This is a genomic window from Nonomuraea maritima (genome assembly GCF_900100395.1).
Classification (GTDB): Bacteria; Actinomycetota; Actinomycetes; order Streptosporangiales; family Streptosporangiaceae; genus Nonomuraea; species Nonomuraea maritima.
The window spans coordinates 170,035-222,782 of the sequence record NZ_FNFB01000009.1; the positions used below are offsets into that span (position 1 = coordinate 170,035).

General features: G+C 73.2%; 38 protein-coding genes and 2 pseudogenes (1 of these 40 running past the window's edge). 16 read left to right on the top strand and 24 right to left on the bottom strand.

All coding sequences use genetic code 11. The features are described 5' to 3' along the window. Positions 1-247: the 3' portion of a hypothetical protein gene (locus BLR04_RS17740; RefSeq protein ID WP_143022080.1), read on the top strand. It extends 191 nt beyond the left edge of the window; the window shows 247 of its 438 coding nt (coding positions 192-438); its start codon lies beyond the left edge, outside the window; its stop codon occupies positions 245-247. Here BLR04_RS17740 and BLR04_RS40680 read toward each other — a convergent pair. Continuing rightward, positions 244-387, bottom strand: a complete 144-nt coding sequence (locus tag BLR04_RS40680) for a hypothetical protein (protein ID WP_176903141.1) — start codon at positions 385-387, stop codon at positions 244-246. The genes BLR04_RS17740 and BLR04_RS40680 overlap by 4 nt on opposite strands. A 156-nt stretch (positions 388-543) precedes the next feature. Here BLR04_RS40680 and BLR04_RS17745 point away from each other — a divergent pair, with 156 nt between their 5' ends. Next, entirely contained in the window at positions 544-1,176 is a 633-nt protein-coding gene (locus tag BLR04_RS17745; RefSeq protein WP_090765998.1) for a hypothetical protein, read from the top strand. A gap of 312 nt (positions 1,177-1,488) precedes the next feature. On the opposite strand, the pseudogene BLR04_RS17750 reads toward BLR04_RS17745, so the two are convergent. Continuing rightward, positions 1,489-1,718, bottom strand: a pseudogene (locus tag BLR04_RS17750) (DNA translocase FtsK); the annotation flags it as partial. Between the two features lie 334 nt (positions 1,719-2,052). On the opposite strand from BLR04_RS17750, the gene BLR04_RS17755 reads away from it, so the two are divergent. After that, complete coding sequence (locus BLR04_RS17755; protein ID WP_090766000.1) at positions 2,053-2,574, top strand: DUF302 domain-containing protein; 522 nt, start codon at positions 2,053-2,055, stop codon at positions 2,572-2,574. Here the strand turns inward: BLR04_RS17755 and BLR04_RS17760 are convergent. Both BLR04_RS17760 and BLR04_RS17765 read right to left on the bottom strand, forming a co-directional pair. Continuing rightward, a complete protein-coding gene (locus tag BLR04_RS17760; protein ID WP_090766132.1) occupies positions 2,463-3,380 on the bottom strand; it encodes an NmrA family NAD(P)-binding protein in 918 nt (305 codons plus the stop codon). The two genes, BLR04_RS17755 and BLR04_RS17760, sit on opposite strands and share 112 nt — an antisense overlap. A 60-nt stretch (positions 3,381-3,440) precedes the next feature. Further along, the gene (locus tag BLR04_RS17765; protein WP_143022081.1) at positions 3,441-4,286 is read right to left on the bottom strand and encodes a permease-like cell division protein FtsX; all 846 of its coding nucleotides are present in this window, start codon (positions 4,284-4,286) and stop codon (positions 3,441-3,443) included. A 145-nt stretch (positions 4,287-4,431) separates the two neighbouring features. Here BLR04_RS17765 and BLR04_RS17770 point away from each other — a divergent pair, with 145 nt between their 5' ends. Further along, positions 4,432-4,905 (top strand): GNAT family N-acetyltransferase, encoded by a 474-nt coding sequence (locus BLR04_RS17770; protein ID WP_176903142.1) that lies wholly within the window; start codon positions 4,432-4,434, stop codon positions 4,903-4,905. 35 nt (positions 4,906-4,940) lie between these two features. Next, complete coding sequence (locus BLR04_RS17775) at positions 4,941-5,660, top strand: MgtC/SapB family protein (RefSeq protein WP_090766139.1); 720 nt, start codon at positions 4,941-4,943, stop codon at positions 5,658-5,660. A gap of 32 nt (positions 5,661-5,692) precedes the next feature. On the opposite strand, the gene BLR04_RS17780 is transcribed toward BLR04_RS17775, so the two are convergent. Further along, entirely contained in the window at positions 5,693-6,118 is a 426-nt protein-coding gene (locus tag BLR04_RS17780) for a MarR family winged helix-turn-helix transcriptional regulator (protein ID WP_090766005.1), read from the bottom strand. Positions 6,119-6,225: 107 nt separating this feature from the next. On the opposite strand from BLR04_RS17780, the gene BLR04_RS17785 reads away from it, so the two are divergent. Continuing rightward, positions 6,226-6,720, top strand: coding sequence for a MarR family winged helix-turn-helix transcriptional regulator (locus BLR04_RS17785; protein ID WP_090766008.1), 495 nt, complete (start codon positions 6,226-6,228; stop codon positions 6,718-6,720). A 3-nt stretch (positions 6,721-6,723) separates the two neighbouring features. On the opposite strand, the gene BLR04_RS17790 is transcribed toward BLR04_RS17785, so the two are convergent. Both BLR04_RS17790 and BLR04_RS17795 read right to left on the bottom strand, forming a co-directional pair. After that, a complete protein-coding gene (locus tag BLR04_RS17790; protein ID WP_090766011.1) occupies positions 6,724-7,110 on the bottom strand; it encodes a TraR/DksA family transcriptional regulator in 387 nt (128 codons plus the stop codon). 76 nt (positions 7,111-7,186) lie between these two features. Continuing rightward, positions 7,187-7,660 carry a hemerythrin domain-containing protein gene (locus BLR04_RS17795; RefSeq protein WP_090766014.1) on the bottom strand — a complete coding sequence of 158 codons (474 nt, stop codon included), beginning with the start codon at positions 7,658-7,660 and terminating at the stop codon, positions 7,187-7,189. Positions 7,661-7,806: 146 nt separating this feature from the next. Here BLR04_RS17795 and BLR04_RS17800 point away from each other — a divergent pair, with 146 nt between their 5' ends. Further along, complete coding sequence (locus BLR04_RS17800; RefSeq protein ID WP_090766017.1) at positions 7,807-8,346, top strand: cysteine hydrolase family protein; 540 nt, start codon at positions 7,807-7,809, stop codon at positions 8,344-8,346. A gap of 68 nt (positions 8,347-8,414) precedes the next feature. On the opposite strand, the gene BLR04_RS17805 is transcribed toward BLR04_RS17800, so the two are convergent. From BLR04_RS17805 to BLR04_RS17815, 3 genes are all read right to left on the bottom strand, one after another. Next, positions 8,415-8,687: a hypothetical protein gene (locus BLR04_RS17805; RefSeq protein WP_090766020.1), complete on the bottom strand. Its 273-nt coding sequence runs from the start codon at positions 8,685-8,687 to the stop codon at positions 8,415-8,417. Further along, positions 8,674-9,624, bottom strand: a complete 951-nt coding sequence (locus BLR04_RS40685) for a hypothetical protein (protein WP_176903143.1) — start codon at positions 9,622-9,624, stop codon at positions 8,674-8,676. The genes BLR04_RS17805 and BLR04_RS40685 overlap by 14 nt, the downstream gene beginning before the upstream one ends. Positions 9,625-9,726: 102 nt before the next feature. After that, the gene (locus BLR04_RS17815) at positions 9,727-10,992 is read right to left on the bottom strand and encodes an NAD(P)/FAD-dependent oxidoreductase (RefSeq protein ID WP_090766023.1); all 1,266 of its coding nucleotides are present in this window, start codon (positions 10,990-10,992) and stop codon (positions 9,727-9,729) included. Between the two features lie 117 nt (positions 10,993-11,109). Between BLR04_RS17815 and BLR04_RS17820 the strand changes: the two genes are divergently transcribed. Continuing rightward, positions 11,110-11,292, top strand: coding sequence for a hypothetical protein (locus tag BLR04_RS17820; protein ID WP_090766027.1), 183 nt, complete (start codon positions 11,110-11,112; stop codon positions 11,290-11,292). Positions 11,293-11,298: 6 nt separating this feature from the next. Here the strand turns inward: BLR04_RS17820 and BLR04_RS17825 are convergent, their stop codons facing one another. Both BLR04_RS17825 and BLR04_RS17830 read right to left on the bottom strand, forming a co-directional pair. Next, positions 11,299-12,312, bottom strand: coding sequence for an LLM class flavin-dependent oxidoreductase (locus BLR04_RS17825; RefSeq protein WP_090766029.1), 1,014 nt, complete (start codon positions 12,310-12,312; stop codon positions 11,299-11,301). 185 nt (positions 12,313-12,497) lie between these two features. Continuing rightward, positions 12,498-14,168, bottom strand: a complete 1,671-nt coding sequence (locus BLR04_RS17830) for an ABC transporter family substrate-binding protein (RefSeq protein ID WP_218129026.1) — start codon at positions 14,166-14,168, stop codon at positions 12,498-12,500. Between the two features lie 63 nt (positions 14,169-14,231). On the opposite strand from BLR04_RS17830, the gene BLR04_RS17835 reads away from it, so the two are divergent. The 6 genes and pseudogenes from BLR04_RS17835 (at position 14,232) to BLR04_RS17855 (ending at position 20,274) form a co-directional block, all read left to right on the top strand. Beyond that, positions 14,232-15,224 (top strand): ABC transporter permease, encoded by a 993-nt coding sequence (locus BLR04_RS17835; protein ID WP_245740311.1) that lies wholly within the window; start codon positions 14,232-14,234, stop codon positions 15,222-15,224. Continuing rightward, a pseudogene (locus BLR04_RS41805) lies at positions 15,221-16,024 on the top strand (ABC transporter permease); the annotation flags it as partial. The gene BLR04_RS17835 and the pseudogene BLR04_RS41805, both read left to right, overlap by 4 nt. A 45-nt stretch (positions 16,025-16,069) precedes the next feature. Then, positions 16,070-17,833 carry a dipeptide ABC transporter ATP-binding protein gene (locus BLR04_RS17840; RefSeq protein ID WP_425413441.1) on the top strand — a complete coding sequence of 588 codons (1,764 nt, stop codon included), beginning with the start codon at positions 16,070-16,072 and terminating at the stop codon, positions 17,831-17,833. Between the two features lie 464 nt (positions 17,834-18,297). Further along, positions 18,298-18,840: a flavin reductase family protein gene (locus tag BLR04_RS17845; RefSeq protein ID WP_090766038.1), complete on the top strand. Its 543-nt coding sequence runs from the start codon at positions 18,298-18,300 to the stop codon at positions 18,838-18,840. Positions 18,841-18,913: 73 nt separating this feature from the next. Beyond that, on the top strand, positions 18,914-19,750 hold the full coding sequence (locus BLR04_RS17850) for an LLM class flavin-dependent oxidoreductase (protein WP_090766041.1): 837 nt from the start codon (positions 18,914-18,916) through the stop codon (positions 19,748-19,750). A gap of 98 nt (positions 19,751-19,848) precedes the next feature. Beyond that, positions 19,849-20,274 carry a nucleoside deaminase gene (locus BLR04_RS17855; RefSeq protein ID WP_090766044.1) on the top strand — a complete coding sequence of 142 codons (426 nt, stop codon included), beginning with the start codon at positions 19,849-19,851 and terminating at the stop codon, positions 20,272-20,274. Here BLR04_RS17855 and BLR04_RS17860 read toward each other — a convergent pair. From BLR04_RS17860 to BLR04_RS17870, 3 genes are read right to left on the bottom strand one after another with little or no spacing between them, the layout of a single operon-like run. Further along, complete coding sequence (locus BLR04_RS17860; RefSeq protein ID WP_143022082.1) at positions 20,271-21,050, bottom strand: ABC transporter permease; 780 nt, start codon at positions 21,048-21,050, stop codon at positions 20,271-20,273. The two genes, BLR04_RS17855 and BLR04_RS17860, sit on opposite strands and share 4 nt — an antisense overlap. 58 nt (positions 21,051-21,108) lie before the next feature. Next, complete coding sequence (locus BLR04_RS17865) at positions 21,109-22,038, bottom strand: ABC transporter permease (RefSeq protein WP_090766050.1); 930 nt, start codon at positions 22,036-22,038, stop codon at positions 21,109-21,111. Positions 22,039-22,094: 56 nt separating this feature from the next. After that, positions 22,095-23,639, bottom strand: coding sequence for an ABC transporter substrate-binding protein (locus BLR04_RS17870; protein ID WP_090766053.1), 1,545 nt, complete (start codon positions 23,637-23,639; stop codon positions 22,095-22,097). 74 nt (positions 23,640-23,713) lie between these two features. Between BLR04_RS17870 and BLR04_RS17875 the strand changes: the two genes are divergently transcribed. Continuing rightward, a complete protein-coding gene (locus BLR04_RS17875) occupies positions 23,714-24,751 on the top strand; it encodes an LLM class F420-dependent oxidoreductase (protein ID WP_090766055.1) in 1,038 nt (345 codons plus the stop codon). A 17-nt stretch (positions 24,752-24,768) separates the two neighbouring features. Here BLR04_RS17875 and BLR04_RS17880 read toward each other — a convergent pair whose 3' ends face one another. From BLR04_RS17880 to BLR04_RS17915, 8 genes are read right to left on the bottom strand one after another with little or no spacing between them, the layout of a single operon-like run. Then, a complete protein-coding gene (locus BLR04_RS17880; protein ID WP_090766058.1) occupies positions 24,769-26,037 on the bottom strand; it encodes an MFS transporter in 1,269 nt (422 codons plus the stop codon). Then, entirely contained in the window at positions 26,015-29,890 is a 3,876-nt protein-coding gene (locus tag BLR04_RS17885) for a non-ribosomal peptide synthetase (protein WP_090766064.1), read from the bottom strand. Before BLR04_RS17885 ends, BLR04_RS17880 begins: the two co-directional genes overlap by 23 nt. Continuing rightward, complete coding sequence (locus tag BLR04_RS17890; protein WP_090766067.1) at positions 29,890-36,375, bottom strand: non-ribosomal peptide synthetase; 6,486 nt, start codon at positions 36,373-36,375, stop codon at positions 29,890-29,892. The genes BLR04_RS17885 and BLR04_RS17890 overlap by 1 nt, the downstream gene beginning before the upstream one ends. Next, entirely contained in the window at positions 36,372-39,458 is a 3,087-nt protein-coding gene (locus BLR04_RS17895) for a non-ribosomal peptide synthetase (protein WP_090766070.1), read from the bottom strand. The genes BLR04_RS17890 and BLR04_RS17895 overlap by 4 nt, the downstream gene beginning before the upstream one ends. Positions 39,459-39,471: 13 nt before the next feature. Further along, positions 39,472-39,663 (bottom strand): MbtH family protein, encoded by a 192-nt coding sequence (locus BLR04_RS17900; protein WP_090766073.1) that lies wholly within the window; start codon positions 39,661-39,663, stop codon positions 39,472-39,474. Between the two features lies 1 nt (position 39,664). Next, positions 39,665-45,151, bottom strand: coding sequence for a type I polyketide synthase (locus tag BLR04_RS17905; protein WP_090766076.1), 5,487 nt, complete (start codon positions 45,149-45,151; stop codon positions 39,665-39,667). Continuing rightward, on the bottom strand, positions 45,148-50,076 hold the full coding sequence (locus BLR04_RS17910) for a non-ribosomal peptide synthetase (RefSeq protein ID WP_245740312.1): 4,929 nt from the start codon (positions 50,074-50,076) through the stop codon (positions 45,148-45,150). The genes BLR04_RS17905 and BLR04_RS17910 overlap by 4 nt, the downstream gene beginning before the upstream one ends. Before the next feature lie 13 nt (positions 50,077-50,089). After that, positions 50,090-51,274: a thioesterase domain-containing protein gene (locus tag BLR04_RS17915; protein ID WP_090766079.1), complete on the bottom strand. Its 1,185-nt coding sequence runs from the start codon at positions 51,272-51,274 to the stop codon at positions 50,090-50,092. A 1,002-nt stretch (positions 51,275-52,276) separates the two neighbouring features. On the opposite strand from BLR04_RS17915, the gene BLR04_RS17920 reads away from it, so the two are divergent. Then, positions 52,277-52,471, top strand: a complete 195-nt coding sequence (locus BLR04_RS17920) for a hypothetical protein (protein ID WP_090766083.1) — start codon at positions 52,277-52,279, stop codon at positions 52,469-52,471. A 40-nt stretch (positions 52,472-52,511) separates the two neighbouring features. On the opposite strand, the gene BLR04_RS39745 is transcribed toward BLR04_RS17920, so the two are convergent. Next, on the bottom strand, positions 52,512-52,748 hold a 237-nt coding region (locus tag BLR04_RS39745; RefSeq protein WP_218129027.1), incomplete at its 5' end, for a type II toxin-antitoxin system Phd/YefM family antitoxin.

Sequence of the window (52,748 nt, forward strand, 5' to 3'; positions counted from 1 at the left end):
GGCCAAGTCCACCGAGGGCCGCCTGGTCGACGAGGCGGAAGGGGTGCCGCGCCGCCCGTCTGGGAAGCCGCGCCGCGTCCAGTGGGACGTCGTGGAGGCGGCGGTACGCGGGGGTATGACCGCTGCGGAGGCAGCCACGGTGGGCGGGTGCTCGCCGCGGCAGGTCGCTCGACTGCTGCATCGACTCGGCTGGGCATGGGACGGCCGCCGGTGGCTGCCGCCGGCGGCCGTGAAGGGTGCCCACTAGACCAGCTCGGCGAACAGGTCGTCTTGCTGCGCCTCGATCACGACTTCCACCCGGTGGATCTCCGGGTCCTGCTCGCGGGCCTTCGTCTCCCACCGTTGGGCGTGCTGGCGCGTCTTGACGACGGCCTGGTGCGCGCCCACTACGGGCGTGCGCCGACGCTGCGGCGGGGAAGGCGCAGTCCGCTGTGAGCCTGCGACCGCTTCCTGCGAGTTTCCTGTCAATCGCCATCAGACGTGCACCGAAACGGCCGATGGCGCGTCCTACCCCGTCCGTATCTGAACCCTCAGGAGCCACACATGCGTTTCCCCTTACGCGCCCTCGTCGGCCTCACCGCGCTCGCGCTCGCTGGAACGTTCCTCACCACAGCGCCGGCTACCGCCCAGACCCCGACGGCAGCTGCGGCCGCCACGTACCGGGGTGAAGGCGACGACGTCGTGCGCATCCCCGCCACCACGGCGGCGACCCTCGTAAAGGCGACGCACAGCGGCGAACGGAACTTCGTCGTGTGGGCGCTCGACAGCAACGGCGAGAAAGTAGATTTGGTCGCCAATGTGATCGGCGACTACAAGGGCACGAAGGCGTTCAACACCATCACCCCTCGGAAGGTGCGCACTCTCGAGGTGTCCGCCGACGGCGCATGGACGCTGCAGGTCCTGCCGATGAGCAAGGCCCGCTACTGGGCGATCAACGCCAAGGGCAACGGGTCGGACGTGCTGAAGCTCACCTCGCCGAGCAAGGGCATGCACCGTCTGACTATCCGGCACAGCGGCGAGCGGAACTTCGTCATCTGGGCGCTGGACAACAACGGCCGCGCGAAGCGCCTGCTGGTCAACAAGATCGGCGACTACAAGGGCCGTGTCGTGCTTCCGGCTGGAATCCGTTACGCGACGGTCGAGGCTGATGGGTCTTGGAGTATTACCCGCTCGTAACGTTCGGAGGCGCCCGGTCGCTTGGCGTCATGCTCGGCGTGGCCGGCAACGCTGTATCCAACGGCATCGGCTTGTAACCAGCAGACGCGACGAAAACGGCCCCCGCCCCCTCCGTAGTGGAGGAGACGGGGGTGGTCACCGTTTCCCGAGGATCGCTAGCGGCACCGCTGGGTGCGGCCGCCCGCGCGGTGCACAGCTGTCATCGTGGACAGGTCACGCCACCTGCTGCATGCGGCAGTCGTGGCCGATGTGGATGTGGTAAGACCGCAGGCCCTCGGTCACGCGGAGTCCTTCTTGGGTGTAGTGGGGCACGAGGTCGGCGAGCAGCGTGGGCAGGTCGTCGGCTTGGCCAGTACCTCGCGGGCCTTGGACCCTTCGCTGGGGCCGACGATGTTGTGGGATTCGAGGAGGTCCATCAGCCGTCCTGCCTTGGCGAAGCCGACGCGGAGCTTGCGCTGCAGCATCGACGTGGATCCGAACTGCGTGGTGATGACCAGCTCGGCGGCCTGTGCGAACAGGTCGGCGTCGTCGCCCAGGTCCTCGCCGCCGGTCGTGGTGGTGCGCGGGGCGAGCTCCTCAAGCGGCCGTGTCGTGGTGGTGGCGCTGGTCGGAGCGGGCGACAGTGGTTCGGGCCGGTGCTGGGGTCCTGGCAAGTGGAGGGAACTGGCTAGTCGGGGTGGTTCGTAGTGACATCGGAGCCATGTTGCTCACCGGAGTGAGCAACAGACCCGGCTTCGAGACGGCGCAGCTCGTCAGCGGGTGAGTGGTTCTCCGCCGAGGGCCCCGTCCTCTGGTCGGCCCCGTCGGGCCGGGGGAGTGGGCTGAATCACTCCTTTTTAATCGGTACAAATCAGGCATTTGGGCATATTTCAGGCCATGGAATGCATCACTCGTACCGCGCTCGGTTCCTTCGAGGAGACCGTCGGCCGCCTCAAGGAACTGATCGTCGCGCGGGGGCTGACGCTCTTCGCCGTCATCGAGCACGACGTCGCCGCCGCGACGGCCGGGCTGAAGATGCGCCCGTGCAAGGTCATGGTCTTCGGCAGCCCCGAGGCGGGCGCCCCGGTCATGATCGCCTCTCCGCTGGCCGCTCTGGACCTGCCCCTGAAGCTCCTCGTCTGGCAGGACGCCTCCGGCAAGACCAGGGTGAGCCACCACGTCGTCAGCGAGCTGCAGCACCGCCACGGCCTCATCGGCGAGCAGGCCGCGCCGCTGCACGCGCTGGAGGAGCTGGCCTGCGCGGTGACGGGCACGGGCGGCGGCGCGGCGTTCGAGTGCCGTGACGGTCAGGGGCCCGGCTCGCGGGCGAAGCGGCCAGGATCGGCGGCGACGACGTCGGAGATGGTGGACGGCGGCCTGCCGAGGAGCCGGCGGATGTCGGAGGTGACACGGTCGTAGCGGTTCGCCGCGTGCAGGCGCGCCATCGAGGACAGGTGCCGGCGCACGTGGTCCGGCAGCCCGAGCGGATCGAGTTCGCGCCGCACCCACTCCTCGTACGGCATGTCCACGTACGTGATGGTCCGGCCGAGCGCGGCGCTGAACTCCTCGGCGATCTGGCGCATGTCGCGGGAGGACGCGCCGGTCAGCTGGTATACGGCTCCGGCGTGGGTGTCCGGGTCGGACAGGACGGTGGTCACCACGTCGGCGACGTCGCGGGCCGCGACCGGTGAGGTGCGGCCCGTCCCGAACGGCAGGCGGATCTCGTCGTCCCGCCGGATCGTCCGGGCGGCCACCTCGCGCAGCAGTGGGTTCTCCATGAACATGGTCGGTCTGACGTGGACGACCGGCAGGCCCGACCAGTCGAGCAGCTGCTCGCTCAGCCAGTGCTGACGCTGCTGGACGGATTCGGCGGTGCTGCGCACGTCCATCTGCGAGACGGTCATCTGCGACATGTTCACGAAGAGCCGCAGCTCTCCGTGGGCGCGCGCAGCCGCGGCGGCGGCGGCCGTCGCCTCGACATACCGGGGCGAGACGGTCATCCCGAAGTACAGCCGGTCGCAGCCGTCCAGCGCGCGGGCGACGTCCGCGGCGAGGGTCAGGTCACCGACGACCACCTCGGCCCCGGCCGAGCGGAGGGCGACCGACCGGTCGTCCTCGCGGCGGACCATGGCGCGCACCGGGCGGCCTCGCTCCAGCTGGTCGCCGGCCACCATGCGGCCGATGGCGCCGGCGGCCCCGGTGACCAGGATCGGGAAGTCAGGCACGGTCCCTGACTGACCGCGCTCGCCTGCCGGCAAACCCCGGATCGGGTAGGCATACGCTCATCAGCAGCCGGTCTTCACGAGCCCGTACTCCGTGAACATCCGCGTCTCGCGGACCCAGCACCGCCGGGCGGTCACCGAGCTCACACCCGGTAACCCCGCCAGCCGACGGCGAGGCGACTCCCAGTCGGCCCCTGGCCGCAGCCACAGCAGGTACGACTCCGGCATGTCAGCCACCTTGGTGGCCTTGACCAGCGCTTCGTTCTCCCTGAACGCTTCGGCGAAGCCACGGTACGCCGTCGCCTGGTCCTCGTACCTGTACGTGACGAGCCCGGGGACCCGCTCGACGGCGGCGACGACCGCCCGTTTCTCCGCGGCCGTGACCTTGTTCGCCTTGCGCCGTCCGCGCAGGCAGGAGGACATGGCCGAGTCCTTCGTGCACAGGAACACGGTCAGGTCAGGACCCGTCGCCGGGTCGCCATGGGTCTCCGCCTGGTCGACGACGTACCCCACTGCCGCCGGCCGGTTCGCCAAGGCCGTGATCCGTCCGCGGTCGGCCACTCTCGACACCCGCACGCGGAACGACTCCGGCAGGTCCTCGGCCAGCACCTTCTCGTGGTCGGCGAACTCCCGGCGGAAGTTCGCGTACGCCGCCGCCCGGCTCACGAACCGCACCTCGGTCACCTCGGGCGTCTTCTTCAGGTACGCCTCGACGTCCCGCCGCTGCTTCGCCGTCGCGTACCGCTTGTGGCGCCCGTACGTGGCAGGCGTGCAGAGGAAGACCGCGATCTCGAAGTCGCCGGTCACGCGGACCTCCGGGCGGCTCGGGTCCGCCTCGGCGGACCCGACCGGCACGGTCATTCCCGCAAGCGCCACGACGGCGGTCACCCGCCATAACCCGTTCTTCACCGAACGCATGATCGCAGGCATCCGCCCCGGCGTCTCCGCAATTTCGATCAGGCACGGCCGGTGCCCTGGCTCGCGGGACAGCGATCTTACCGCTGTCCTGCGGCCTGGTCCGAGCAGGGGGTACGCGGGCTCTAAGCTTGCGCGGATGGAGATCCGCCCCCGAACCCCGGCCGACCTGGACGCCTGCGTCGAGGCGCTCGCCGCCGTCCAGGTCGCCGACCGCTACCCCGTCGACTGGCCCGACGACCCGGCCCGCTGGCTCACCCCCGACGGCGTGACCGGCGCCTGGATCGCGGTCGAGGACGCGTCCGTGCTGGGCCACGTCGCGGTCACCCACGACGGGGAGATCACCCGGCTGTACGTCGCCCCGTCCGCGCGCGGGTGTGGCCTCGCCACGCGCCTCCTCGACACGGTCGCCTCCGCCGTCCGCGGCCCGCTCCGGCTGCAGGTCTCATCGGAGGGCACGGCCGCCATCGCGTGCTACGAGCGCGCGGGCTGGCGCCGTACCGGCAGCACCCGCGCCACCTGGCACAACGCCGCGGGCGAACCCGCACTGCTCCACCACTACGTGAGCCCGTCCCCTGTGGTGTCCCGCACACCGCAGGGCAGCGAGTGTTGATGCGGCCAAAGGCGGGCATGTCAGTCTGAATGTGGATGGCGGGCGCAGCCGGTGAGTCGCTGGGCCAGGGATGGTCGCAGATCGGCGACCTCGCCCTGGCGCTGGTGCTGTCGGCCGCGATCGGGCTGGAGCGCGAGATCCGGCAGAAGAGCGCCGGGCTGCGTACGCACACGCTGGTCGGCTTCGCCGCCGCGTTGATCATGCTGGTGTCCAAGTACGGCTTCGCCGACGTGCTGGGTGATCACGTCGTCCTCGACCCTTCGCGGGTCGCGGCGCAGATCGTGTCCGGGATCGGGTTCATCGGCGGTGGCCTGATCTTCGTGCGGCGCGACGCGGTGCGGGGGCTCACCACCGCGGCGGTGGTGTGGCTCGCCTGCGCGGTCGGGATGGCGGCCGGCGCCGGGCTGTGGCTGCTGGCCATCGTCGTCACCGCAGGACACTTCCTGGTCGTGTTCGCGTTCACGCCGCTGGCCGCCCGCCTGCCCCGCTCGAAATACGCCCCCGTACGGCTGCATCTGACCTATCTCGACGGCAAGGGCGTGCTCCGGCAGGTCCTCACCATCTGCACCGAGCGGGGCTTCGCCGTCAACGAGATGTCGGTGGAACGGGTCGACGAGCGCGGGCCCCGGCGTCCCGTCTCGATCTGGCTGCAGCTCCAGGGCTCGGGCGCGGTCGGCGAACTCGCCACGGCGGTGGCGGACGTCGACGGCGTACTGACGATCTTCAGCGACGACGCCGACTCCGCAGCGGGCTGATTTCGTTCTGCGGGTGGCGGGTTCAGAGGGGGTCAGGGGGTGGCCAGCACTGCCTTGGCCCTGTTCAGGACGGTGTTGAGGACGCGGCCTGCGATGGCGAGGTCGTCAGATGACAGGTCGCCCCACAGATGCTGGGTGATCGGGGCGATCCCGGCGCGGATCTGCGTCCAGCGACGGTGGCCTTCGTCGGTGACCTGGACGTGGCCGTCCCCGCTGTCGCGGAGGATCCCGGTGGCGGTCAGTTCGGTGATGCGTTGAGCGACCGACGCCTCACTGATCTGGGTGGCGCGGCTCACTCGGTGGATGAGGTCGGCCCGGTCGATGGTCCCGCCGCCGGTCACGGTCAGCGTGAGGGTGACCCACTGGGGTTCGGTGATGCCGGTGCCGGCGAGTTGCCGTTCCAGGATCGCGTTGAGCGCCTTCTCGGTCTGGCCGATGAGTGCGCTGCCGAAGGTCATGAGAGCTCCTGTCCGTTTCGACGAATAACGTTCGACTGACTAACGTTTATGGCGTGAACGAAGTTACATCGTTCGTGCGACTAACGCAAGCCGGTAGGATCGGCCCCATGACCGAAGTCGCGGACATGCCTCACGACGGCGGGACCAGGACGCCGGACAGGCTGCGCCGATTGGCCAGTCGCCTGCTGTCAGGCGTCACCGCGCAGTCCGACCGGCTGATCACCGAGGGGCTGGCCCAGGTCGACGCCCGCAAGTGGCACTACGCCGTGCTGGCCTCGTTGCAGGAGCACGGACCGGGCAGCCAGGCGACGCTGAGCCGACGCACCGGCATCTACCGCAGCGACATGGTCGGCGTCCTCAACGAACTGGCCGAGCGTGAGCTCGTCGAGCGGGCGCCGGATCCCGACGACCGCCGCCGCAACGTCATCACGATCACCGCCCAGGGCCGCCGGCACCTGCGCCGCCTCGACAAGGTCCTGGACGACCTCCACGACGAACTGCTCGCCCCGCTCACCCCTGCCGAACGCGACCAGTTCGTGCTGCTGCTCACCCGCGTACTGGACCACCACGCCCGGCAGGCGCCGCACCCGCCGACCTCCTGACCCTCATCGGGTGCGCGGCGCGCATGCAACGCAGGTTGTGGCCGCCGGGCGGGCGCGTAGGCGGTCCAGGGGGATGGGGTTGCCGCAGTGGGTGCAGATGCCGTAGACGCCGCTGGTCAGGCGGTCGAGGGCGTGATCCAGGTCGTCCAGACGGGTTCTGGCCTGGTCGAGCAGGGACTGGACGTGGGCGCGTTCGAAGGCGATCGTGGCGCCGTCGGGGTCGTGTTCGTCGTCGGTGGCCACGTCCGCGCTGGAGGCGACGATGTCGTCCCAGGTGCTTGCCAGGGTCGCGATCGTCGCGAGGGTGCTCGCGCGTTCGTCGGTGAGAAGGTCCCGCAGGGCTCCCTGCTCGGAGGCGGAGAGCTCGCGGGACGGGCGGCCGGCCACCATCTCATCAGGCTACGTCCCCCGGCTGGGCGTCGGCCAGGAGAGCGTGGAAGGGCGAAGGCCCGGGGCGCGGCGCCGCTTACGACCGGGCGCTTCTGACCGCGAGGGGGTCGGTGGGGGCGTCGGTCTTGGCCTTGGCCATGCGTTCGCCGAGTTCCTGCAGTTCCTTGCGTCCCATGGCGGCGCGGACCTGGGGGAACCAGTCCTGCTCCTCCTCCTTGACGTGGTGCCGGACGTTCTCCATGAGCACCGTCACCTTCGCGGTGAAGCGCTCGTCGGCGGGGTCGAGGTCCTTGAGCTCCGACAGCATCCACACCACGACGTGGTGCTCCTCCACGCTCTCCAGCACGTGGTCGCCCGTCGCGGGGACCTTCGCGCGCGCCGCCGGGTAGAAGATCTCCTCCTCGATGTACGCGTGCGTGACGAGCTCCTTCGTGATCGTTTCGACGATCTTGCGCTTTTCGACGTGAGCTCGTTCGCCGGCCTGCTCGAAGCGCTTGAACAGGGCCTCGACGGTTTTGTGGTCCTCTTTGAGCAACACGATGGCGTCCATGTCGTCCTTTCTGTGCGTCGGCCGGGAGGCGCCGGATGTCCGGATCCCCTGTGCGGTCGGCGTGATCGTCCCGGTCGGCCGGGGTCACCGGCGCCTGCCCTACCGGGCGCTGATAAAACGGCGCGTGTCCGGACAGCACAGGGGCTATGGCAAGGTCTGCGCTGGTCGTCATCGACATGCTGAATCCGTACGATCACCAGGACGCCGAGCAGCTCGCGGGACGGGTGTCGGAGATCGTCGGCCCCCTGGCCGAGCTGGTCGGGCGGGCGCGCGAGCGTGACGACGTCGAGCTCGTGTACGTCAACGACAACTACGGCGACTTCGCCGCCGACCGGCACGAGATCGAGGCCGCGGCCGTCGAGGGCAGGCGGCCTGACCTGGTGGAACCGATCCTCCCGCCGCCCGGGTGCGCGTTCCTGCCCAAGGTGCGCCACAGCGCGTTCTTCGGCACCTCGCTGGAGTACCTGCTGTCCCACAAGCACGTGGAGACCGTCGTGCTGACCGGGCAGGTCACGGAGCAGTGCGTGCTGTACAGCGCCCTGGACGCGTACGTGCGGCACTACTCCCTGACCGTGCCGCCCGACTGCGTGGCGGCCATCCACGACGACCTCGGCCAGGCGGCGCTGCGCCTGATGGAGCGCAACATGTCCGCCGACCTCACTCCGTCACGCGACTGCTTCGCCTAGCTGAGCAGCCGGACGGCTGCCCCGACCCTCCTGCTGGTTCCGACCGGGGGCGCGCGGCGCGCCCCCGGTCACCGCCGCCCGTGCCTCCCGCTCGGGAGAGCGTCTTCAGGGTGGACGGCTCGGGCTGCCACGCGGAAGTCGATGTGGATGTCCTGGTAGGTGACGTGGGTCGTGACCTCGTCGGGGAGGTTGGTCCTGTTGCTGCCCGACGCCGACTCGCCCGTGGGTCGCGCCGTCCGTTCGACGGTCACGTCCGGGCGCTCTTCGAAGCGGAGTTCCCTCGCGCCGGCGGAGGCGGTGATCTCGATGTCCGGGGACTCGGGGCGGTCAGGTCTCGTCATGGCGCTCACCCTTCGCCGTGCGGGCGTGCGGCGGTGGCGCGTCTCGGCGGGGCTGGTCCTCCCGGGGGCGGGGCTGGCGGCGGGGCCTCGGGGCTTGTCGGGGTACGCGGGGCTGGACCGGTACGTCACCGGCCGCCTCAGGGTCGAGGTCCTCCACCGCATCGCCCGCTTCCTGAACGGCTCTCCCCGCCTGCGGCCCGACTTCCCGGACGGCTTCTCCTGCCTCAGCGCCGACCTCTCCGACGGCTCCTCCGGCTCCGGCGCCGACTTCCCGGACGGTTTCTCCTGCCTCGCGGACGGTTTCTCCCGTCCCGGTGCCGACCTCGCGGACGGCTCCTCCGGCTCCGGTGCCCACCTCGCGGACCGCTTCCCCGGCTCCGGTGCCGACCTCGCGGACCGCGCCTCCCGCGCCCGTTCCCACTTCCCGTACGGCTTCTCCCGCTCCGACGCCCACGTCGCGGACCGCGTCGCCTGCGCCGGCGCCGACGTCGCGGACTGCGCCGCCCGCGCCGGTGCCGACCTCGCGGACGGCGGTGCCGATGTCGCGGGTGAGGTTCTCCAGGATCTGCGGGTTGGCGTCGATGGTGTTCATCACCCGGTCGAGGATCTGCGCGACGTTGTCCAGCCGCACCTGCAGCAGGGCCTGCGCCTCGACGCCCTTGATGGTGAGGTGGACGCGTCCCAGCGACACGTCCGCACCGACGTTGAGCCGCAGCAGGTCGAGTACCTCGGCCTGCAGCGACACCCGCGCCCGCAACTGCTCCACCTCGAGGTCGATCTCCTCGACCGAGACGTTCGGAACGTCGAGGTAGACGTCCGGATCGCCCGCTTTCGCGGGCGCCGGGCGTCCGGAGGGCTGTGGTGAGGGCTGGGCGGGCGGCCGGGCCGGGGCGCGCCGGGGTGGCCGGTCGTCACTGTCGGAAACGGCGTCGGACATGATCGACTCCCTGGGGCTCGTTCAGGCGTCGGTTACCCGCCCCGTACGACCTCAGACCAGACGTAAGCTGATATATCCGGACGTTGACCAACCGCTGACCGGTCACCGTCCGGTGGCGGCCGGGTGCCGGGAAAGGGATCCGAGGTCGGCCCGTACGGCGTCGGCGGCGCGACGGCCCGAGACCAGCGCCCCCTGCTGCGAACCGGTGTCGCGATGGTCGCCGCACACGTACAGCCCCGTCCGCACCCGTACCGGTTCGCGCAGCGGGTGCGGCGGCGGCATCGCCGGCAGCGCCGCCGGGATCGGGTACGTGGCCAGGTGCTCCCAGGCTGAGGTGTCACCGTAGATCTCGGTCAGCCGCTCGCGGACCGGGGGCTCGTCGGTGACCACGCCCAGCACCGACGTCGACACCAGCGCACGCCCGTCGGCGGAGTACTCGGGCGCCGCGTCGGTGAGGACCAGGGTGTCGGCGATGCGCCCGGTCGCGTCGATGACCTGAACCGGTTCGCGCAGCGGCGAGCGCGGAGCCGCGTGGTAGAAGGTGGTCACCGCGCGCATGGGCGGCGCCTCGATCTCAGGCAGCAGGTTCGCGGCCGTCCGCGGGTCGGTGGCCACCACCACGGCCCGCCCGCCCAGCGCGGTGCCGTCCGCGAGCCGGACGCCGTCGGGAGCGACCTCGGTGACGCGGGCGCCGAGCGTGACGGCGCCGGGCGGCAGCCGGTCGGCCAGCTGTCGGGGGATCTCGCCCATGCCGCGCGCGGGCAGGCCGATGGTGCCGCGCGCGAACGACCGCCAGAACAGGTGGAAGACCCGGCTGGACGTGTCCAGCTCGCGTTCCAGCAGCACGCCCGTCAGGAAGGGCCGCATCAGGCAGTCGATCATCCGGTCGGACATGCCCCAGGCGCGCAGCTCGTCCTCGGTGCGGCGCTCGGGCGCGGCGCGCAGCCGGGAACCGGGCGAGGCCACGTCACGCGTGGTGATCGCGGCGAGCGCCACCTTGTCGCGCAGCGTCCCGACCCCGGCCAGCAGCCCGCTCAGCGCGTGGCGCGGATGCCGCCACGGCAGCATCACCCTGGCGCGGGCGCCGGCTCCCTGGACGATCAGCCCGGACGCGAACGGCCGCACGTCGAGCGCGTCGATGTCGAGGACGCGGCGGGCCTCGGGATAGGCGGTGTTGAAGACCTGGAAGCCGCGGTCGAGCCGGAACCCGTCGACGACGTCGGTGCGCACCCGGCCGCCGACCCCGTCGGACGCCTCCAGCACCCGTACCGTGATGCCGGCCTCGTGCAGCCGGACCGCGCAGGCGAGGCCCGCCAGCCCGGCTCCCACGACGACGACGGTTTCGTGCGTCCCCCGATGGTTGCCCATGCCGGGGCACCTACCCGTGGCCGTACCGCTCAGACGTTTTTGTCACGGATTGGCGGTTTCGCAGGCATTTTCGGGGGAATGACTCAATGTCCGCCTCGATCACGCCCAGGAGATGCCATGACCCCTGCCGTTCCGCATGCCGCCGAGAGCTTTTGGGCCGGAGCGGGACGGGCCAGGTCGTACTGCTCCGGCGACCCGGACGATCTGGCCGGCGACGCCCACCTGTGGAGCGAGTTCGGCGAGGACGATCTCGGCATCCTCTACCGGTGCGACTTCTGCGGGGTGACGGACCTGGGCTGATCCGGTTCAGGCGCTCGGCCGCCAGCCGAGCGCCGGCCCCAGCTCGCTCGCCATGTCGGTGAGGATCTGCACGTAGTCGTCGTGCTCGAACGTGAACGGCAGCGCGAACGCCACCTCGTCGACCTCCTGGAAGGCCGCATGCGCGTGCAGACGGTCGGCGATCTCGGCGGAGGTGCCGACGAGGTCGGGGGAGAACAGCATGCGCGCCGGCCCCTGGGGCGCGGCGGTCCTCGGCAGGCGCTTGGCCGCGTACGCCTCGTACCTGGCGCGCTGCTCGGGCGAGGCGCTGTCGGTGGGGATGACCACGAGGCCCTGCGAGACGCGCGCCCGGTCGCCGTCGGGGTGGTGCGCCCGGAACTCCCGGATGTGGGAGAGCTGGATCTCGGCGAAGTCCTCCGCCTCCTCCGCCTTCACCACGCTGCTGGTGAGGAAGTTCATGCCCTGCTCGCCCGCCCACCTGGCCGAGCGCAGGCCGGCGCCGCCGTACCACATGCGGCGGCCGAGGCCGGGGGAGTGGGGCTGGACCCGGTCGGAGAACTCCTCGAAGCCCTCGACCCCGCGGAAGCCGGTGGCGGCCTCGCCGCGGACGAAGCCGAGCAGGCGGCGTACGCGCTCGTAGCTGAAGTCCTCGAGGTCGGCGCTGTCGGGGTAGAGGGCGTCCTTGACCTGGTCGTAGTGGCCGGGCGGCCCGACGCTGACACCCGGGTTGAGCCGGCCGCCGGACAGGACGTCCACGGTCGCGAGGTCCTCGGCGAGCCGCAGCGGGTTCTCCCAGCCGAGCGGGATGACCGCGGTGCCCAGCTCGATGCGGCTGGTGCGCTGGGAGGCGGCCGCGAGCACGGCGATCGGGGAGGAGATGCCGTACTGCAGGTGACGGTGCCGGACCCACGCGCTGTCGAAGCCCAGGCGCTCGCCCAGCTCGATGAGGGCGAGCGTCGACTCGTGGCCCCGGCGTGGGTCGGCCTCGTCGAACAGCCCGATGGTCAAGAAGCCGAGCTTTCGCAGCGGGGACTGCGCCATGTGCGTACCTCCTCGTGCCCAACGACCATAGCTCCCTTGTCCGGACATCCGGGACGAGGGGGGAGGTTCACCGCCGTACGCGAGACCGTGGCGACGGCCGTGCGGCGGGCGGCCTCCGGCGACTGAGACCTGGGAGGGCGGCGGGCGGCCGGAGCCGGCCCGCCGCCGCGGCCCTCAGGTGAGCGTCACTTCATCCAGCCGACCTTGTTCATGTCCTCGGAGGCGAGGCCGCTGGCGCCGAAGTTCGCCAGGTCCTTGCGGACGGCGAGGATCTGCGGGCGCTGGTAGAGCGCGATCGAGTGCCCGAGCGACCAGACGAGCGCGTCGGCCTGGTTGTACAGCTTGATGGCCTCGGCCCTGTCGGTGGTGACCTGGGCCTTCTTCAGCAGGTCGACCAGCTCGGGCGAGCTGACCCGGCCGTAGTTCTGGAAGACGTTGTCGCTGTCGGGCTGCTGGTACTGCGCGTAGGCGTCCGACAGGTAGATCAGGTCGACGTTGCGGAACGAGACCAGGTCGAAGTTGCCGCGGTTGACGTACTTCTCGAAGAAGTCGTTGCCGGGCACCTTGTCGATCGTGAGCTGGATGCCGACCTGGGCGAGCATCTGCTGGATCAGCGTGGCCTGGTCGACCTGCTGCTGGGCGGAGTCGGCCGACAGGACGTACGACAGCGTGAGCGGTTTGCCGTCCTTGGTGCGCGGGCTGCCGTCGGCCCATCCGGCGTCCGCGAGGAGCTTCTTCGCGCCCTCGACGTCGAGCTTGCCCCACTCGCCTGAGGTGTCCTCGTAGCCCTCCTGGTTGGGCATGAAGAAGTGGTTGTTCACCGGCTTGGGGTCGACGGGCAGGCCCTTCAGCGTGACCGCGGCGATGGCCTGCCGGTCGATGGCCTTCTCGACCGCGTTGCGGACCCGCTGGTCGGCCAGCGGGCCGCGGCCGCCGTTCAGCAGGACGATGGTCTCGTCCCAGCGGGCCCCGACGCGGATGTCGGTGGTGGGGTCGTTCTTGACCCGCTCGTACGCCTCGGTGCGCACGGCGCTGGTCTCGTCGATCTCCTTGTTGAGGTACGCGTCCAGCTGGGCCGCCGGGTCGAGGGCGCGGTAGACGACCGAGTCGAGCTTGGGCTTGGCCCCCCACCAGCTGTCGTCACGCACGACGGTGATCGTCTGGCTGGTCTTGTCCAGGGAACCGATCTTCCAGGCGGCGCTGGTGATCGGCACCTTCTCGATCCAGTCCTTGTTGAACTTCTCGGGGGTGTCGTACTCGGCCGCAGGGAAGAGCACCTTGAACAGCGACTGCCAGTCGGCGAACGGCTCGGCGAACGTCACCTTCACCTCGGAGGGGTCGGCCCCCTGCGCCACGTCGCTGACCAGCTCGTAGCCGGACGAGCTGGCGACCAGGTAGCGCTTGTCGCTGCCGTTGAGCGCCTTCCACTGCGCCTTGAAGTCCTTGTACGACAGCGGCTGACCGTCGGACCACTTCGCCTTCGGGTTCAGCTTGTAGGTGACGACCTGCGGCGAGGCGGAGGTGACCTCGGCCGACAGCAGGTAGTCGGTGTTGGGGGAGGCCACCCCCTTGGCGTCGGTGTTGAAGAGTGTAGGCTCCACCAGCGACGTGATGGCCTGGGCGTCACCCTGGGTGCCGTCCACCTGGTTGCTGTTGTACTGCGTGATCCACTGCTGGATCGCCAGGCGCAGCGAGCCGCCGTCCTTCAGCTTGTCCAGGGGCTGCGGGTTGACGCCGGTGGCGTCGGCCGCGAGCGGCGTGGCGGGGGGCGCGGACGTGGCCGGGCTCTGCCCGCCCGAGCAGGCGGAGACCGCGAGGGCCAGAGCGGCGACCGCCACGGGCAGCGTGATTCTCAAGAAATCTCCTATTTCGTGCAAAACCTACATGAACTGTAGGATGTGCCACCTTAGCGCGCCAAATTGGAGGATTCTTTGCTGGGCTACCTCGGCCGACGAGCGGGGTACTACGTCGTGCTGCTGCTCACAGCGGTGTTCATCTCGTACGCCCTGGCGACGGCGAGCATGAACCCCCGCGCCTATTTCGAGGGCAGACGCCCGCAGCCGCCCGCCGCGATGGTCGACGCGCAGCTCACCGAACTCGGCATCAACGACAAGGTCCCCTTCCTCGAACGATTCGGCACCTGGGCAGGTCACGCCGTCACCGGCGACCTCGGCCGGACGATCGACGACACATCGGTCAACGACGAGTTCGGCCGCCGCATCGGGGTGAGCCTGCGGCTGCTGATCCTCGGCACGCTCGTCGGGACCGTGGTCGGCGTGCTGGCGGGCGCGTGGGGGGCGATCAGGCAGTACCGCTTCTCCGACCGGGCCGTCACCGTCGTGTCGTTCGTGCTGCTGTCGACGCCGGTGTTCCTCCTGGCGACGCTGCTGAAGATCGGCACCACCTGGTTGAACGACAACGTGGTCCATCTCATCGACTTCACCGGCGAGACGACGCCGGGCCTGCAGGGCGGGTTCCTCGTCCACCTCGGCGACCGGGCCGCCCACCTGCTGCTGCCGACGCTGTCGATCGCGCTCGGCACCATCGCCGCCTACAGCCGCTACCAGCGCGCCACCATGCTCGACGTGCTGGCCTCCGACTACCTGCGCACCGCCCTGGCCAAGGGCATCCACCCGAGGACGGCCATGCTGAGGCACGGCCTGCGCACCGCGCTCGTGCCGATGACCACGTTCTTCGCCTTCGGCTTCCTCGGCATCTTCACGGGCGCCGCGTTCACCGAACGGATCTTCGGCTGGCACGGCATGGGCGACTGGTTCATGAACGCCGTCAACCGCAACGACGTGAACTCCGTGGTCGCCGTCAACCTCTTCGCCGCCGTCGTCATCCTGCTGTCGGGCTTCGTGGCCGACGTCCTGCTCGCCGTCCTCGACCCCCGGGTGCGCAACGCATGATCACGTTTCGCCGTTTCGTCTCCTCCAAGGGTGTCCTGATCGGCGCCCTGGTCATCGTGCTGCTGTTCCTGCTGGGCTTCCTCGGCCCGGTGATCAGCCCCTGGACGCCCACCCAGGTCGACTACCTGTCCATCAGGTCGGCACCCTCGGCGGCCCACTGGTGGGGGACCAACAGGATCGGCCAGGACGTCTTCGCGCAGACCACGTACGGGCTGCGCAAGTCGCTCATCATCGGCCTGGTCGTCGCGCTGTTCTCCACCGTGCTCGCCTCGCTGGCGGGCGCCGCGGCCGGGTATCTCGGCGGCTGGACCGACCGGGTGCTGCGCTTCTGCATCGACCTGCTGCTGATCTTTCCCGGGTTCCTGGTCATCTCGATGGTCTCCACCCGGCTCAAGGGAGCGGGCTGGCTGGTCTTCGCGCTGCTCCTCGGTGTCCTCGGCTGGATGATCAGCGCCAGGATCGTCAGGTCGATGACGCTGTCGCTGAAGGAGCGCGACTTCGTCCGCGCCGCCGAGCTCATGGGCGTGCGCAGGTCGCGGATCATCGCCCGGCACATCCTGCCCAACGTCGCGTCGTTCCTCATCATCGACACCACCATCGCGGTGGGCGGCGCGGTGATGAGCGAGACCGCGCTCTCCTACTTCGGGTTCGGCGTCCAGCCGCCCGACGTGTCCCTGGGCACGCTCATCGCCGACGGCACCGAGGCCGCGATCGGCTACCCGTGGATGTTCTACTTCGCCGCCGGGCTGCTCATCGTGTTCGTGCTCGCGGTCAGCCTCGTCGGCGACGGCCTGCGCGACGCGCTGGACCCCACCAGCGAGGCCGCCCGCCCCAAGCGGGGCACGGTGACGGCGCTGCCGCGCGCGGAGGCGCCCCCCGCCGACGTGGTGCTCAGCGTCCGCGACCTCTCGGTCCGCTTCGGCGACGCCGTCGCCGTCGACTCGGTGAGCTGGGACCTGCGGCGCGGCGAGGTGCTCGGCGTCGTGGGCGAGTCCGGTTCTGGCAAGTCGGTGACGGCGCTGGCCGCGATGGGCCTGCTGCCCGCCACCGCCACCGTCGAGGGGTCGGTACGGCTCGGCGACACCGAACTGATCGGCGCCGGTGTACGCACCCTCATGGAGGTCCGCGGCGCCAGGGTTGCCATGGTCTTCCAGGACCCGCTGTCGGCGTTCACCCCCGTCTACCGCATCGGCGTCCAGATCGCCGAGGCTCTGCGGGCGCACACCGACCTGAGCCGGGAGGAGGCCCACGCCAGGGCGGTCGAGCTGCTCAGGTCGGTCGGCATCCCCGAGCCCGAGCGGCGGGCCGAGTCGTACCCGCACGAGTTCTCCGGCGGCATGCGCCAGCGCGCGATGATCGCCATGGCCATCGCCAACGACCCCGACGTGATCCTCGCCGACGAGCCCACCACCGCGCTCGACGTCACGGTCCAGGCCCAGGTGCTCGACCTGCTGCGCAAGGCGCAGCGCGAGACGGGCGCGGCCATGGTGCTGGTGAGCCACGACCTCGGCGTGATCGCCGGGATCGCCGACCGGGTGGCGGTCATGAACAAGGGCGTGGTGGTCGAGGAGGGCACGGTCGAGGAGGTGTTCGCCCGGCCGAAGGAGCCGTACACCAAGGATCTGCTGGCGGCGGTGCCGCGGCTGGACGCGGTCGTCGAGCCGCGCGAGCCGGCGCGGGGCGCGCCGCTGGTCGAGGTGACCGGCCTGACCAAGACGTTCCCGCTGACGCGCGGGTCGGCGTTCAAGCGCAGGGTCGGGACGGTCTACGCCGTGAGCGGCGTGGACCTCGCCGTCAGGCCGGGCGAGACGCTCGGACTGGTGGGCGAGTCGGGATCGGGCAAGACCACCACGCTGTTCGAGATCATGCGGATGCCTGGCGTCGCGGAGGACGCGCAGGTCGTCTTCCAGGACCCGATGTCGAGCCTCGACCCCCGGATGACCGTGGGCGAGATCATCGCCGAGCCGCTGCGCGCGAGGGGCCTGCCCGTCGACGGCGTACCTGAACTGTTCGGACAGGTCGGGCTGCAGGCCGAGCACGCGAGCAGGTTCCCGCACCAGTTCTCCGGCGGTCAGCGGCAGCGCATCGGCATCGCCCGCGCGCTGTCGGTGCGGCCCAAGCTGGTCGTGCTCGACGAGCCGGTCTCCGCGCTGGACGTCACCGTGCAGGCGGGCATCCTCGACCTGCTCGTACGGCTCCGCGACGAGCTCGGCCTCGCCTACCTGTTCGTCTCGCACGATCTGGCCGTGGTGCGGCAGATCTCCGACCGGGTGAGCGTGATGTACCTCGGCAGGACCGTGGAGACGGGCGACACCGCGACGGTGCTGGGCGAGCCCCTGCACCCCTACACCCGGGCGCTCATCTCGGCCGTGCCGATCCCCGACCCGGCCGTCGAGCGGACCCGCGAGCACCTGCTGCTGCCGGGCGACCCGCCGAGCCCGTTCGAACGCCACCAGGGTTGCGCGTTCCGTGGCAGGTGCCCGGTGTACGCCGCGCTGGGGGCCGGCGACCGGCAGCGGTGCGAGACCGTGCCGCCCGCGCACGAGGAGCGCCGGCCCGGCCATCTCGTGGCCTGCCATTTCGCCCAGGACGGCGTGTCCACCTCTTGACGGCACCGGATTCCTTGTCTTCTGGTAGGGAAAATCCGAAAACAGGTGGGTGGTCGCATGCCACACGGGAATCCTGGACACGAGGCGGGACGGACAGGTCGGCGACCCAGGCGCGTCCGCCCCTTTTTCCGTAAAACAAGTAGGAAATATTGACTTGTCTGGATTCGCGACCTAGCGTCGTACCCATGAGCCAGGGTTTCCTCTTGACCAAGCGCTCCCACGTGGACTTCTGCCACGTCGCCAGCGCCCAGTGTCGCTGATCACGGACCCGTAGCCGCGGGCCGGCCGGCCCACCACCACTTTCCCGCATCCGGCGTGGCCGAAGCCGCCTGCGCCTTTCGCTCGCATCGCGCCCCTCGGCCCGACGGCCGGGGCGCCGCGGGGCATGCCTTCACTCCGTGAGGAGCTCTCGTGAACGAGCTTTCAGTGACCTCCGGCCGGCCTGGCGGGACGGGGACGCCCGCATGACCGACACCCTCGCCGACCGGACGACCGGCGACCTTCCCGGCACGGCCGTGGCGGCCGACCGGTTCAGGAAGACCCTCGCCGTGCACGCCAGCGGCGTCGTGGTCATCACCGCGCAGAGCGGCGGCACCCCCGCCGGGCTCACCGCCACCTCCTTCTCCTCGGTCAGCCTCGAACCGCCCCTCGTCTCCTTCTACGTCGACCGCGCCTCGACCACCTGGCCCCAGCTGAGCGCCGCCGACCACTTCGCGGTCAACATTCTCGCCAGTGACCAGGCCGACCTCGCCGCCCGCTTCGCCCGCAAGGGCGTCGACCGCTTCGCCCCGCCGACCCGCTGGCGGCCGGGCCCGCTGGGCGCGCCGCTGCTGGACGACGTCTCGGCGCACCTCGTCTGCCTGCCGTACGAGACGGCCGTGGTCGGCGACCACCTGCTCGTCGTCGGCCTGGTCACCGACGCCGGCGTGCACCACCCCGGCCGTCCGCTCCTCTACCACCAGGGCCGCTTCGGCCGCTTCCTCGCCCACCCCGACGGGAGAAGCTGATGAGCCGCCTGCCCGGGTTGCATGGGATCGTCATTCCTTTCGCTCGGGTGGATCACCTGCGTAGGCTGAAGCGGTGAAACTAGGCGTCAACGTTCCGAACTTCGGGCCTGGTACGCGGCCCGACGTGTTGCGCGGGTGGGCGGAGACGGTGGAGGGGCTCGGGTTCGACCTGCTCATGGTCTCCGACCATGTCGTGATCACGCCCGACGTCGCCGAGCAGTATCCGGCGCCGTTCTACGAGCCCTTCACCACGCTGTCCTGGCTCGCCGCGATCACCACGAGGGTCAGGCTCGGCACCACGGTGCTCATCGTGCCGTACCGGAATCCGCTGCTCACCGCCCGGATGGCGGCCAACCTGCAGCAGCTCAGCGGCGGGCGGCTGGTGCTCGGCGTGGGGGTGGGCTGGGCGCGGCAGGAGTTCGAGGCGCTCGGTGTGCCGTACGAGCGGCGCGGCGCGCTCACCGACGAGCACCTGACCGTGATGCGCCGGGCCTGGCAGGACGAGGACGACTACCGCGCCGGGAACATCCCGATCTGGGTGGGTGGCGGCAGCGACGCCGCCCTGCGCAGGGCGGTGCTCCTCGGCGACGCGTGGCACCCGCTGCGCTTCACCCTCCCGTGGCTGGAGGAGCGGACGGAGCGGCTGGCCGCCGTCGCGGAGCGTCTTGGACGTCCGGCGCCCGAGCTGGTGCCGCGCGTCCTGCTGCGGATCACCGACACCCCCGTGACAGGCGAGGACCGCCGCGCCGGCGAGGGCACCCTCGACCAGGTCATGGACGACATGGAACGGCTGCGCCGCATGGGCGCCCAGACGGTCCTCCTCGACCCCTACCAGGGCGACCCCGACGAGACCCGCCACCCTGAGCGCGCATGGAGCATGCTCGAAACCCTGGCCACCGCCCACCTCTGAGCCGCCCACCTCCGAGCTGCCTACTTCTTGAGCCGTGCACTCTCAGGCCGCACGTCCTCCACCCCTTCGCGCTCCACCCTCTCAGGACGGAGAACCCCATGACGCCGGACGACGAGAAGTTCCTCCGCAGGGCGATCGAGCTGGCGGCCGCGGCACGGGCGGGCGGGAACCCGCCGTTCGGGTCGCTGCTGGTCGGGCCGGACGGTGACGTGCTCGCCGAGGAGCGCAACACGTCCCTGACCGACGCGGACATCACCGCCCACCCCGAGCTGAAGCTCGCCCGCTGGGCCGCCAGGGAACTCGCCCCGGCGATCGCCGCCGCCACCGTGATGTACACGAGCTGCCAGCCGTGCGGCATGTGCGCGGGCGCCATCGAACGCTCAGGGCTGGGCCGGGTCGTCTTCGCCCTGTCCAATGACCAGCTCGCCGCGCTCAAGCCGCCGCCCGCCCCGTCGTCCTTCCGCCAGGACGGCCCGGCCCTCCTCGACGAGGCCCGCGTCCCCGTGGAGGGCTACTACACCTAGGGGCCTGGCCGGCGGGCGTCGACCACGACGGCGAGGGCGACGCCGGTCACCGCCAGGGCCAGCGCGGGCACGACCGCGAGGCGGGGCGCGGTCACCAGCAGGGCCGTGGCCTCGCTCACCATGCCGCCCCAGTCGGTCTGCGGGGGCGGGAGCCCGACGCCGAGGAAGCTGAGCGACGTCACGGCGATCAACGTCCGGCTGAGGTCGGCGGTGGCGACGGTCAGCACGGCCCCGGCGACGTGCGGTCCGATGGCCCGCCGGAGCAGGTGCGGCATCGACGCGCCGATGGCCCGTGCGGCGAGGACGTGGTCGGCCGAGGCCGCCTGACGGGTGGCCGTGCGCGTGACGAGCGCGCAGTTCACCCAGCCGAGCGGCACGAGCGCGGTCAGGACGGTACCGTACCCGGGAGACAGCACGCCCGCCAGCGCGAGCGCGAGCGTGAGGCCCGGCAGGGCGAGCGCCACGGTGGCGGAGAGCCGCAGCAGCCGCTCGGCCACCCCGCCGGCCAGGCCCGCCACCGCCCCGGACACCGCGCCGACCGCCGTGGTGAGCGTGGTGACCGCCAGGGCGACCAGCAGCGACGTGCGCCCGGCCGCGGCGGTCCTGGTGAGCAGGTCGCGCCCGAGCTGGTCGGTTCCGAGCCAGTGCTCGGGGTCCGGCGGCAGCAACGCGCGCCGCAGGTCCGGCAGGTGCGGATCGTACGGTGACACGAGCGGGACGACCAGGCAGGCCAGGCCCACCGCGACGAGCAGCACGACCCCGGCACGCCCCCTCATCGGCGCCTCGCCCGGGGATCGCACGCCGCCACTCCAGCACGGTTCCCCATCGGCCCCCTCATCTGCGCCTCGCCCGGGGATCGCAGGCGGCCACGCAGAGTTCGGCCAGCGCCAGGGCCAGCACGGCGGCCGTCGCGGTGACCAGCACGTACGCCTGCACCACCGGCAGGTCCCGCTGCCGGATCGCCGTCACGGCGAGCTGTCCCACGCCCGGCCAGGAGAACAGCGTCTCCACCACGACCGCGCCGGTCACGAGTTCGGCGAGCATCACCCCGGCAGCCGTGACCGCGTTCGGCGCGGCCACGCGCAGCGCGTGCACGACGACCACGCGCCGTCGCCGCAGCCCCTTGGCGGTGGCGAGCCGGACGAACGGCGTCCGTACGGCATGTCCGAGGTCGGCCCGCAGCAGCCGCAACAGGGTGGCGGCGCCCGCGAGGCCCAGGGTGACGGCGGGCAGCACCACCGCGCCCGGCCCGTCGGCGCCGCCCGTCGGCAACGCGCGCAGGGCGACGGCGACCAGGCTGATCAGCAGGATCCCCACCACGTACGGCGGGACACCGGAGACCGCGACCGCCGCCAGCGCGACCGCCCGCGCGAGCCGCGAGCGCGGGCGGAGCGCGGTGGCGAGCGAGACGAGCACGGCGAGCCCGGCCGCGACCAGCGCCGCCACCCCGGCCAGGTGCAGCGTCGCGGGGAGCCTCCGCGCGATCTCCGCCGCGACCGGCGACCGGTCGGCGTAGGAGCGGCCGAGGTCGCCGCGCAGCACGTCGCCCAGCCAGCCGAGGTAGCGGGCGAACAGCGGCCGGTCGAGGCCGAGCTCGGCGCGCAGCGCCGCCACGCTCTCCGGCGACGGCTGAACGCCGCCCCGCCGCAGGAGCTCCTCGGCCGGGTCACCCGGCGCGAGCGCGGTGAGCAGAAACACCAGCAGCGACAGCGCCAGCAGCGCGAACAGCAACTCCGCACCGCGCCGCAGCAGGACGGTGGTCATGTCGTGGTCGGCAGTGTGAGGAGCAGTTGCGCGCTGCGTCGTGGTGGGACGGTTGTTCACGTCGCGGGCGCCAGCCTGCCCAGGTCGACCACGTACGCCACGTTCTGCGCCGCTCCGGCGACCTGGGCGGTCGTCACGACGGGGTTGTCCTGGTAGGCCAGCGGGATCATCGGACGGTCGTCGGCGAGCAGCCGCTGGGCGCGGTGGTAGAGGTCACGCCGTCCGGCCGGATCGGTCTCGGTCGCGGCTCGGTCGATCAGCCGGTCGAACGCGGGGCTGCGGTAGCCGAGCCGCCGTTCGACGTTCCACGCCGCGTCGGAGCGCAGGAACCGGCGGAACAGGTAGTCGGGGTCGGCGTTCGGCACGCTGTAGGCGCTGAGGAAGACGTCGTAGTCGCCGGCCTCCATGACCGCCTTGGTGGCCTCGGCCACGGTGACCTTCGCCGGGATGCCCGCCTGCTCCAGCGCCGTGCGCAGCACCTCGGCGATGTCGGCGTACGGGAACTGGCCGGTCTCGGCGGAGGAGATGAGGATGGTGGCGGGCGCGGACGGCGGCCCGGCCTCGGCGACGAGCCGGCGCGCCCGCTCCGGGGAGTACGTCGCGGCTCCGGGGTCGGCGAGGTCGCCGAAGACGGGCGAGAGGAACCCCGCTCCCGGGGCGGCCGTGCCCGCGAGCAGCGTGCGGGTGATGGCCTCGCGGTCGATCGCCAGGTCGGCGGCCTCGCGCAGGCGGGCGTCGGAGAACGGCCGCCGCGAGGCGTTGAAGGTCAGGTAGTGCGTCAGCACCGACGGGCTGCGCAGCACCCGGAACCGCGCGTCGGCGGCGATGGCCGGCACCTGCGAGGGCAGCAGCGCGCCCTTGTCGATGAGGCCGTCCACCTCGCCGGCGCGCAGTGCGGCCACCCGGGCGTTGGCGTCCGGGATCACCCGGACCACGACCTTCGCGTACGCGGGCGCCGTGCCGCGGTAGTGCGGGTTGGCCGCGAGCACGGCCCGCTGCCCCTTCACCCACTCGACCAGCGTGTACGGCCCCGTGCCCACCGGCTTGCCGGCGAAGCCGCCCGACGGGTCGAACGCCCGCGGCGACTGCACCATGCTGAAGAAGCCCGCCAGCCGGGCGGGCAGGTCGGCCACCGGCTCCTTCAGCTCGAACACCACGCGGCCGTCCTCGGCCCGCACACCGGCCGGCTTGCCGTAGGCGGCCTCCATGCCCGCGTCCAGGCTGAAGAACGCCGACGGGCGGGGCGCGATCCGCAGGAACCGCTCGACGTTGGCGACCACCGCCTCGGCCGTCAGCGGCGTGCCGTCGCTGAACCGGACGCCCTCGCGCAGCGTGAACGTCCACCGCCGTCCCTGCTCGGCGGCGCTCCACGACGTCGCCAGCGCAGGGACCGGCCGCAGCCGTTCGTCCACGGTGACGAGCGGCTCCCACACGCCGAGCGTCTGGTGCAGGTAGTAGGGGTCGTCCGGGCCCGCTACGAGGTCGCGCGGCGCCGCCAGCGTGAGTTCCTCCTGCCCCTGACCTGAGGGTTCCTGGCCGCCGCACCCCTGCAGCAGCAGTGCGAGGACCGCCATCAACGCGATCAGGACTCGTCTCAGCATGGTGCTCTCCGTACCTCTGGTCTTACCACGGCTTCTGGGGGACAGTGGAGCAAGATCGGCGTGAGGAGGCGGCAGTGCGGCTCGGATTCAGCATCGGCACCCTCGGCCCCGCGGCGGCGGACCATGGCGCCCAGCTGGCGTTGGTCCGCGAGGCGGAACGGCTCGGGTACGACTCCGTCTGGGCGTCGGAGGGCTACGGCGTCGACCCGGCGACCACGCTGGCGTGGCTGGCAGCCGGTACCGAGCGGATCAACCTCGGCAGCGGCGTGCTCCAGGTGTCGGGCCGCACCGCGATCTCGGCGGCGATGGCCGCCACCACCGTCGACCGGGTGTCGGGCGGCCGGTTCCTGCTCGGGCTGGGGGCGTCCGGCCCGCAGGTGTCCGAGGGCTGGCACGGCCGCCGGTACGAACGTCCGCTGGCGCACCTGCGCGACTACGTGGCCGTGGTCCGTGCGGCGCTGGAGGGCAGGCCGGTCGAGCACGACGGCCCCGAGATCGTGCTGCCGCTGCCCGAGAGCCGCGGCAAGGCGCTGAGCATGACGGTCTCGCCGGTGCGCCGGCCGCTGCCCGTCCACCTCGCGGCCATGGGGCCGAAGGCCGTCGCGCTGGCCGGCGAGATCGCCGACGGGTGGCTGCCGATCCACTTCCCGCCCGAGCACCTCGCCGAGATGACCGAGCACCTGCGCGCCGGGGCCGCCCGCACCGGGCGCGACGCCTCCCGCGTCGAGATCTCGCCCATGGTGATGGCCATGGTGGACGACGACGCCGACTACGCGCGCGACCTCGTCCGGCCCATGCTGGCGCTCTACCTGGGCGGCATGGGCACCAGGGGCGTCAACTTCTACAACCGGCTGGCGCACCGCCTCGGCTTCGGCCCCGCCGCGGCGCGCGTCCAGGACGCCTACTTCGACGGCGACCTCGGCGAGGCCATGGAGGAGGTGCCGGACGCCCTGGTCGACGCGCTGACGGTGTGCGGCACGCCCGCGCAGGTGCGCGAGCGGCTGGGGGCGTACCGCAAGGCGGGCGCGACCAGGCTGATCGTCGGCCTGAACGCGCCCACCGTGGACGACCGCGCCGAGCAGCTCGGCTGGCTCGCCGAGCTCAACGCCTGACACACGTCCTGAGCCGGTCACGCGGCGGACGGTGCCTGCGGCATCTCGCGCATCTTCGGGATCGGCGAGAGCGCCAGCACGATCATCGGCACGACCGCGCCGATCACCGCCGCCACCAGCACCACCGGCCGCATGCCGAGGGCCTCGCCGAGCAGCCCGGCCAGCAGGGCACCGAGCGGCGCCGGCACCAGCCCCATCGCCCAGATGGTCGCGATGACCCTGCCGACCAGCTCGCGCGGCGTCGCCGACTGCAGGACGGTGATGTTGTTCACCACGAACACCTGCGTGCACAGCCCGACGAGCAGCTGCGAGAAGGCCAGCACGCCGATCGCCAGCCACAGCGGCCCGCCGGCCAGCGGCACCAGGATGAGCGCGCTGTTGCCGATCACCGTCGACCAGAACATCGTCGGCCCCGGGCCCACGCCCTTCATGAGCCGTACCGACAACCACGCGCCGGCCACCGCGCCGACGCCGCCGACCGCGAGCACGGCCCCGACCCAGCCGGCCGGCACACCGGCCCCGTCGATGACGTACGGGATGTAGAGGGTCTGCAGGATGCCGATGTCGAAGAAGGAGTACACGGCACTGGCGATGGCGAGCGGGCGGACGACCGGGTGCGCCATCACCCAGCCGAAGCCCGCGCGGACGGCCGCCACCATGGAGCCGCCGCTGTCGGGCGGCGGCGGTTCCTCACGCTTGCGGATCGAGACGAGGCACAGCGCCGACAGCACGTAGCTGACCGCGTCCACCAGGATGACGAGCGGCGCCGAGCGGGTCGCGATGAGCAGCCCGGCGAGGCTCGGGCCGACCGCCTTGGAGACCGAGTCGCTGAGCTGCAGCTTGCTGTTGCCCTCGCCGAGCTGCTCGGGGGCGACCAGCACCGGCAGGTACGAACGGTAGGCGACCTCGAACAGCACTCCGAAGACGCCCATCACGAACACGACCGCGTACAGCCACCACAGGGTCAGCAGGTCCATGACGAACAGCAGCGGTACGGTCGCCAGCATGAACGCCCGGATGACGTCGCTCCAGATGAGCACGGGACGGCGTCGCATCTGGTCCACCCAGACGCCGACGACGAAGAACAGCACCATGGGCAGCCGCGACAGCGCGCCGAGCACGCCCATCTCGGCGACGGAGGCGTTCAGCCACAGGTAGGCGACGACCGGCATGGCGAGCACGGTCACCTGCGAGCCGACCAGCGACAGGCTCTCGCCGCTCCACAGCTTGAGGAAGTCGCGGTTGCTCCACAGGGTCGCCGGTTCAGTCGTGGGGGGTGAGGCCATGGTCGATGCTGCTCCTCAGCTCGGCGGCCGCCAGGGCGACGCGGGGCTCGTACATGACGGTGAAACGCTCGCCGTGGATCGGCGAGATGCGCAGGCGGCCGGTGACGACGTCGCGCCAGCCCATGTCGTCGGGCGGCACCCCCTCGGCGGCGGGGGAGAACAGCAGGACGTCGCCGTCGTAGGGCGCGTGCCGGTAGTGGCCGACCGCGTGCGCGTTGGCGCGGAAGACCTCGACGAAGCGGCGGGCCTGGCGCAGGTCGGCGGTGTCCGGCTGCAGGGTGTCGGCGCGGGCGGCGGCGTCGATCACGGCCAGCAGCCGCTCGTCCGGGCTCATCCGGTGCAGGTCGTCCAGGTCGACCTGCACCTTGCCGCCGGCCAGGGCGTGGGTGAGCAGGACGGCGTCGTCCTCCAGCGACGCGCGCAGCACCGGCTCGTTCGCGTCGGAGTAGAACAGCACGACGAGCGGCACCTCCTCGCCCAGCTCGCGCAGCCGGCGGGCGGTCTCCAGGGCGATGTTCCCGCCGATGCAGTAGCCGCCCAGGACGTACGGGCCGTGCGGCCGGACCTTCAACAGGTGACCGGTGTAGTCGTCGACCATCTCGGCGAGCGTGGCGTGCGGCTCCTCGCCGGGAGCGAGGCCGGCCGCCTGGACGGCGTAGACGGGCTGGTCGGGGCCGAGGTGGCGGGTCAGCGGCAGGTAGCGGAACACCTGGCCGCCGAGCGCGTGGAACAGGAACACCGGGTCGCGCTCGCCGGTCGGCCGCAGCGGCACGATCCGCTGCGGCGCGCCGTCGTTGTCCTGCGGCCGGCGCAGTTCGGCGGCCAGTCGCGCGATCGTCGGCGCCGTCAGGACCGTCGAGAGCGGCACGTCACGGCCGAGCTCCTTGCGCAGCCGCATGGTCAGGCGCAGCGCCAGCAGCGAGTGGCCGCCGAGGGCGAAGAAGTCGTCGTGCACGCCGACCGCCTCGACGCCCAGCGTGTCCTCCCACAGCGTGCCCAGCCTGGCCTCGAACGGGTCGCGCGGCGGCACGTACGGCGCCCGTCCCGCGTCGCCGGGCTCGGGCAGGGCGGCCCGGTCGAGCTTGCCGTTGGCGGTGACGGGCAGCGCGTCGAGCCGTACCCAGGCGGTCGGGACCATGTGGTCGGGCAGCTGCGCGCGCAGCTCGGGCGCGAGGTCGGGCAGGTCGTCGCCGTGCGGGACGACGTACCCGACGAGGCGTGCGCCGCGCAGCGCCACGACCGCGGCGCGGACGGCGGGATGCGCGTGCAGCAGCGCCTCGATCTCGCCGAGCTCCACCCGCCGGCCGCGGATCTTCACCTGGAAGTCGGTCCTGCCGAGGTACTGGACGTCGCCGCCGGGCAGCCGGCGGGCCACGTCGCCGGTGCGGTAGAGGCGGGTGCCGGGCGGACCGTACGGGTCGGGCACGAACCGCTCGGCGGTCATGCCCGGCCGGTTGACGTAGCCGCGGGCCAGCTGGACGCCGCCCAGACAGAGCTCGCCCGGCGTCCCGACGGGCACCCGGTGGCCGTCGGCGTCGAGGATCTCCAGACGGGTGTTGGCGACCGGCCTGCCGATGGGCACCAGCGGCTCGCCCGGCGCGCAGGGATGCCAGGTGACGTCCACGGCCGCCTCCGTGGGGCCGTACAGGTTGTGCAGTTCGGTGCGCGGAAGACGGTCGTGGCAGCGGGCGGCGAGCTCGGCGCCGAGCGCCTCGCCGGAGCAGACGAGGCGGCGCAACTCCGGCAGGGCGGGCTCGTCGAGGAACAGCTCCAGCATGGACGGAACGAAATGCATGGTGGTGACGCGGTGGGCGGTGGCCAGCGCGGCCAGGCGGGCGCTGTCACGGTGGGCGCCGGGGTCGGCGACGACCAGCCCGGCGCCGACCATGAGCGGCCAGAACAGCTCCCACACCGACACGTCGAACGACAGCGGCGTCTTGTGCAGCACGCGCTCGTCCTGCCTCAGGCCGAACGCCTCCTGCATCCACAGCAGCCGGTTCACGATCGCCCGGTGCGAGACGCCGACCCCCTTCGGCCGGCCGGTCGAGCCCGACGTGAAGATCACGTACGCGAGGGAGTCGGGGTGCGTGCGCGGCTTGTCGGGGTGTCCGGTGACGGGCCCGTCGATGGCCAGGGCGACGCCGTCCGGCAGCGCCGCCGCGCCGTCCGGGCCGGTCAGCACCGTGCGCGCCCCCGCCTCCTCGATCATGTACGCGAGCCGCGCGGGCGGCAGGTCCGGCTCCAGCGGCAGGTACGCCGCCCCCGCGCCGAGCACGCCGAGCAGTGCGGGCAGCAGGTCGGCGCCGCGCTCCAGGCAGACGCCCACCACGTCGCCCGGCACCGTGCCCGCGGCCACCAGCCGCGCGGTGACCGCGGCGGCGCGCGCGCCCAGCTCGCGGTAGGTGATCCAGACCCCGTCGTAGCAGACGGCGGGCGCGGTGGGGGTGCGCTCGGCCTGCTCGGCGATCAGCTCGTGCAGCGCCACGCCCGGGTACGGGCGGGCCGTGGCGTTCCACCCGTCGATGGCGGCGGCGTCGGCGGCCAGGTAGAGGTGCGACGGGCGCGGGTCACCGGCGGGGGCGCACGCCTGGCGCAGCACGGTCAGGTAGAGCTCGCCGATCCGCGCGACCTGCTCGGCGGCGAACTGCGACCGGTCGTAGGTGAGGGTGAGGTCGAAGCCGCCGTGCTCTCGCGAGCGGGTGAACGCGGCCGTGAACGGCACGTCGGTCTGCTCGAAGAACTCCTGCCCGACGATCTCGACGCCGGGCAGGCCGCCGTACACGTGGAAGTCGCGGTAGTCGAACAGCACGTCCAGCAGCGGTGAGCGCCCGGCGGCCCGCTGGATCTCGAACAGCGGGTAGTTCCGGTGCGGCAGCAGCGCCACCTCCGCCTCGAACACCCTGCGCACCAGCTCCGCCCAGCTCGGGGCGCGCACGTCGAGGCGCAGCGGCACGGTGTTGAGGAACAGGCCGAGCACCTCCGCGCCCGCCTCGCTCTCCGGGCGGCTGTGCGTGACCAGCCCGGTCATCACCTCGCCCTCGCCGGTGAGCAGGGCGAGCGCCCGCAGGTGGGCGGCCAGCAGCAGCGTGCGCAGCGGCACCGACAGCGTCCGCGCCGTCCCGCCGAGCCGCTCCAGCAGGTCCGCCTCCAGCGGCAGGCGCAGCACCTCGGCGGCCTGCTCACCGTGGACGCCAGGCAGGCGGGGCAGCCGGGTCTCGGGGGCGTCCGCCACGAGGGCGTGCCAGAAGTCGCGGGTCTCCGCGCACGCCACGGCCGCGCGCTCGGCGGCGACCAGCTCGCGGAAGGCGGCCCCGGGCGGGGCGAGCGGCGGCGGGTCACCGGCCAGGTGCCCGTGGTAGCGCTGGAACAGCTCCGTGACCAGGGCCGCCACGCTCCACCCGTCGAGGATGGCGTGGTGGAAGCTCAGGCTGAACGCGAACAGCTCGCCGTCCAGCACGTGTACGTGCGCGCGGGCGAGCGGCGGCTCCGCCCAGTCGAACGGACGCCGCTTCTCCTCCTCCGACCACGCGGCCAGCAGGTCGGAGGCCGCCGGTTCGCCCGACAGGTCCGTCACCTCCAGCGGCACCACGGCCGAGCGGTGCACCAGCTGCAGCGGCTCGCTGAACCCGGTCAGGTCGATCGAGGTGCGCAGGACGGGATGCCGCGCGGTCACCTCCGCCAGCGCCGCCTCGAACGCCTTCGCGTCGAACCGGCCGCGCACGGTGATCGTGGTCAGGTCGTGGTAGGTGGCCGTGTCCGGCTCGTACGCGCTGTGGTACAGCATTCCCGCCTGCAGCGCGGCCAGAGGATAGGCGTCCTCCAGGCCCCGCGCGGCTCCCCTCGTCACGGTCATCACGCCTCGCCTTCCAGCATCCGTGCCAGGTCCTCGGGGTTGAGCAGGCCGAACGGGGCCTGCGGCGGCGCAGGGGGATCGGCCGCCGGCGCGGGGAGCAGCCGGGCGGCGAGCTCCCTGACGGTCTGGTGGAGGAACAGCTGTTCCAGCCGCACCGCCCAGCCGGCCTCGCGCAGGCGGGCGACCACCTTGAGACTCCTGATGGAGTCGCCGCCGACGGCGAAGAAGTTGTCCTCGGCCCAGACCCGTTCCAGGCCGAGCACGCCCTGCCAGGCGGCGGCGACGGCCCGCTCGGCCGCGCCTTCGACAGGCGTGCGACCGGCGCTCGGGGGCGCGTCCGGGTCGGGGAGCGCGTTCCTGTCGAGCTTGCCGCTGCGGTTGAGCGGCAGCTCCTCCAGCAGGGTCCACGTCCTCGGGACCATGTGGTCGGGCAGCGTCCCGCGCAACGATCGCTCCCAGCCCGCCGGTCCGGCGTCCGCGGTGGGGACCACGTACGCGGCGAGGCGGTGCCCGGCGCCGTCCTGGACGGCGCGGACGGCGGCCGCCCGGACGCCCGGCAGGCGGGCCAGGGCCGCGTCTATCTCGCCCAGCTCGACCCGCATGCCGCGGATCTTGACCTGGTGGTCGGTACGGCCCAGGTACTCCAGCTCGCCGTCGGGCCGCCGGCGGGCCAGGTCGCCGGTGTCGTACAGCCGTCCGCCGGGCGGCCCGTACGGGTCGGGGACGAAGCGTTCTGCCGTCAGGCCCGGCCTGTTCACATACCCCTGGGCCAGTTGCACGCCGCCGATCCACAGCTTCCCTGGCACGCCGACGGGCACGCGGTTCATCCGGTCGTCGAGGACCTCCAGCCGGGTGTTGGCGACGGGCCGCCCGATCGGGACCGCCGTCTCTCCCGGCCGGCATGCGTGCCACGACACGTCCACGGCCGCCTCGGTCGGTCCGTACAGGTTGTGCAGGCCCGCCGCGGGCAGCGTGGCGCCGAACCGTGCGACCAGGTCGGCGCCGAGCGCCTCGCCTGAGCAGACCACGGTACGGAGTGCCGCGAGCCGGCCGCCCAGCCCCGGCTCGTCGAGGAAGGCGTCCAGCATGGACGGCACGAAGTGCGCGACGGTGACCGACTCGCTCGCCATCAGGCCGGCCAGGTACGCGGGGTCGGCGTGCCCGCCCGGCCGGGCGACCGCGAGGCCCGCGCCGGTGATCAGCGGCCAGAACAGCTCCCACACCGACACGTCGAACGAGAACGGCGTCTTGTGCAGCACCCGGTCCTTGCCGGTGAGCGGGAAGGCGTCCTGCATCCAGCTCAGCCGGTTCACGATCGCCCGGTGCGAGACCCCGACCCCCTTCGGCCGGCCCGTGGAACCCGACGTGAAGATCACGTACGCGAGGGAGCCGGCAGGCGTCCTGACATCGAGCGGCACGGCGTCCTCGGCCGCGACAGCGGCGGCATCCTGATCGAGCAGCAGGAGCGCAACCCCATGCCTCTCGCCTCCCTCGGAGGCACGCGCCTCCTTCACCCCGCCCGAACCGCCGGGCTCGGGGGCTCTGCCGGCCCTGCCCGCCTCGGCCCCTTCGGGGGCGAGGCGGTGGGCGAGAGAGGTGGTGGAAATCGCGAGGCGGCAGTTCGCGTCGGCCATCATGCCCGCCAGGCGAGCCGCCGGGTGGTCCGGCTCCAGGGGCAGGTACGCCGCGCCGGCGGCGACCACCGCGTGCACGGCGATGACGAGGTCCGCGCCCCGTTCCAGGCAGACGCCGACGACCTCGCCAGGACCCGCGCCGAGCGCGCGCAGCCGCCTGGCCAGCCGGTTCACCCGGGCGGCGAACTCCTCGTAGGTGAGCCAGGCCCGGTCACCGTCCGGCGTCCCGAAGCCCAGCGCGGGCGCGTACGGGGTCCGCGCGACCTGTTCGGCCACCAGGTCGGACAGGGTGGCCGCCGCGATCGGCCCGGCGGTGTCGTTGGCCCGGCGCACGACGTCCAGCTCGGCCGGGGTGAGCAGCGGCACGTCGAGTACCGGCCGCTCGGGGTCGGCCACCGCGGCCGACAGGAACGCGCGGAAGTGGTCGGCGAACCGCTCCATCCGGTCGTGCTCGAACAGGTCGGTCGCGTAGTGCAGCACGCCCACGAGCCGGTCACCGGCCTCCTCGACCACCAGGTGCAGGTCCGCCTGCGCCACCCCGGGGTCGACGTCGAGGGTGCGCAACGTGATCCCGGCGACGTCCGGCGGCGCGGGCGGCACGTTCTGGTAGGCGAGCATCACCTGGAACAGCGGGTTGCGCGACAGGTCGCGCTCCGCGGCCAGCTCCTGCACCAGCACCTCGAACGGCAGCTCGGCGTGGTCGTGACCGCTCACGACGCGTTCGCGGGTACGGGCCAGCAGCTCCGCGAACGTCGGCTCGCCCGACAGGTCGCCGCGCAGTACGAGCGTGTTCAGGAACAGCCCGGCGCTCTCCTCCACGTCCGGGTGGACCCGTCCCGACACCGGCGTGCCCACCGGGACGTCGGCGCGCCCCGTGTACCGGGCCAGCACCGCCTGGAACGCGGCGAGCAGCACCATGAACGGCGTCACCTGCCGTTCCAGCGCGACCTCCCGCACCGCCGCGACCGTTCGGGCGTCGATCGGGAACGTCAGCCGCCGCCCGGCCCTGCTCGCCTGCCCCTGACGGCGCCGGTCCGCGGGCAGGTCGAGGGCGGGCGGGAGATCGGCGAGCGCGTCCTTCCAGTACGCGAGGTCGGCGTCCCGCTCGTGGACGCGGCCCCGATGCCAGGCGGCGAAGTCGAGGAAACCGGCGGCGAGGCGCGGCAGTTCGGCCGGGGTGGCGGTGACGCGTGCCCGGTAGAGCTCCATGAGGTCGCGCAGCAGGATCGACAGACTCCACCGGTCGGCGATGACGTGGTGCAACGTGAGATAGAGCTCGTGCTCCTCCGCCCCCCGCCGCACCAGAACCGCCCGCATCAGCGGCCCCTCCGCGAGGTCGAACCGGTGCCGCGCCTCGTCCCCTCCGACGTCGGCGCCCGCGCGGACGACCAGGCGCGGCCGGTGTGGGCCGGGTTGCAGGGAGGGATCGCCGTCGGTGTCCGCGATGACCAGGCGGAGGGCGTCGTGCCGGTCCACGAGGTCGTCGAAGGCGGCCGTCAGCGCGGGCACGTCGAGCGGTCCTGTCAGCCGCTCCGCCCAGGCGACGTTGTAGGTGGGGTTGCCGGGGTCGAGACGATCGAGGAACCACAGGCGGGTCTGGGCGTGCGTGGGCGCCACCCGGCCGCCGGGCGCGCGCGGGATCGGCTGCGCCGCCGCCGGGCCGCCGGGGACGGCCTCGAGGAGCGGGGCGAGGCCCGCGATGGTGGGGGTGGCGAAGCAGCGGCGCAGCGACACCTCGGCGCCGTACGCCTCCCTGAGCCGGACCACCAGCCGCATGGCCAGCAGGGAGTGCCCGCCGAGGACGAAGAAGTCGTCGTCCACCCCGAAGTCGTCACGCTCGAGGAGCTCGCTCCAGACGGCGTGCAGGACGCGTTCCGCGGCGGTGCGCGGCGGGGTCCGGTGAGCCGCCGCACCCGCGGGCAGGGGAGGCGGCGGCAGCGCGGCGCGGTCGAGCTTGCCGCTGGGCAGCACGGGGAACGCGGCGACGGCGACGAAAGCGGACGGGACCATCGCCTCCGGCAGCCGCTCGAGCAGGTGGGCGCGCAGGTCGCCGTGGTGGGCGTCGCCGTCGACGTACGCGACCAGTCCCCGGCCGCCGGGGGCGTCGTCCCGCACGACCACGACCGCGCGCCGGACGCCGGGATGCTCGCCCAGGACGGCGGCGACCTCGTCGAGCTCGATGCGGACACCGCGGATCTTGACCTGGTGGTCGAGGCGGCCCAGGTACTCGAGCGTGCCGTCGGCCCGCCACCGGACGAGGTCCCCCGTGCGGTAGAGACGCGAGCCCGGCGGGCCGAAAGGGTCGGGGACGAAACGCTCGGCGGTCAGCGCGGGCCGGCCGTGGTAGCCGCGCGTGACCCCGGCGCCGCCGACGAGCAGCTCGCCGGGCACGCCCACCGGCACCGGCCGCAGGTCGCGGTCCACGACGTAGGCGGCGGTGTTGGCGACGGGCGAGCCGATCGAGCCGCCCTCGCCGTCGGTGACGCGGCGCCTGGTGGACCAGACGGTGGTCTCGGTGGGGCCGTACAGGTCCCACAGCTCGTCGGTGACCTCCAGCAGGCGGGCGGCGAGCGGGCCCGGCAACGCCTCGCCCGTGCTGATCACCCGGGGGACGCGGTGGGCCAGCGCGGGCAGCAGCCCCTCCAGCATGGACGGGGTGGCCTGGACGGTGTGCAGCCCGCCGTCGCGGATCAGGTCGTGGACCCGTTCGACCGCGGTGGACGAGGCCTGCACCACCGTGCCGCCGGTGGTCAGCGGCCCGAACAGCTCGATCATGGCGATGTCGAACGACACCGACGTCAGGAACAGGAACCGGTCACCCGCCACGAGCCCCGGCCGCTCACGCACGTCACGCAGCAGACTCACCAGCCCCCGATGCGGCACCACCACCCCCTTCGCCCGCCCGGTGGAGCCGGAGGTGTAAATGAGGTACGCGGCCTGATCGAGATGAAACCCAGCCTCCGACCCATCGGCGCCCTCGTCGCTTCCACGGGCCTCGGCCGGGCCGTCCAAGAGGAGTTGGCGGGTGTCGGCCGGGAGGTGGTCGCGCAGTGAGCTCACCGTGATGACCAGGGTCGCGCCCGAGTCGGTGAGGATCTGCTGCAGGCGGTGGGCAGGGTAGCCGGGGTCCAGAGGGACGTAGCAGGCGCCGGACTTGAGTACCGCGAGGAGCGCGGCCACCAGGTCCGGCTCGCGGGGGAGGCAGACCGCGACCCGGCTCTCCCGGCCCACGGACAGGTCTCGGAGCACGGCGGCGAGGTGGTTCGCGCGCGCCTCCAGCTCGGCGTACGTCAGGGACGAGCCGTTCCCGCCCTCGACCGCCGTCGCCGACGGGGTGCGGGCGGCCTGCTCGGCGACCAGGTGGTGGACGCCCCGCTCAGGGACGGGGACCGCGGTGTCGTTCCAGGTCCGCAGGACGAGCCGCAGCTCCGCCTCGTCCATGAGCGGCAGCTCCGACAGCCGCAGACCGGGGTCGGTGACGGCGGCGCCGAGCAGGGTGCGCAGGTGCGCGGCCAGCCGGTGCGCGCGGTCGTCGTCGAACAGGTCGGTGGCGTGGTCGAGCACGCACAGCAGCGACCCGTCGGGGCGTTCCTCGACGATGAGGTCAAGGTCGAACATGGCGGTGCCGGGACGCACGTCCAGGCGTTCGAGGCGCAGACCGCCCGGGGCGTCCGGCAGCGCCGGGGTGTTCTGGAAGGCGAGCATCACCTGGAAGAGCGGGTTGCGCGACAGGTCGCGTCCGGTCGTCAGCTCGTCCACCAGCGTCTCGAACGGCAGTCCCGCGTGGTCGAACGCGGCCAGCGTCCGCTCCCTGGCGCGCCGGACGAGCTCGGCGAACGGCGGGTCGCCTGACAGGTCGCCGCGCAGCACCACCGTGTTGAGGAACAGGCCGACGGTGCGGTCCAGCGCGGGGTGCGGCCTGGCGGACATCGGCGTACCGATCGGGACGTCCGGCTGCCCGGTGTAGCGGGCGAGCAGCGCCTGCAGCGCGGCGACGAGCACCATGAACGGGGTCGCCCGCAGCCCGGCGGCCACGTCCCGCACCCCGGCGGCGAGCGTCCCGTCGAGGTCGAACACCAGGCGGTGGCCCCGGTTCGACGCGACGGGCGGACGCGGCCGGTCCGCGGGCAGGTCGAGCACGTCGGGCATGCCGTCGAGCGCCTTGCGCCAGTAGGCCAGGTCGTCCTCGGAGCGGGGCCGGTCCTGCTGCCAGGCGGCGTAGTCGGCGTACGTGACGGGCGGCGGCGGCAACGGCTCGCCGGCGTAGAGCCGGAAGAGGTCCTCGAACAGGATCGCCACCGACCATCGGTCGGCCAGGATGTGATGCACCGTCAGGATCAGCCGATACTCAGCGTCGGGCGTCACCCGTAGCAGGCGGGCGCGGGTGAGGGGGCCGGTGGACAGGTCGAAGGGGAAGCGCGCCTCGGCGTGCGCGGCGGCGTCCGCCTCGGCGGGCGGCATCGACTCCACGATGAGTGTGGGGCGGGAACGGCCGGGCGCCTGGCAGGGCCGGCCGTCGCGGACGTCGACCACGTACCCGAGCACCGGATGCCGGTCCACGAGCCCGTCGAAGGCCCTGACAAGGGCGGCCACGTCCAGGTCGCCGACGATCCGGTACGCCCACGACAGCGTGTAGGCGGGGTTGCCCGGATCGAGCTGGTCCACGACGAACAGGCGGCGCTGCGCGTCCGACAGCGGCACGGGCCCGTCCTGGTCGGCGCGGCGGGGGAAGGGCACGGCATCCGGCTCCGTCCGGCCGGGCCGCGCGCGGGCGACACGCGCCTCCAGCGCGGCGCGCTGTTCCGGGCTGAGCCTGGCCAGCCGCGCCCGCACTCCGTCGAGGCCGCTCAACGCTCCTCCTCCAGCAGTTCCAGCAGGTCGGCGTCCGTCAGGCTCGCCTCCAGCACGGCCAGCGCCTGCTCCTCCACGGTCGCGGCGTCGAAGCAGCGGCGCAGCGGCAGCTCGACGCCGAACTCGTCGCCGATCCGGCCGACCAGCCGCACCAGCAGCAGGGAATGCCCGCCCAGGGCGAAGAAGTCGTCCGTCACCCCCACCCGGTCCCGGCCGAGCAGGTCGGCCCAGATGGCTGCCAGCGTCTCCTCCATCGGCGTGCGCGGCGGGACGTGCGCGGCGCTCACCGGGCCCGCCTGCGGCGGCGGCAGCGCGCCCCGGTCGAGCTTGCCGCTGGGCAGCACAGGGAACCCGGCGACGGCGACGAACGCGGCGGGCACCATCGCCTCCGGCAGCCGGGCCCGCAGAAAGCTCCTGAGCTCGGCTTCCCGCACGTCGCCGAGTACGTACGCGACCAGTCCGCGCCCGCCAGGGGCGTCGTCGCGGACGGCGACCACGGCCCGCTCGACCGAGGGGTGCTCGCCGAGCACGGCGGCCACCTCGTCCGGCTCGACGCGGACGCCGCGGACCTTGACCTGGTCGTCGAGGCGGCCGAGGTAGTCGAGCGTCCCGTCCGCGCGCCGGCGCACCAGGTCGCCGGTGCGGTAGAGCCGTCCCCGGCCGAAGGGGTCGGGCACGAAGCGCTCGGCCGTCAGCGCCGGGCGGCGGTGGTAGCCGCGGGCCACGCCCGCGCCGCCGATGAGCAGCTCACCGGGCACGCCCACCGGCACCGGCCGCAGGTCGCGGTCCACGACGTACGCGGTCGTGTTCGCCACCGGGTCGCCGATCAGCATCACGACGGCCGAGCGCGGCACCCGGTACGCGGTCGACCAGATCGTCGTCTCCGTAGGGCCGTAGAAGTTCCACAGCTCGCCGGTGACCTTGAGCAGGCGGGCGGCGAGCTCCAGGGGCAGCGGCTCGCCGCCGAGGATGGCGCGCGGCAGCCCGGCGGGCAGGTGCTCCACCGCGAGCCCCGCCACCGACGGGGTCAGCTGCACCAGGTCCACGTCCCGCGCGACCCGCCTGATCTCCTTGGGGGTACGGGCGGCGTCCTCGGGAGCGATCACGACCGCGCCGCCCGACAGCAGGGGCGTGAAGATCTCCAGGGCCGCGATGTCGAACGACAGCGAGGTCATGTAGAGCGCGTCGCCGCCGCCCAGCCGCCGGATCACGTCGGTGACCAGGTTCACCACGCCCCGGTGCGGCACCTGCACCCCCTTGGGACGCCCGGTCGAGCCGGAGGTGTAGATCAGGTACGCCAGGTGGCCGGGCCCCACCGGCGGCGGCGCCAGGGCGGGGCCGTCGCCGGGCAGCCGGTCCAGCAGCAGCTCGGGCGGCCGTTCCTGGGGCAGCAGGTCCCGTAAGGAAGAGCCGGTCAGCAGCAGGACGGCCCCGGAGTCGGCCAGCAGGTACGCGAGCCGCTCCGCCGGGTACGCCGGGTCGAGCGGCAGGTAGCACGCACCCGCTTTCAGCACCGCGAGCAGCGCCACGACCTGGTCCACGCCACGGGGCAGGCACAGCGCCACGCACGACTCGGGCTCCACGCCGGCCGCGACGAGCCGCCCGGCGAGCGCCCCCGCGCGGGCGTCCAGGCCGGCGTAGGTGAGCTCGGCGCCGTCCGGGCCGCGCACCGCGACCGCGCCGGGGCGGCGGGCCGCCTGCTCGGCGACGAGCTCGTGCAGCGCCCGCTCCGGGTACGGCGCGGCCGTGTCGTTCCAGCGGGTCAGCAGCTCGTGCCGCTGCGCCGGGGTCATCAGCGGCAGCCGCGCCAGCCGCGTCGCGGGGTCCGCGACCGCGGCCTCGAGCACCAGCCGGTACGCCTCGCCCAGGCGGGCCACGGTGTCGGCGTCGAACAGCTCGGTGCTGTACTCGAGGTAGACGTCGGCGCCGCCGGCCGTCCTGACGACGTCAACGTTGAGGTCGAGCTGCGCGGTGCCGTTCGGGAACTGGGCGCGCCGGTCCATCGGCAGCAGGTTGAAGCCCACCTGGAAGAGCGGCGTCCGTCCGGGGTCGCGTACCGGCTGCAGCGCCTCGACCAGCCGGTCGAACGGGACCTCGGCGTGGTCGAGCGCGTCCAGCACCGTCTCCCGCACCCGCTCGAGCAGCTCCAGGAACGACGGGTCGCCGCCCAGGTCGGTGCGCAGCACCAGCGTGTTGACGAACATGCCGATCAGCGGCTCGAACTCGGGCCGCTCCCGCCCGGCGACCGGCGTGCCCACGGCGATGTCGCGCTGCCCGCCGTACCGGGTGAGCAGCGCCTTGAGCCCGGCCAGCAGCACCATGAACAGCGTCGCCCCACGCCGCCTGCCCAGCGCCTCCAGCGCGTCGACCAGGGCGGCGGGCAGCGACACGTGGTGCTCGGCCCCGGCGTGGCCGCGGACCGCAGGGCGCGGCCGGTCCGTGGGCAGCCCGGCGTCAGGTGGCAGCCCGGCGAGCCGCTCCCGCCAGTGGCCGAGCTGGGCGGCGAGCGTCCCCTGGGCGAGGTGCTCGCGCTGCCAGGCGGCGTAGTCGGCGTACTGGACGGGCAGCTCGGGCAGCCGCGGCGGGCGGCCCTCGTCGAACGCGGCGTACAGCTCCCGCAGCTCGGTGCTGAAGATGGTGCCCGAGCGGGCGTCGAACACGGCGTGGTGCACGACGAGCACCATCCGGTGCCCGCCGTCCGGCATCAGCACCAGGTGGGCGCGCCACAGCGGCGCCCGCTCCAGCGCGAACGGCCGCCGCGCCGTGTCCGCCGCCAGCGCGCGGAACTCCTGCTCGGCCCGCTCCGGCGGCAGGTCGCGCAGGTCGGTCCTCGGCAGGGTGACCGGCAGCTCCACCTGGACGACCTGGACGAGGTTCCCGTCCTCGACCGCCAGGCCGGTGCGCAGCGTCTCGTGCCGCCGGACCAGCTCGCGCAGGATCCGCTCCCACCGGTCCTGATCGTCTCCCTCGGGCAGGTCGATCACGGCGTTGACGTGGTAGGCGGGCGTGTCGGGGTCGAGCCTCGTCAGGAACCACAGGCGTTCCTGGGCGTACGAGGCGGGCAGGGCGTACGTGCCGGTCACCGTGGCCGCTCCTCTATCTCCCCATGGCCTCGCGCAGGCTGCGCGGGCGCATGTCGGTCCAGACCTGCTCGATGTGGTCGAGGCAGCTCTCCTTCGGGCCTTCGAAGCCGGTCTCCCGCCAGCCCTCGGGCAGCGGGCGGTCGGCGAACCAGATGGAGTACTGCTCCTCGTCGTTGACCACGACCTTGTACTGGCCGTCCTGCATGTCAGCGCCTTTCCTCGCGGGGGAGCCGGGTGATCGTCTTCTCCGGGGCGTCCTGGCCGCCGCGCATCTCCTCCACCAGCGCGGCCATGCCGGCCACGGTGGGCACCTGGAAGAGGCTGCGCATCGGCAGCCGGACGCCGATCTTCTTCCTGATCAGGGCGATGAGCTGGACCGCGACGAGCGAGTTGCCGCCCAGCTCGAAGAAGTCCTGCTCCACGCTCACGCGGTGGGCGCCGAGCACCTCGCCCCACAGCCCGGCCAGCACGGCCTCCAGGTCGTTGCGGGGCGCGACGTGGTCCTCCGCCAGGGCCTCGGCCTCGCCGGCGGCGGACGCGGCGGACAGCTCGTCGGCCACGGTGTCCTGGGTCAGCTGGCGCACCCCGGCCACGAACTCGGGCAGCGCCGTCGCGTTCACGACCACCTGGGCGCCGAGGTCCGCGGCGAGCAGCCGGCGGAACGCCTCGGCCCCGTCCGCCGGGGGGATGCCGCGCCTGGCCCCGTCGAGGTCGAGGGCGACGCCCGCGGTCGCCGACTCCTCCTTGACCGCGACGTCCTCGGCGGCCTGCCTGGCGCCCTCGCCGACGGTGCGGCTGACCGCCTCCCGGTCGATGCGCCGCAGCACGAAGTCGGAGATGGCGACCACCGGCGCGCCGCTGTCGTCGTAGAGGGTGAGGTCGGCTGCGAGCACCTCGCCGCCGCCGGTGTCGCGCAGCCGGGCGTGGCTCCACACCACGGACGGGAGCGGGCCGTGCACGGTGACGCGGCCGTACCCGAGCGGGAGGAAGGAGTGCTCGCCGGAGACCGCGACGAACGCGGTCGCCTCGTCCAGCAGCGCCGGGTGCAGCGGCAGGGCGGTCAGCTCGGCGGTGACGTCGGCCCCCGCCTCCAGCCGGGCGAGCTGCTCGTCCTGGCCGAGGCGCACCTCCCGCAGGCTGCTCCAGCGCGGGCCGAACCTGACCAGTCCGGACGCCGAGGTGAACAGGCCGGCCGCGTCGGCGGAGTGCGTGCAGCGGGCCCGCGCCTCGGCCAGCTCACGGGCGCTGTCGTCCGCCGCGACCCAGGCGGCCGAGCCGCGCGCGTGCAGGGTGGACTCGCCGCCGGTGACGCTGACCACCTCGAAGTCGAGGCCGTCACCGCCGGGGGCGAACAGCACCCGCACCTCGGCGCTCGCGCCCTCGGCGACCGGCAGCGGCGCGACGAAGGCCACGTCCCGCAGCTCGATCACGTGACCGGCCCCCGGGCTCGGCTCGGCCGCCTCGAACGCCGCGCGCGCGAGCTCCAGGTAGCCGGTGCCGGGCATCACCGGCACGCCCGCCACGCGGTGCTCGTCCAGCAGCCAGTGCGTCTCGGGCGCGAGGGTGGCGGCGTACCAGGGCCGTCGGCCGGTGCTCTCGTGCCGGTGGCCGAGTAACGGGTGCTCCAGGCGCGTCACCCGGTCGCCGCGCTGCAGGGCGCGGAACGCCACCGGCGCGGCGACCTCGGCCGCCATGCCGACCTCCAGCCAGGCGCCCCAGTTCGCCGACACGACCCGGCCCGGCCACACGTGCGCGTACGCGTCCATGAAGGAGTTGGCGGCGCAGTAGTCCACCTGGCCGAAACCGCCCGCCACGGCGGTCACCGACGAGCAGAGCAGCACGAAGTCGAGCGGCAGATCCCCGAACGCGGAGTGCAGCGCCAGCGTGCCCGCGATCTTGGGGGCCATGACGGCGTCGGCGGCCCCGCGCTCCTTGACCTCGGCCATGCCGCCGCCGGGCACCCCCGCCGCGTGCACGATGCCGTCGACGCGGCCGAACCGGTCGAGCGCCTCGGCCCTGACCCGGCGCAGCGCCTGCGGGTCGGTCACGTCGGCGGCCAGCACGAGCACCTCGGCGCCCGCCCGCTCCATGCGGCCGACCGCGGCCACGGCCCGCCGCACCCGCTCCGGCGCCCCGTCGAGGTCGTCCCACTCGCTGCGGGGCGGCAGCCCGGAACGTCCCAGCAGGACGAGCCGGGCGCGGACCCGGCGGGCGAGGTCCTCGGCCAGGGTGAGGCCGATGCCGCCGAGGCCGCCGGTGATGACGTACACGCCCTGCTCGCGCAGCGGGTCGTCCTGCGGCGGCAGCGGCACCGGGTCGAAGCCGCGCACCCAGCGGCGGCCCGCGCGCAACGCGACGGGGGACGGCGGCACGCCCTCGACGGGCTCGCCCGGCTCGGCGGCGAGCTCCGCCAGCACCTTCGCCGGGTCGTACGGCCCCGACTCCAGGTCGAGGTGGCGGGCCGTCAGCCAGCGGGCCTCCAGCGGCACGACGCCGGTGATGCCCGCCACGGTGGCGTGCTCGGGCCGGCGCACGTCATGCCCGGTGACGCCCTGCGTGCCGGCGGTCACGATGTCGAGCCGCACGCCGGCCTCGCGGTCGGCGCCGGCCAGCGCCTGCACCAGGGCCAGCAGGCTGTGGAAGCCCAGCTCCTGGGCGGCGGCGGCCTGCTCGGGAGCGGCGGCGGGCGCACCGTCCAGCGCCCAGGCGTGCACGACGCGGGCGGGCACGCCGGTCCCGGCGAGCAGCGCCTCGTAGTCGTCGCGCTCGGCCGGGCGGACGGTCACGACCCCGTCGGGACCGGTGCCGTAGGCGATGCCCGGCACCACCAGGACCACGTCGGCGCCCGCCGCGCGCAGCCCGTCCAGCAGCGGCTCGGCGGCGGGACCCGCGAAGACCAGGCAGCGGACGCCCGCCAGCGCGGCCGTCCCGGCCGGGGTGACCGGGGCCTGCCGCCAGGCCGGCACCGAGAACCACTCCTCCAGCTCCAGAGCGCCCGCGCGGGCCGGCCGGGGGAAGATCAGCTCCGGGTCGAAGTCCGACTCCACCCAGTGGTGGGTGCGCTCGTACGGGTAGGCCGGCAGCGGCACGCGCCGGCCGGGCTCGGTCAGCTCCTCGGTGTTCAGCGGGGCTCCCGCCGCCCACAGCGCGCCGGCCGTCGCGTAGAGCACCTCCACGTCGGTCCTGGCGTCGGCGGGGCCCGGCAGGCTCGCCATCGGCGCCGGCGCGGTCCGCGGCAGCTGGGTGCGCGCCAGGCCCGCGAGCTGGCGTCCAGGGCCGCACTCCACCAGCCGCCACTCGCCCTCGGCGGCGAGCGTCGCCACGCAGTCGCCGAACCTGACCGCCTCGCGCAGGTGCCGCGTCCAGTAGGCCGGGTCCGTGGCCTGCTCGGCGGTGATCCAGGTGCCGGTGACGTTCGACAGGAAGGGCAGGGCGGGCGCGTGCCGGGCCGCCGCGGCGACCACCTCGTGGAAGTCGCCGAGGATCGGGTCCATCATCGCCGAGTGGAAGGCGTGCGAGGTGCGCAGCGCGGTGTGCTGCACGCCCGCCTCCTCCAGCCGGGCGGCGTAGGCGGCGACCAGCTCGTCCGGCCCGGCGACCACGCACGTGCCTGGCCCGTTCACGGTGGCGACGGACAGGCCGTCGGGCAGGCCACGGCGCACCTCCCCGTGGTCCTGGCGCACCGCCAGCATCGAGCCGGACGGCATGCTCTGCATGAGCCGCCCCCGCGCGGCCACCAGGCGCAGCGCGTCGGGCAGGGCGAAGACGCCCGCGACGGTCGCGGCCACGTACTCGCCGATGCTGTGCCCGATCATCGCTGCGGGTTCGACGCCCCACGAGCGCCACAGGCGCGCCAGCGCCCACTCGACGGTGAACAGCGCGGGCTGGGTGAGCGCCGTCTGCCGCAGCCGCTCGTCCGCCTCCTCGCGCTCGTCGTCGGCGGGGAAGAGCAGGGTGCGCAGGTCCAGGCCGAGCTCGTCGCGCAGCAGCTCGGCGCACTCGTCGACCGCCTCGGCGAAGACCGGCTCGGTGCGGTGGAGGCCGGCGCCCATGCCCGCGTACTGCGCGCCCTGGCCGGAGAACAGCCAGGCCACCTTCGGCGTGCCCGCCTTGCCCTTCACCAGCCGGCGCGGAGTGGTCAGCGCCGTGACCGCGTCGGCCGTGTCGGTGGCGACCACGGCCGCCCGGTGCGCGAACGTTCGACGTCCCGCCCGCAGCGTGTACGCCACGTCGGCCAGGTCGATCTCGCGGTCGGTGAGGTGGGCCGCGAGCCCCGCCACGGCGGCGTCCAGGGCGGCCGGGGTGCGGGCCGACACCGTCAGCAGGTGGGCCGGCCGCGGCGGGGCGGTGTGCAGGGGCGCGGCCGGCGCCTGCTCCAGGACCACGTGCGCGTTCGTGCCGCCGATGCCGAACGAGCTGACCCCTGCCCGGCGCGGGAACCCGTTCGTCTCCCACTTCGTCAGCGACGACACCACGTGGAACGGGTTCGTGCCGAAGTCGATGCGCGGGTTCGGCTTGTCGAAGTTCAGCGTCGGCGGGATCATGCCGTGCTCCAGCGCGAGCACCGTCTTGATGAAGCCCGCGATGCCGGCGGCCGGGCCGAGGTGGCCGATGTTGGTCTTGACCGAGCCGATGCCGCACCAGCCCGCCTCGTCCGTGCCGGCGCCGAGCACGCTCGACAGGGCCGCCACCTCGATCGGGTCGCCCAGCGAGGTGCCGGTGCCGTGCGCCTCGACGTAGGTGACGGTACGCGGGTCGATCCTGGCCACGCCCAGCGCCTGCGCGATCGCCGCCGACTGGCCCTCGGCGCTCGGCGCGGAGAAGCCCATCTTGGTGGCGCCGTCGTTGTTGATCGCGTTGCCGATCACCACGGCGCGGATGTGGTCGCCGTCCGCGACGGCGTCGGACAGCCGCTTCAGCACGGCCATGCCGCCGCCACCGCCCCAGATCGTGCCGGCGGCGGAGGCGTCGAAGGCGCGGCAGTGTCCGTCGGGGGCGTAGATGCCGTCCTGGTGGTAGTGGTAGCCCCACTCGGCGGGCAGCTCCAGGGACGCCCCTCCGGTCAGCGCCATGTCGCACTCGCCGTTGCGCAGCGCCTCGCACGCCACGTGCAGCGCGACGAGCGAGGAGGAGCACGCCGTGTGCATCGTGACGCTCGGACCGCGCAGGTCCAGCTTGTACGACACCAGGGTGGCCAGGTAGTCGGGGTGGTTGCCGGTGTAGACGGCGAGGTTGCCGACGGAGGTGAACACCTTCTTGTTCGGACGGATGTACAGCCATTGGTACTCGTCCGACCCGATGGCCCCGTAGACGCCGATCTCGCCGTCGTAGCGGGCGGGATCGTAGCCCGCGTCGTCCAGCGCCGTGCCGGCCAGCTCCAGGAACATGCGCTGCTGCGGGTCGCGCAGTTCCGCCTCGCGGGCGGACATGCCGAAGAGCGCCGCGTCCAGCGCGCCGTAGTCGGCCGCGATCGACGACGCAGGCACCCACGTCGGGTCGTCGATCAGGTAGTCGGGGACGCCGAGCGCCTCCTGCTCCTCCCGCGTGTAGAACCGCACCGACTCGACGCCCCCCACGAGGTTGCGCCAGTACGCGGACACGTCCTCGGCCCCCGGCAGACGGCAGGCCAGGCCGACGACCGCGATCGCCTCGACCCCGGGCCCTTCTTCCTCGTTGTGCAGCGCAGCGGTCATTCGTCCATCTCCCGTCTGGCCCGAAGGGCCCGCGTTGAGGGTCGTGCCCGGCGCGCCGCGACCCGCCGGGCGGCGCGATCCGATCCGGCCGGTCGCTGGTCGCCGTCGAGGTGCGCGGCCAGCGTCCGTACGGTGGGGAAGCGGAACAGGTCCACGATCGGCACCTCGCGCCCGAGCGAGGCGGCGAGGCGGGCCTGGACCTGGGCGGTGGCGAGCGAGTGCCCGCCGATCTCGAAGAAGTTCGCCTCGGCGGAGATCCGCGGCAGGCCGAGTACCTCCCGCCAGACCCCCGCGACCAGCCGTTCCGTCGGGGTGGCCGGCTCCCGGCCGGGCCCGGCGGCGGCCCGCGGGGGAGGAGCGGGCAGTGCGGCCAGGTCCACCTTGCCGTTGGGGGTCAGCGGCAGCACCGGCAGCAGCACCAGCTCCGCCGGGACGGCGTACTCGGGCAGTCCCGCGGCGAGGTGCCGGCGCAGCTCTCCCGCCTGCACGGCGGCGCTCTCCGGCACCGCGTACGCGTGCAGCACCCGTCCGCCCGGCCCGTCCACCACCGTCGCGGCGGCCGCCCGCACGCCAGGGTGCGCGGCCAGCACCGCCTCGATCTCGCCGAGCTCGACCCGGTAGCCGCGGATCTTCACCTGCCCGTCGGCCCGTCCCGCCGGGACCACCCGGCCGTCCGGGTCGTGGCGGCCGAGATCGCCGGTGCGGTAGCGGGCGGTCTCGCCGTCGGGCTCGCGGGTGAAGCGTCGCCGGGTGAGCTCGTCGTCCAGGTAGCCGTCCGCCAGGCGGCGGCTGCGGATCACCACCTCGCCCAGCTCGCCCACGGCGGCCGGGGCGCCGCGGGCGTCCAGCACCAGCAGCTCCGCTCCGTCCACGCCGAGGCCGAGCGGCACCGGATCGCCGGCGCCGGTGACGGGAGCGGTGAGTTCGTGCACGGCCTGCGCCTGGGGGGTCTCCGTCGTCCCGTAGGTGTTGACCAGGCGGGCCTTCGGCGCCACCGCCGCGAACCTGGCCACGTCGGCGTACGTCAGGCGGTCACCGCCGAACAGCACCAGCCGCAGGTCGGGCAGCTCGACCCCGGCGGCGGCGACCAGCGTGGCGAGCTGCGGGGTCAGGTGCGCCACGGTGACGGCCCGCTCGCGCAGCCAGGCGGCGAGCCGCGCCGGGTCGCGGACCCGGTCCTGGCTCGGGACGTACAGGGTGGCGCCGAGGGTCAGCGGGGTGAAGACGTCCCGCAACAGCGGGTCGTGCGCCAGCCCCGCCAGCAACGCGAACCGATCGTCCGCGGTCAGGCCGTACTCCTTGGCGTACCAGGCGAGGAACCGGGCAAGCGGCCGCTCAGGGGCGCGCACCGGCTTGGGTTCGCCGGTGGTGCCCGACGTGAACGACAGATACCCCCGCCGCCCCGCCCCCACAGAAAAGGCCCCAGCAGGAGCTCCGCCCACACGTGCGCCCCCGCCCTCTCCCTCGCTCGCGCCGAGGACGGCGAGCCGGGGGAGCCAGGCCAGCTCAGCGGGGACGGGCACGCCGCCGCAGGCGATCAGGGCGCGGGCGCCGGCGGCGCGGGCCTGGGCCGCGAGCCGGCCGGGCGGCAGGGCGGAGTCGAGCACCGCCCAGCGGGCTCCCGAGCCGAGGACGCCGAGCATCAGGGCGGGCAGCTCGGGACTGCGCGCCGCCAGGATCGCCACCGTCTCCCCGGCACCCACCACCCCCGCCACAGCCGCGGCGGTCGCTCCGGCGCAACAGGCCAGCTGGGCGTAGGACCACGCTGTGTGGTGCGGGTCGTCCTGTTCTCCGGCGACCGCCACCCGGTCGGAGGTGGCGTGGGCGAGCACGCTCTCCACCACCCCGGGGCCGTCCCAGGTGGGCAGTGGGCGGGTGCCGTCCGGGAGGGCGGCGCGGGCAGGGCGCAGTGACGCGCGCCGCACGGGCAGCGAAGGCGCGTCGACCAGGTCGCCGAGGAGCCGCAGGTAGCCGCGGAGCAGCTCGTCGATCCGCTCGGCGCGGAACAGCCGCGGGTTGTACACGGCCTGCAGCACGTACCGTCCGTCCCGCTCACCGACGTAGAACGTCAGGTCGAACAGCGCCCCCGGCAGCCCGGGCGGCAGCGGGACGGCCGTGACGCCGGGCAGGCCCAGCCGCGGCTCGGTGAAGTCGTACATGTTGAACAGGACCTGCACCAGCGGGTTGCGCGACAGGTCCCGGCCAGGTCCGAGCCGGTCCACGAGCCGCTCCAGATGCACGTCGAGCTGCGCCAGCGTGCCGGACAGCGTCTCCTGGCAGCGCCGCACCTGAGCCTCGAACGGCTCCTCGTCCGCGACCCGCAGCCGTACCGGCAGCACCTGCACCAGGCACCCCACCAGCGGGTGGAACGCGGGGTCGCGCCGGTCGGCGACCGGCGCCCCGACGACCAGGTCGTGCTGCCCGGTGAGCCGCCGCAGCACCTGCGCGAACGCGGTGAGCAGCACCGCGTACGGCGTGCCGCCCAGGCGCGCGGCCAGCGCCCGCACGCCCGCGCTGACGTCCGCGCCGGCCTCGGCGGTCGCGCCGGCCCCCTCGAACGTCTGCACGGCCGGGCGCGGACGGTCGCGCGGCAGGCCCACGACGCCGGGCGCGCCCTCCAGGTGCTCCCGCCACCACTCCAGCCCGGCCTCCCTGTCGCGCCCGGCGAGGTAGGCCACGTATCCGGCGAAGGACGTGCGCAGCGGCGGCAGCGGCTCGCCCCGGTAGGCCCGCCCGAGGTCGTCGTAGAGCACCTGCTGCGACCAGCCGTCGAACACCAGGTGGTGCGCGGTGACGGCGAGCACGTGCTCCTCGTCGGCGATCCGCAGCAGCCGGGCCCGCCACAACGGCCCGCCCGCGAGGTCGAAGGGGAGCCGCGCCTCGGCCTCCAGCCGCTCGCCCACCTCAGCCTCGGTCACGTCCTCCACCGGCAGCGGCACCGGCCCGGGCGGCGACACGGCCACGGCCGGCACCCCGCCCGACTGCGGGACGCGCCACCGCAGCACCTCGTGCCGCTCGGCCACCGCCGCGAGCGCGGCGCGCAGCGCGGCGACGTCGAGCGGCCCCGACAGGCGCTGCGCCATCGCGATGTTGTGCGCGGGCGTGCCCGGGGCCAGCCGTTCCACGAACCACATCCGCCGCTGCACCGGCGACAGCTCGGCGGGGGCGTCGGCGAGCGGCTCCTCCCGCACGGGCGGGGCGAGCGCCACCCGCCGGGCGACGCCGGCCACGGTACGCCCGTCGAGCACGTCCCCGACGCCGACGTCCTTGCCGAGCCTGGCTCTGAGCAGCGCGGTGAGGCGCATGGCCAGCAGGGAGTGCCCGCCGCAGACGAAGAAGTCGTCGTCCGGCGCCGGCAGCCCCGTCCCGAACGCCTCGGCCCAGGCCGCCGCGACGCCTGCCTCGGTCTCGTCCCTGGCGGGCCGGGCTCCGGCCCGGTCCGCGCCGTCCGGCGGCGCGACGGCGCGCAGCGCCGCCAGGTCGACCTTCCCCGACACCGTCAGCGGCAGCGCCGCCACCCGTACGACCCTGGTCGGCACCATGTACGCGGGCATGCTCTGCAGACAGTGCGCCCGTACGCCGTCGAGATCGGGCGCGTCCTCGGGCGCCAGGTAGGCGGTCACCTCCTTCAGCCCCGCCGCGCCGGTGGCCACGTCCACCACCGCGTGCCGCACCGCGGGGTGGGCGCGCAGCACCGCCTCGATCTCGCCGATCTCCACGCGCTGCCCCTGGACCTTCACCTGCCGGTCCAGCCGTCCGAGGAAGCCGATGCGGCCGTCCTCCTCCAGCACCACGCGGTCGCCGGTGCGGTACATGCGCGCGCCAGGCTCGCCGTACGGGTCAGGCACGAACCGCTCCGCCGACAGCCCCGGCCGGTTCAGGTAGCCGCGGGCCACCTGCGGCCCGCCGACGCACAGCTCCCCGGGGGTGCCTGGCGGGCAGGGGCGGAGCCGCTCGTCCAGGATGTACGCCCGCGAGCCCGGCAGCGCCGCCCCGATCGGCAGCGGCCGGTCCCACTCACCGGAGAGCTCGGCGCCGACGACGCACACCGTCGTCTCGGTGGGGCCGTACCAGTTGTGGAAGCGGCGCCCGCCGGCCGTCCAGCGCGCCACCTGCTCGGGCCCGGCGGGTTCGCCGGCGGTGAGCAGGTCGCGCAGCCACGGCAGCCGCTCGGGCGCGAGCAGCGGCAGCAGCGCGGGCGGGATCGTGCCCCACGTCACCCGGTGCTCTTCCAGGAACCGCTGGAGCCGTACGGGGTCGACGCGGTCCTCCTCGGCGAGGAGCATCACGGAGCCGCCGCGCGCCAGCGGGGCGAAGATGTCCAGCACGGACACGTCGAACCCGAGCGCGGCGAACCCGATCGAGCGGCACCCCGCGTCGAGCTGGAACACCTCACCGGCCATCCGCACGAAGGCCACCGCCGAGGCGTGGCTCACCACGACGCCCTTGGGCCGTCCCGTCGAACCGGAGGTGTAGAGCACGTAGGCGGCGGCGCCCTCGGGGATGTCCATCCGCTCAGGGGGCTCGTCACCGCCCGGCGCCTTCTCCAGGTGGATCGGCAGTCCGGCGAGCAGGCCGAGGCCCGCCTCGTCGGCGACGACCGTGGCGATCCCGGCGTCCTCGACGATCGCGGCGAGCCGCCGCCGCGGGTGCGAGGGGTCCAGCGGCACGTACGCGCCGCCGGACATGAGGACGCCGAGCACGCACACCAGCAGCTCGGGCGTGCGGCGATGGCAGACGCCGATCCGGGTCTCGGGCCCGGCGCCGAGGTCGCGCAGCCGGCGGGCCAGCGCCGACGCGGCGCCGGCCAGCTCGCGGTAGGTCAGGACGCGGTCCCCCTGCCGCACGGCCGTCGCGTCCGGTGTGCGCGCCGCCTGGCGCAGCACGAGGTCATGAAGGAGCGCCGCGTCGGTCACCGTCTCCACACCGTCTCCACCGTCATCCCGTGCGTTCGGCCGGTACGTCGAGCCTGAGCCGCGGCCTGTCGTGCGGCACGGCGACCGCTGCCAGGGCTTCGCCCCGCGTGGTGTGCAGCGGCAGGTGGACGACCTGCCATCGGCCCGGCCCCGGCCCCTCCGCGCGCCAGGGGCCGGGGTCGGACAGGTCGGGGAAGCTGACGCTCGCGGGGTCGGCCTGCCCGCCGCAGGCGGCCAGCAGCGCCCGCTTCGCGGTGACGGCGCGCAGCGCCAGCCACGGCCGGTCCTCCTCGGCGGCGTCCTCGATCTGCTGACGCTCGTCCGCGCTCAGCTCGTCACGAACGGGGTCGGCCGCGCGCAGCAGGCAGACGCCGACCCCCGGCGCGTGCGCGGCGGCCACGAGGGTCAGGCCGTCCGCGTGGCTCGCGCCGACCGCGGCCCGGCCGTCGTAGCGGCGCAGGACCGCGTGGTGGCGGGCATGCGGGCCGAGCCAGAGGTGCAGCTCGTCCTGCTCGGGATCTGCTGCCGGTACGGCGGACGGGTCGGCGGCGATGAGGGCGGCCGTCTCGGCGGGGTCGTCCTTGACGAAGAGGTGCCCGCCGCGCAGCGTGCGCAGGTGGAAGCCGGCCGTGGTGTGCCTGGCCCAGCCGAGCGCCTGCGCCGGGCCGACCTCCGCGTCCTCCAGGCCGGTGCAGGCCACGATCGGGCAGTCGAGCGGCGGCTCGGGGACGTAGGCGTAGTTCCTGATCCAGGCGAAGTCGGAGCGCAGGACGGGCATCATCAGCTCGCGCAGCTCGGGAACGCTCCTGAGCTCGGGCAGCGCGCCCGCGCGGCGGATGAGCTGGTCGACGAAGGAGTCGTCGGGCAGGTCCACCGTCGTCGCGAGCGGCACCCGGCGGTCAGGAGGGTGCGCGCCGGCCACGTACAGGAGGGCCGGGCCCGGCAGGCCGCGCCGGCGCAGCTCGCGGGCCACCTCGAAGGCGATCCGGGCGCCCATGCTGTGGCCGTACAGCGCGTAGGGCCGGCCGGTGGCGGGCGCCACCTCGTCGGCGATCTCGCCGATGGTGAACGCCGGCGGTTCGGTTATCCGGTTCTCCCGGCCGGGGAGCTGGACGGGGACGACGGTGAGGTCGGTGCGGCCGGCGAGTTCGCGCAGCAGCCCGTTGTAGGCGGCGGCTCCTCCTCCGGCGTACGGCAGGCAGAACATCGTGCGGGCGGTGCGCCGATCGCGGGTGTGGTGATCGTGCGCCGCCGCGGCTAGCTGGCCGGTGATCGCCCAGCACCCCCTCCGGGGAAGGGCACCGCACGCGGGGTGAGCTCGGTGAACGATGTCGACAGGGTGATTCGGCGCCGAATTCGAACGTCGCCAATCGCCATGTTACGGCGCTCCTCGACAATTGCCTTAGTACAACATCGAAATAGTGAGAAGTGTGAGTAGTGCGACATAGCGCGAGATCTCGCGCGGTTGTTCGACATTCACTCTTATATCGGCGTTGTCCAGTGGAGTCAACGGCGTGATTACCGGAGGCCGCTACCCCGTGTCGGCAACGTGAATACAGCCCTTTCAGCGTCTTGCCTCGCCTGGCCGGCGATGATATTGCGGCCGATATCCCAATTACCATAAAGGCGATTTGGTCGTCCGAAACCTGCCGGGTATGGGCTCGCGGGCCCGTGCCGGCCTTCCGGGCGGGTGGACCCCGTCGCGAGGAAAGGACAGGGCAGAGGCTGTCGAAGTGCGGCGTCGTCCGCTGTGGTGTCATGACAACGGCCAGAAACGACATCCGCGGGCCTCAGTAAGGTGTGCCCTGATCGTCCGCGCCCCTCATGTCCGAACGGCGTTCCACTCCGACTCGGACTTGTTGTCGTCATGGGTGTCAGGGAGCCGTGTAACTTTCAAATATCGGACCGGCCGAATCGCGCGGCATTCTCGCCGGCCCCTAAATCTCCGGCTCGACGTGCGGGGTTGGTACGGCGCTCGGATAAGCCGCCTTTTCCGTGAACGACGCACCCGCTTTTCCTGTGACCGAGTTTTCCGTACGGCGAAACGCGCTGGGGGGGTCGCCGGAAAAAGTGCTCGACGCGAATTCATCGCCGCTTCGAGTGACGGCGTATCGCATTTCCGGAGCATCGCGGGAAAAGCCCGGTCGGGGTGTGTCGCACTCCCGCGGGTATGGCGCAAGGAAGCGCGTACGAAGGAGGGTGTGCCGTGATGCCTACGATCGAGCCCCTGTCCCGGCAGGACGGCGCGGCGACCGTGCTCGGCGGTCCCACGACCGTCATCGACCTCGGCGGCCTGCGCATCCTCGTCGACCCGACCTTCGACGACCCCGGCCCCCACGGCTACCAGGTTCGTCCGCAGTGCTCCGGCCTTCAGGCCGGGGGTGAAGCGGACCCTCCCGCGTAGCGGAGCAAGATTCGCCGATTCGCCGCTGGGCGAATCGGCGTCACTCGGAGGTGTCGGGATGGTCTTGCCGGCTGGTCCACCACTCGTAGGGAACCAGGACCGCGTATGGTGTGCCGTTTCGCTCGACGATGGTGGCCTCACCAAGATAGTGGGCGGCGTTGACTCGGTCACCGAGTCGTTCCCTGGTTTCTCGAATACCCATGCGAACATCCATAGATCGAAGGGTACACTTATTACCATGCAGCTCCGGTACAACTTCCGCCTCTACCCGACGCCG

Bases quoted from the DNA above. Each gene is read 5' to 3' on its own strand.
- BLR04_RS17745 (WP_090765998.1), top strand. From the start codon at position 544: ATGCGTTTCCCCTTACGCGCCCTCGTCGGCCTCACCGCGCTCGCGCTC.
- BLR04_RS17755 (WP_090766000.1), top strand. From the start codon at position 2,053: ATGGAATGCATCACTCGTACCGCGCTCGGTTCCTTCGAGGAGACCGTC.
- BLR04_RS17770 (WP_176903142.1), top strand. From the start codon at position 4,432: ATGGAGATCCGCCCCCGAACCCCGGCCGACCTGGACGCCTGCGTCGAG.
- BLR04_RS17775 (WP_090766139.1), top strand. From the start codon at position 4,941: ATGGCGGGCGCAGCCGGTGAGTCGCTGGGCCAGGGATGGTCGCAGATC.
- BLR04_RS17780 (WP_090766005.1), bottom strand. From the start codon at position 6,118: ATGACCTTCGGCAGCGCACTCATCGGCCAGACCGAGAAGGCGCTCAAC.
- BLR04_RS17785 (WP_090766008.1), top strand. From the start codon at position 6,226: ATGACCGAAGTCGCGGACATGCCTCACGACGGCGGGACCAGGACGCCG.
- BLR04_RS17790 (WP_090766011.1), bottom strand. From the start codon at position 7,110: ATGGTGGCCGGCCGCCCGTCCCGCGAGCTCTCCGCCTCCGAGCAGGGA.
- BLR04_RS17795 (WP_090766014.1), bottom strand. From the start codon at position 7,660: ATGGACGCCATCGTGTTGCTCAAAGAGGACCACAAAACCGTCGAGGCC.
- BLR04_RS17800 (WP_090766017.1), top strand. From the start codon at position 7,807: ATGGCAAGGTCTGCGCTGGTCGTCATCGACATGCTGAATCCGTACGAT.
- BLR04_RS17805 (WP_090766020.1), bottom strand. From the start codon at position 8,687: ATGACGAGACCTGACCGCCCCGAGTCCCCGGACATCGAGATCACCGCC.
- BLR04_RS40685 (WP_176903143.1), bottom strand. From the start codon at position 9,624: ATGTCCGACGCCGTTTCCGACAGTGACGACCGGCCACCCCGGCGCGCC.
- BLR04_RS17815 (WP_090766023.1), bottom strand. From the start codon at position 10,992: ATGGGCAACCATCGGGGGACGCACGAAACCGTCGTCGTCGTGGGAGCC.
- BLR04_RS17820 (WP_090766027.1), top strand. From the start codon at position 11,110: ATGACCCCTGCCGTTCCGCATGCCGCCGAGAGCTTTTGGGCCGGAGCG.
- BLR04_RS17825 (WP_090766029.1), bottom strand. From the start codon at position 12,312: ATGGCGCAGTCCCCGCTGCGAAAGCTCGGCTTCTTGACCATCGGGCTG.
- BLR04_RS17845 (WP_090766038.1), top strand. From the start codon at position 18,298: ATGACCGACACCCTCGCCGACCGGACGACCGGCGACCTTCCCGGCACG.
- BLR04_RS17855 (WP_090766044.1), top strand. From the start codon at position 19,849: ATGACGCCGGACGACGAGAAGTTCCTCCGCAGGGCGATCGAGCTGGCG.
- BLR04_RS17860 (WP_143022082.1), bottom strand. From the start codon at position 21,050: ATGAGGGGGCGTGCCGGGGTCGTGCTGCTCGTCGCGGTGGGCCTGGCC.
- BLR04_RS17865 (WP_090766050.1), bottom strand. From the start codon at position 22,038: ATGACCACCGTCCTGCTGCGGCGCGGTGCGGAGTTGCTGTTCGCGCTG.
- BLR04_RS17870 (WP_090766053.1), bottom strand. From the start codon at position 23,639: ATGCTGAGACGAGTCCTGATCGCGTTGATGGCGGTCCTCGCACTGCTG.
- BLR04_RS17880 (WP_090766058.1), bottom strand. From the start codon at position 26,037: ATGGCCTCACCCCCCACGACTGAACCGGCGACCCTGTGGAGCAACCGC.
- BLR04_RS17885 (WP_090766064.1), bottom strand. From the start codon at position 29,890: ATGACCGTGACGAGGGGAGCCGCGCGGGGCCTGGAGGACGCCTATCCT.
- BLR04_RS17900 (WP_090766073.1), bottom strand. From the start codon at position 39,663: ATGCAGGACGGCCAGTACAAGGTCGTGGTCAACGACGAGGAGCAGTAC.
- BLR04_RS17905 (WP_090766076.1), bottom strand. From the start codon at position 45,151: ATGACCGCTGCGCTGCACAACGAGGAAGAAGGGCCCGGGGTCGAGGCG.
- BLR04_RS17915 (WP_090766079.1), bottom strand. From the start codon at position 51,274: ATGTTCTGCCTGCCGTACGCCGGAGGAGGAGCCGCCGCCTACAACGGG.
- BLR04_RS17920 (WP_090766083.1), top strand. From the start codon at position 52,277: ATGCCTACGATCGAGCCCCTGTCCCGGCAGGACGGCGCGGCGACCGTG.